Below are 56192 nucleotides of genomic sequence, written 5' to 3' on the forward strand. Positions count from 1 at the left end.
CGGCGCCGGAGACCAGACCTTTGGGGTCTTGACTAAAACCGCCGGGCGTGACTGAACTACAGGTAGTAACGAAAGGAAACCCATGGCCAAGAATCGCGTGTTCGTCGTCGGTGTCGGCATGACCAAATTCGAGAAGCCCGGCAGCCGCGAGGGCTGGGACTACCCGCAGATGGCCAACGAGTCCGGCAACAAGGCCCTGGCCGACGCCGGCATCTCGTATGACCAGGTGGAGCAGGGTTACGTCGGCTACTGCTCCGGCGACTCGACCTCGGGCCAGCGCGCCCTGTACGAGCTGGGCATGACAGGCATCCCGATCGTCAACGTCAACAACAACTGTTCGACGGGTTCGACGGCGCTTTACCTTGCCGCACAGGCGATCCGCGGCGGCCTCGCCGACTGCACCATCGCGCTGGGCTTCGAGAAGATGCAGCCGGGTTCGCTTCAGGCAGGTGCGCAGGACCGCGAATCGCCGCTGGGGCGGCACGTCAAGGCCCTGGCCGAGATCGACGAGTTCGCCTTCCCCGTGGCGCCGTGGATGTTCGGCGCGGCCGGCCGTGAGCACATGAAGAAATATGGAAGCACTGCAGAACATTTTGCAAAAATCGGCTACAAGAACCACAAGCATTCGGTCAACAACCCGTATGCGCAGTTCCAGGACGAGTACACGCTCGACGACATCCTGGCCGCCAAGATGATCTCCGACCCGCTGACCAAGCTGCAGTGCTCGCCCACCTCCGACGGGTCGGGCGCGGCGATTCTCGCCAGCGAGGCGTTCGTCGACAAGCACGGGCTGGCGTCGCAGGCCGTCGAGATCGTCGGCCAGGCCATGACCACCGACTTCGCCTCGACGTTCGACGGCAGCGCCGCCAACATCATCGGCTACGACATGAATGTCCAAGCCGCCCAGAAGGTTTACGACCAGGCGGGCCTGGGCCCCGAGGACTTCCAGGTCATCGAGCTGCACGACTGCTTCTCCGCCAACGAGCTGCTGTTGTACGAAGCCCTGGGCCTCTGCGGCGAGGGTGAGGCGCCGCGCCTGATCGACAACAACGACACCACGTACGGCGGCCGCTGGGTGGTCAACCCGTCGGGCGGCCTGATCTCCAAGGGTCACCCGCTGGGTGCGACGGGCCTGGCCCAGTGCTCCGAGCTGACGTGGCAGCTGCGCGGCACCGCCGACAAGCGTCAGGTCGACGGTGTCACCGCGGCCTTGCAGCACAACATCGGCCTCGGCGGCGCCGCCGTCGTGACGGCCTACCAGCGCGCCGAGCGCTAGTCACCTCCCCCGCGAGCTGGGGGTACCCCTTCTGCCGAGCCGGGGGTACCTCCAACTTGCGAGCAGACGTAAAACTGTCGTTTTCGCTTCGAAAACGACAGTTTTACGTCTGCTCGCCGAACTAGCTAGCCGTCGAACATGGCGTCGACGAGGCGGCGCAGTACCTGACGGGTCTCACGACGCGTCTTCTTCGGGTCGTCCGCGGTGGCGATGAGCATGGCCGCCTCGTCGAGGGCACCGATCAGCACATGCGCCAGCGCCCGCACCGGCTGACGGGCCAGCTGGCCGGCTTTCATGGCCTCACTGAGCAACTGCTCCGTCATGCCCAGGCTGTAGCGCTGGGCGACGTCACGGAAGCCCGCCCAACCCAGGACACTCGGGGCGTCGAGCAACACCAGCTGGCGCACCTCCGGGTCGCCGGAGACTTCCAGCCAGGCATCGACCGCGGCGCGAACGGCATCGGCCGGTGACGTCGCCCCCGATGCCGCCACCATCGCCCCCATCCGGGCCATCACGTCCTGTTCCACCACCTCCACCACAGCGAGGAAAAGCGCTGCCTTGTCGGTGAATTGGTGATACATCGCGCCCCGGGTCACGCCCGCGGTCGTCGCGATCTCCGGCGTGCCCACCTCGGCATAACCACGCTCGCCCCACAGTCGCCGCGCGGCAACGATCAACGCTTCGCGGGTAGCCGCGGAGCGCTCCTCCTGAGTACGCCTCTTGTTTTCCATACACCCTGTTGGTAAGTTGCGGACAGCCTGTTTGTAAATGAGTATCGAGCTAGGAGTCATCCATGTCGATCATCGAGATTAACGCCGGAACCATCCATTTCGAGGAATTCGGGCCGAAGGACGGCAGGCCCGTCGTCTTCGTGCACGGATACATGATGGGTGGCCAATTGTGGCGCGAGGTCGCCGCGCGCCTGGCCGAACGCGGCCTGCGGTGCATAGCCCCCACCTGGCCGCTCGGCGCGCATCCCGAAGCGCTGCGCCCAGGCGCCGACCGGAGCATCCACGGCGTCGCGCGCATCGTCGCCGACACCCTGGCCGCATTGGACCTCGACGACGTCGTCATCGTCGGCAACGACACCGGCGGTGTGGTCACGCAGCTGGTCGCGGTCCACCACCCGGAACGCATCGGCGCCATGGTGCTGACGAGTTGCGATGCGTTCGAACACTTCCCGCCACCGATCCTCGAGCCGCTGATCCTGGCGTCACGTTCCAAGGCGCTGTTCCGGGCGGGCTCGCAGGTGTTCCGGGTCCCGTTGGTCCGCAAGCGCGCGTACGCCGGGCTGGCATACGCGGACTTCGACGCCCTGACCCGGGAGTGGGTGCACAATACACAGTCCAAACCGGCTGTCGCCGAGGATCTCCGCGTGTTCACCAGCTCCCTGCGCACCGAGGTCACCACCGGAGTCGCAGCGCGGCTGCACGAATTCGACAAGCCGACGCTCATCGCCTGGTCGGCTGACGACGAGTTGTTCGAGATCGGCGACGGCGAGAAGCTGGCGCAGATCATCCCGAACGCCCGCCTCGAAATCATCGACGGCGCAAAGACGTTCTCGATGCTCGACCGCCCGGACCGCCTCGCCGACCTGATGTCGACCGTCGCGGTGCGCGCCTAGCTCGCGAGAACTAGATGGTGACGACGTCGTAGGCGCCGTCGGCGTACCGGGCGCGGATGGTCTTCTTGTCGTACTTGCCGACGCTGGTGCGGGGCACCTGGTCGATGAACGTCCACCGCTCCGGCAGCCACCAGCGAACCACCTTGTCCGACAGGAACTCTCGCAGTTCATCAGGTGTCGCCGAAGCGCCCTCGTGCAGCACGACGGCGACCAGCGGGCGTTCCTGCCAGCGCTCGTCGGGCACCGCGACCACGGCGGCTTCCAGCACCGCGGGGTGCGCGATCAGGTGGTTCTCCAACTCGACCGACGAAATCCATTCACCACCGGACTTGATGACGTCCTTGGCCCGGTCGGTGAGGGTGACGAACCCGCAGTCGTCGATGCGCCCGACGTCGCCCGTACGCAGCCAGCCGCTGTCGAACTTGCTCGAGTCGTACCCCAGGTAGTAGCTGCCGGTGATCCACGGTCCGCGAATCTCGATCTCCCCCACCGCTTCACCGTCGTGGGGCAGCGGGGCGCCGGCGTCGTCGACGATCCGGATCTCGACGCCGCACAACGCCCGCCCGGCGGTCGCCCGGCTCTTCCAGTACTCCTCCTCGGACGCGCCCGGGAAGGGCTTGGCGGTCGTGGCCAGCGGCGAGGTTTCGGTCATCCCCCACGCCTGGCGGATGTGGACGCCGTACCGCTCCTGGAAGATGCGCATCATCGACAACGGCACGGCCGAGCCGCCGCAGCCCACGATCCGCAGCGACGAAATGTCGTGTCCCGGATTCTTTTCCAGGCAGTTCATCACGTCGTTCCAGATGGTCGGAACCGCGCCGGCGATGGTCGGGCGATGCGTCTCGATGAGGTCGATGAGCGATGCGCCATCGAGGAACCGGTCCGGCATCACCAGGTCGGCACCGGCCATCAGCGCGGCGTACGGCAGCCCCCAGGCGTTGGCGTGGAACATCGGCACGATGGGCAGCGTCACGTCCTCGCTGCCGACGTCCAGCGCATTGCTGGTGCACGTCGCCATCGCGTGCAGGAAGCTCGAACGGTGGCTGTAGACAACACCTTTCGGATTTCCGGTGGTGCCGCTCGTGTAACACATGGCGGCCGCGGACCGCTCGTCGATCTCCGGCCAGTCGAAGTCGTCGGGCTGGGCGGCCAGCAGCTCGTCGTACCGCAGCACGGTCTTGCCGGCGCCCTCCAGCGGCGCCAAATCTCCTGCACCGATGGCGATCACCGTGTGCACCGTCTTCATCTGCGGCAGCACCGGAGCCAATTGTGCGGTCAACGAGAGATCCGCGATGACGACGGAGTCCTCGGCCTCATTGGCGATGTAGGCGATCTGCTCCGGGGACAACCGGATGTTGAGGGTGTGCATCACCGCGCCCATCGACGGAATGGCCAGGTAGGCCACCGTGTGTTCGGCGTTGTTCCACATGAACGTGGCAACCCGCTGGTCTCCGGTGATGCCGAGCCCGCGTAGCGCATTGGCCAGCTGCGCGGATTGCCGGCCGACTTCGCCATAGGTCATGGTGCGGTACTGGCCGCCACCGAGCGCCGTGGTGACGGTTCGGCGATAATTCTGGCCAGTCGCGTGCCGCATGATCGTGGCGATGGTGAGCGGGGCGTCCTGCATCGTACTGAGCATCGTGAATTTCGCCTCTGGGTTGCTGCCGCTGGGATGTCGAGATGCTAGCCGACCCTGCGAGGTAGGAGGATGATTAGCGTTGGCACGACAGGAGAAAATCATGCGCAGGAATTGGACGCTCGCCGCGGCGACAGTCGGCGGGGTGGCCACGATGCTGGCGCCGGCCGGATTGGCCGCGGCCGAATCGGCGCAAGACACGATCAACCGGCTGCAATCTGAGGGCTATGTGGTGACGATCGACAAGCTCGGGACGGCGCCGGTGTCCGAGTGCACGGTGACCAGTGTGCGCAACCCGCAGCAGACGACGCAGTTGGTGCCGTGGGTCGGCCCCGGCCTGGGCCGCAACAGCAATTCCATCCTGCTGCCACAAACCAGCCGGACCATTTCGGTGTCGCTCGACTGCACGGGTACGCACTAGCTCCCCCGGACACCAAAACGCCCCCGCCGGCCGGCGGGGGCGTTTTTCTTTGGACTGTCTAGACGGTCGCGGGCTCCAGCGCGCGCACCTCGTTCATCGAGACGGACTTGGTCGCCATGAACTGCGAGTAGAGCAGCGGCTTGGGGGCCTCGACGGCGACCGCGGTGACGTCACCGACGACATCCGCGACGTACAGGCGCGAGCCGTCACGGCTGACGGTGACGCAGGACGGCTGGACATCGGCCGCGATGGTGTCGACCACCGCGTTGGTCTGGGTGCAGAACACCGAGACGCGGTCGTAGTCGACGACGTAAGCGCGGGTGCCGTCGGCGCCGAGCACCAGCTGGGTCGGAGCGTCGCCGACGGGGAAGCGACCGGTCACGCGGCCGGCAGCCAGGTCGACGACGTGCACCTCACCGCGCGCAGTCAGGTCCGAGGTCAGCACGTAGGCGGTGTTGTCGGGGCCGAGCGCCAGGCTGCGGATCGGGGCACCGATGACGATGGTGTTCCGGATGCGCGCGGTCTCGGTGTCGACGACGACGAGCTGGCTGCCCATCTCGTCGGTGGTGGCGACGTACAGCCGGCGACCGGTGTGGTCGACCGCGAGGGCGTCGATGCTGATGGCGGCGCCGGTGGCGATCTCGATGGTGCCGACGCGGTCGGCGGTGATGTCGATGACGGCGACGTCGATGTAGGTGTCGCCGGCGCGGCCCGCGAACACGCGCTTGCCGTCGGGGCTGACGGCGAGGGCGCTCACGCCCGAGGCCAGCGGGTAGGCGGCCAGCTCGGCGCCGGTGGCGACGTCGATGACGGCGACGCCGTCGAACTCGGCACCGGACACGGCGACGTACGCCCGGTCAGCGGTGGCGACGACCGCGAACGGCTCACCGTCGACGGCGATGTCGCGGATGCTGCGGGTGCGCGGCTCGATCAGCGACACCATGTTGTCGGCGTAGCTGGTAGCGACCAACTGCCCCGCGCTCTCGGCGATGTCGGCGATGGTGCCGCGGCCAACCTGCGCGATGTCCATGGTTCCGCGCAGCGCCTGAGCGCCAGCCCGCTTCGCTTTTGCACGAGCGTTATTATTTGCCACGATCTTCGGTACCTCCGCCAGCGCGGCAACGCGCCGGTAGTCGATTGCCCGTCCGGGTGCGCCCGGATGAGCGCTGCTGTCAAGAAGTGTAGTGATCCCCACCGACATTCCGGACGGCTTCAGCGACGCCTCGTCACGAATTGATCAGAAGCTCTTAGGAGTTACTTATGTTGTGAATTGTTATGCACTTGTTATCAATGGCGATCGATGCTCCGACCTGCGTAAACAACGCCTGAATTCAAATTGAGCAAACATAGGTCCGCCTCATTCCTGAGGGTTTCCAAGCAGGGTTTCCCGGCATTCCCTGGCAAAGTGAGCGAAACATCACACCGCGACACGAACGCATAGAATCTCATCCGCCTCACCCGCACGATAGAACCCAGGTTCCACTTCTGTTCATCGAGATCGCAACAGCGTCGAGGCCCGCCTGAGCGGGCCTCGAGATTCGCTGTTATCGACGAATTCACATTTTGTTCATGATGTGAGGGCGGTCACACCGGCGTTGCCGGACGGGTGCTCGACACTCGAGTCGAGCATCGTCAGTTCGTCGAACGGATCGGCGCCGTGCAACACGGCCGCGGCCTTTGCCCGGTCGAGTGTCCCGGTCCACGATCCGATCAGCACCGTGGCGACGGCGTTACCCGAGAAGTTGGTGACGGCCCGCGCCTCCGACATGAACCGGTCGATGCCGACGATCAGCCCGACACCGTCCAGCAGGTCCGGCCGGTGGCTCTGCAGGCCGCCCGCCAGCGTCGCCAGACCCGCGCCCGTGACGCCGGCAGCACCCTTGGAGGCGACGATCATGAAGGCCAGCAGCGCCAACTGCTCCCCGATCGCCATCGGCCGCCCCATGGCGTCGGCGATGAACAGCGCCGCCATGGTCAGGTAGATCGCGGTCCCGTCGAGATTGAACGAGTAGCCGGTCGGCACCACGACGCCGACGGTGCTGCGATCCACGCCCAGGTGCTCCATCTTGGCGATCAGCCGAGGCAGCGCCGACTCCGACGACGAGGTCGAGAAGATCAGCAGGTACTCGCGGGCCAGGTAGCGGACCAGCCGGAAGATCGACATCCGGGTCACCGACCACAGCAGCACCCCGAGCACACCGAAGACGAAGACGACGCAGGTCACGTAGAACCCGAGCATCAGGGTCAGCAGCTGGGTGACGGCGCGCCACCCGGTCTGGCCCACGACGCCGGCCATGGCACCGAACGCGCCGATCGGCGCCAGCCACAGGATCATGATCAGCACGCGGAACACCAGCTTCTGCAGGTGCTGGACGCCCCGCAGGATGGGTTCGCCGGCCGTACCCATGGCCTGGACCGCGAAGCCGACGAGCAGGGCGATGAACAGGGCCTGCAACACGTTTCCGCTGGTCAGTGCCGACAGCAGGGTCTCCGGGATGATGTGCGAGACGAAGTCCATGAGACCGCCGGCCTCGTGCGCCTTCTGGGCCAGTTTCGCGCCCTGACCGGTCGCCTGTGCCGACAGGTGCAGGCCCGATCCCGGGCTCAGCAGGTTGCCGACGACCAGGCCGATCGCCAGCGCCACCGTCGACATGGCGAGGAAGTAGCCGAGCGAGAGGCCGCCGATCTTGCCGACCGTCGCGGCTTTGCGCACCGACCCGATGCCCAGCACGATCGTGCAGAAGATGACCGGGGTGATCATCATCTTGATCAGGTTGACGAACAGGGTGCCGAGGACCGCGATGTCCTTGCCCACCCCGGGTGCGATCAGGCCGACGGCCACACCGCCGACGACGGCGACGAGCACGGCGATGTACAGCCAATGGGTGCGGTCGCGACGGGGCGCTTGATCAGTCATGTCGGGCAGTCCTCCGGCCTCGTTGTCGAAAACTTCTGCAAGGATGTTTGTCCAGAACGTGAGGCACGTCACGCATATGTTCATTTCGTTCACGGAAGTTCACGCGGGGACGCGGGAGCAGGCGGATTACAGAAGGACGCAGTGATGCGCAGTTGGCCGGCCGCGCCGCGCTGGTCCCTGGCCGGCCAGATCGTCGCGCTGCAGATCGCGATCATCATCGTGGTGGTGGCGGCCGGTAGCGCCCTGGCCGTGGTGCAGTCCCGCCGCACCAACGATGCCGCGGCCAAACAGCTGCTCACCGGCATCGTCACGGCACTGGCCGACGCGCCGTCGACGGCTGCCGCCATCCGGGCGGGCAACGCCACGGAAGTCCTGCAGCCGGTCACCGAAACCGTTCGGGCCCAGACCGGCATCGCCTTCATCACCGTCATGGCACCCGACGGGACCCGGTTCACCCACACCGACCCGCGCCAGATCGGCGGCCGTTACCTGGGCACCATGGAGCAGGCCCTGAAAGGCCGGACGCACACCGAGTTCTACACCGGGACCCTGGGCCGGTCGGTGCGCACCATCACCCCGGTGCGGGACAGCTCCGGACAGGTGCTCGGCCTGGTCGCCGCCGGCATCACCGAGACCACGCTGACCGCGCAGTGGCGCCATCAGATCCCGGTGATCGCGGCGATCGGCCTTGCCGCCCTTGCCCTTTCGCTGGCCGGCACCTGGCTGATCCGGCGCCGGCTGCTCCGTCAGACCCACGGGCTGCGCCCGGACCAGTTGCGGGTGATGTACGAACACCACGACGCCGTCCTGCATTCGGTCTCCGAAGGCCTGCTGGTGTTGGAGAAGGGGCGCGTGGCGCTGGCCAACGACGAGGCGCGCCGGCTGCTCGCCCTGCCGCCGGGCGCGGTGTCGAGGTCCGATCTGCCGGACTTCCTGCGCGCGGCCGATCCCGGGGTGCGCGACGAGGTCCACGTGACCGACGACCGAGTGCTGGTGGTCAGCCGGTCACCGGTGTCCGGCGCCTCGGGTTCGGAGGTCGTGACGATCCGGGACCGCACCGAATTGCAAAGTACCCTGGGCGAACTCAGCTCGTTGAAGGTCCTCACCGACTCGCTGCGGGCGCAGGCGCACGAAGCGGCGAACAAGCTGCACACAGTGATCACCATGGTCGAGATGGGCCGCCCGTCCGATGCCGTGACCTTCGCCACCGACGAACTGGAGCTGTCCCAGCGACTCGTCGACCGGCTGTCGAGCGAGGTCCGCGAACCCGCCCTCGTGGCACTGCTGCTGGGCAAGAACGCGCAGGCCCACGAACGCGGTATCGAGTTCACCGTCACCGCGGATTCGCAATTACCCTCGGACACTTCACAACTACCGCTGAGTGGCCCGGAAATGGTGACGGTGTTGGGCAACCTGATCGACAACGCGATGGACGCGTGCGACCGTGACGAGCCGTGGGTCGAGGTGACGGTGCGGTGCGAGCCGGGCGCCGACCTGCTGATGCGCGTGGCCGACAGCGGCACCGGCATGGACCCGGCGACATTCGAAAACGCCATGCGCCGTGGCTATTCGACGAAATCGGCGCCCGGGCACGGACTCGGGCTCGCCTTGGTGGCGCAGGTGGTCAAGCGGCACGGGGGCACGCTGTCATCCGATGTCAGCTACGGTTCGGTGGTGTCGGTGACGATCCCGGCGGCAATCGCATGACCACCGTACTGATCGTCGACGACGATCCCCTGATCGCCGAGGCGCACCGCACGTATGTCGAACGGCTGGAGGGATTTTCCGTAGCCGCGGTGGCCCACACCGCGCGCGAGGCCATCCAGGCCGCGACGCGGGCGACCACGACCGACGCGCCCATCGACCTGGTCCTGCTGGACCTCGGACTGCCCGATGCCAGCGGCATCAGCCTGGCGTCGGCGCTGTCCGGGCTGCGACCCGCTCCGGACATCATCGCCATCACCTCCGAGCGCGATCTGGAGATGGTGCGCGCGGCCGTCGCGCACGGGGCGTTGGCGTATCTCTTGAAGCCGTTCACCTTCGCGGCGTTCCGTGATCGGCTGGAGCGCTACGCGCGGTACCGGACTGCGCTCCCGGCCGGAGTCGATGCGGCCAGTCAGGCCGAGGTGGACCGGGCCCTCGCCGAATTACGCACCGGCGCAGACAAATCCGCGGCCCCGAAAGGTGCGGCGACACTGACCAACGACGACATCGCCCGCGCCGTTCGGGACAGTCCCGACGGCCTGACGGCCGACGAGGCCGCCAAAGCGGTCGGGGTGGCCAGGGTGACCGCGTGGCGCTATCTGGAACGCCTGGCCGACGACGGAACCGTCACGCGCCGAAGCGAATACGGCGGCACGGGCCGACCCAAGACCCGCTACCTGTGGCGTTGACTTCGCCGGGTGTGACAGCATCGGATCATGAGTCGCGACGACGATCCAGAAGCCCGCATCCGCGAGCTCGAGCGCGCGATGAACGACCGGCCCAGGGCCTCGGAGTTGACCGAGCCCGGCCAGCAGTGGCACCCGCCCACACCGGTGGCAGGGCAGCCGTACGCCGCCCAGTACCACCAGCCCCAAAAGACCTGGCCGCCGCAACCGTTGCCGCCGGGCGTGCCGAGCACCGCGGCACGCCGCATGATCCTGGGCGTCGTCGTCCTCGCCGTCATCGTCGGCCCAGTGGTGGCCGCGATCATCTTCGTCACCAACTTGACCGGCAAGAAACACACGACGTTTCTCCCACCTTCCCCTGGCCGCCAGCCCAGCATCTCGGTCGCCGTCCCGACCCCGCCGCAACCGGGCGACGAATCGTCGGTGGTCGTCAACGGCACCACGGTGATGTCGGGCCCCGGTCTCGTCGAATTGCCGCCGCAGTCCGACGATCCCAACCGGCCCATTCAGGTCGCGGGGGTGCGCGGCCACCGCACCGTGGCGTGCAACGACCGCAAGATCACCATCAGTGGGGTGTCCAACAGCGTCACCGTCACCGGGCACTGCTCGGCCGTCGAGGTCTCCGGCATCGAGAACACCGTGACCGTCGACTCCGCCGACAAGATCGTCACGTCTGGCATGGACAACCACGTGACGTACCACTCGGGAAATCCGGAAGTTCCTGATCCGGGTCGGTCCAACACCGTCAGCCGGGGCTGAACCGCTGCGTCAATTTCCCCCGAATCGGGGGACGACGGGTGCCCGCCGCGTCCATAATCTCGTTGCCATGGCGCACAACGGAAATGACGATTGGACCCAACCCGCAGCTCTGGCCATCCCGAAGGAGGGCTACTTCGAGCTCACTCGCGGTCGCTACGGGCCGGTCTTCCCACGTACCCCGGCGTGCTACGGCTTCAACATCATCGCCAAGGTGCTCGACGGCCATGAGCAGGCGATCCGCGACTACGGCAAGCAGCTCGAGGCCGCGGTCGCGGCACAGCCCGACGTGCTGGCCCCGCTGAAGCTGCACTACCTGCGGTGGAACCTGTTCGACGTCGGTTCGGGCCTGCGCTTCCAGTACCAGGGCATCTTCGACACCGACTTCGACAAGTACACCGAGGACGCCGTCAAGCTGTTCAGCTCGACGGGCATCACCACGGCGTTCACCCATCTGGAGGGCTTCCCGGCGGACTGGAAGACCAACCCCGAGGCGTTCATCATGTTCGTCCGCGAGCACCAGGTGCCGAGCTTCCTGGAGTACGGCGAGTACCCCTACGTGACGGCCGTCGAGATCAAAAAGGCCCTGCGGCTCAAGGCCGCGTTCTCCGACATGTTGGACCAGATGCAGTGACAGCACTCGAGTTCGACGATATTCAGCACATCATGCTGACCGGGACACCGCACCTCACCGGTCGGTACGAGTTCCTGTCGTTCGACACCCCCGAGGCCGGGCAGGCCTGGCTCGCCGAGATGGTTCCGCTCGTGCAATCGGCCACCGATGTCCGCGAGACCGTCAACATCTTCAAGCGGTGGGTGAACCTGGCGTTCACCTGGAACGGCTTGCGTGCGTTGGGACTTGACGAGCAGACGCTTGCCACTTTCCCGGCCGAGTTCCGCGAAGGCATGGCCGCCCGCGCCGACATCCTGGGTGATACCGGCGCGGCCGCGCCGGAGCACTGGGTGGGCGGGCTCGCGGGTGACGACCTGCACGCCATCGTCATCCTGTTCGCGCGGGACGAGGAGGAGCGGGTGCGGTGCGTCGGCGAGCACGACGCGCTGTTGGCCCGGTGCCCCGGCGTGCGGTCGCTGTCGCATCTCGATCTGGCGGCCACGGCGCCGTTCGAGTACGACCACGATCACTTCGGCTACCGCGATCCGGTGTCGCAGCCGCAGATGGCCGGTTCCGGCGAGACGCTGATCCCCGGCGCCGGTGGAGCGCTGGCCCCGGGCGAGTTTCTCCTCGGCTATCCGGACGAAGAAGGACTGGTGGCGAATCAGCCTGCCCTCGAAGTGCTTTCCCGCAATGGCAGCTACATGGCGTACCGCCGGCTGGAGGAGCATGTCGGAACCTTCCGCGACTATCTGAAGCAGCATGCCGAGGACGCCGAGGGCCAGGAGCTGCTGGCCGCCAAGTTCATGGGCCGGTGGCGCAGCGGCGCGCCGCTGGTCCTGGCGCCCGAACATGACGATCCGGAACTCGGCGCGGATCCGATGCGCAACAACGATTTCGACTACGCGACGATGGATCCGCACGGATACAAATGCCCGGTCGGCTCGCACGCCCGTCGGCTCAACCCACGTGACACCGAGCCGAATCCCAATCGGCGCAGGATGATCCGGCGCAGCGGCACCTACGGCCCGGCGCTCCCCGAGGGCGCCGCCGACGACGGTGTCGAGCGCGGTGTCGGGATGTTCCTGATCTGCGCGAGCCTGGTGCGGCAATTCGAGTTCGCCCAGAACGTGTGGATCAACGACACCGCGTTCCAGGAGCTCGGCAACGAACACGACCCCATCTGCGGCACCCAGGACGGCACGCTCGACTTCACGATCCCCAAGCGGCCGATCCGCAAGATACACAAAGGTTTACCGGCATTCACCACGCTGCGCGGCGGGGCATACTTCTTCCTGCCCGGCCTGACCGCACTGCGTTATCTCTCGACACTCGGACAGCAAGGAGCATCATGAGTTCTTACGCCCGCACCTACAACCAGGCCCACATCACCCGCCCGCACAACGGCAACCGCCGCGTCAGCATCTACTGGTCGTGGAGCTACCCGTGGGAGGCCCAGCGGGACCCGGCCTTGCTGTACAACCGGTTCTCCACCATGACCGAGGTGCGCGCGGCGACGTGGCCGGCGTACGAAGGCGCCGAATACAGCGCGCGGGAGTTCCTGCAGGGCGTCGACGGCACGCTGGAGTTGTTCCACCGCTCCTCCCTGTCCTTTCAGGATGTGGCGGGTGCGGCGACCGGCCATCCCGTGGCGGTGTTCCAGCGTGTCGATCAGGCCGGCTACCGGCTGCCGATCGACGAACGCATCCTCAACGACACCGACACCCTGATGATCTTCGGACTGGACCACCTGCTCGGCGACGAGGAAGCCACCCCGGAAGAGGTGGCCGCGATCCAGCAGTGGCTGAAGCGCGAAGGCACGTGCCTGATGCTGGCCCCGCACCACGACGTCGGCTTCACCGACGACAAAGAGCAGCAGCAGATGGAGTACCTGCATCACGGTGACCCGCTGACGCCGCGCGTCCAGAATTTCAGCGGATTCGCGCGCTCGCTGCTGAAGGGACTGGGCATCCCGGTGCACAACACGTGGGGCCTGCGCCCGGCGACGGTCGAGGGCACCAAACAGATCGTGCCGCTCACTGCTTTCCGTGATCTGGATTCGGCGGGCCTGCTGCGCGACGTCACCACCCTGGCCCTGCACCCGCACCTGCCGCACTACCAGCTCACCGCCCCGGAGAGTGCCGATCTCCGGGTGCTGGGCCGGCAGTTGATCGACCAGACCCGGCCGCACCCGTTCACCCTGGCGGGCAACACGGAATTCAACGCGCTGATCCACATGCCGCCGACCGGTGACCGCGCGGGCGACATCGTGCTGGTCGACTCGACGCACTTCACCACCCTGTTCGGTGCCAGCGACAGCCTGAAGTCGTTCTGGCGCAACCTGGTGACGATGTGACGCTGGTCGATCTGGCGGCGCGCGGTTCCAACATCGCCGTCGTCCTCTTCGTGGTGTCCAGCACCCTCGGTGTGGGGCTGAGCCTGACCCCGAATCAGATTCTGGCTCCGCTCAAGGACATCCGGGTGGTGAGTCTGACCCTGGTCGCCAATTTCGTTGCGGCACCGCTGGTTGCGCTCGCATTGTGGCGGCTGCTCGACCTCGACGAGCCGCTGGGCGTGGGCCTGCTGCTGTGCGGGCTGGCCGCGGGCGCGCCGTTCCTGATCAAGCTCGCCGAGTTCGCCAAGGCCGACACCGGGCTGAGCGTCGGCCTGATGGTGCTGCTGATGATCACGACGGTGGTCTACGTGCCGATCGTGCTGCCGATCTTCCTCAAGGGATCGGCGGTCGACCCGTTCGCGATCGCGTCCTCGCTGGTGATTCTCATGCTGATCCCGCTGGCGATCGGGCTGTTCTGGCGCAAGCAGGCGGAAGCGTCGGCAGCACGCGTCAGACCGGCCATCGGGCTGCTGAGCACTGTCAGCATGGTGCTGGTGGTCGTCCTGACCATCGTCGCCAACTTCCGGGAGGTGCTGTCGGTGTACGGCACGCGGGGCATCCTGGCGGCGATCGTCTACACCGCGCTCTGCGCCGGAATCGGCTGGGCCCTGGTGTTTTTCAGCTCGGCCGCGCGGCCCGTACTCGCGTTGGGTACCGCGCAACGCAATGCGGCGGCCGCCTTCGTGGTGGCCGGCCAGAACTTCGGCGATCCGCGCGTCACGGTGATGATCACGGTGGTGCTGATCGCCGAGTTCACGATGCTGATCCCGTTCGCCCGCTTCCTGGCCCGGAAGGCCTGACGGGTCAGGGCTGGTCGAGCAGACCGAGGCGCGCCGCCTCGGCGACGGCCTCGGCGCGCGACGACACCGACAGCTTGCGGTAGATCGCCTTGGCCTGACTCTTCACGGTCTCCCGCCCCAGGTGCAGTTCGCCGGCGATCTTCTGCAGCGACAGGTGGGTCGCCAGGTGCGGGAGCAGACGCAGCTCGGCCGCGGTCAGCGATGGCCGCGGCCCGTGCTGCGCGTGTGCGGCGAGCAATTCCCGAACGCGCGCCAACCGTAGGTGCACCGACGCCGCATCGGGCTCCCGCCGGGCGGCCAACAGCCCTGCGTCGAGATGCCGCCGGCAGAGTTCCGGGTCGTCGATCTCGAGGGCGGTGGCCGCCGTCAGCGCATGTCCCAGTGCCGCCGTGCGCGCCGCCAGGTCGCCCAGCCGGTCCAGCAGCCGTTCGGTGCCCCGCACCGCATCTCGCGCCCCGGCGACGTCGCCGCGGTGGCTGCGCACCAACCCGTCCACGGCGTACACCAAGATGATGGGCACCAGGTCGCACAGGTCGCGGGAGTCGACGATGCTGCGGGCCTGGGCGCTGCGCCGCGCCGCGGACTGCAGGGCCCCGTCGTCGAGGTCCAGCAGAGCCAGATGTGCCAGCGCCACGGCCCGGAAGCCGGGAAGGTCGTCGAGCACCGGGAGCGACGATTCCAGTGTCGTCCTGGCACTTTCGGCGTCCCCGGCCATCGACAGTGCACCGCCTTTGACGGAGGCGGCCGCACCCCACCACGGGTTCACGAGGTGGTTGCCCGCGGCGCAGACCGTGTCGGCATGCCGGACCACCTCGAGCACCCCGCCGATGCCGACGAGTGAACCGACCAGGGCGGCAGCAACTTTCACTGACGGGGCACCATCCGCCAAGGCCGCACCACCGTCCGCGGCAGCGGCCAGCAGCAGGGACCGCTGGATCAGGTCGGCGTCCCCCAGCGTCAGCCCGAACCAGGCCCGGGCGATCGCGGCATCAGGATGGTCGGCGAAGACGTGCTCGTCGAGCAGGCTCAGCCGGCGCTCCAAGATGCCTGCGCGGCCATCGAATCCGAGACGCACCGCATCGCGTTCCACCAGCGCCGCGGCGTGTGCCGGGTCATCGGCCGCCAGCGCCTGCAAGAGGGCGCCGTCGATATCGCCGGACCGCTCGAGATGCGCCGCCGCGCGGGACGCCAGGGCGCGGAACCGCTCCGGATCGCGATTGCGCAGCCGCGCACGGAGCAGGTCGGCGAACAGTCGGTGGTACCGGTACTCGATGCCCTGCTCATCGAGTGAGACCAGGAACAGGTTGCCGGAGGCATGGATCGCACTCAGCATGTCAGCTGAATCTTCGCGCTGGAGAACGCTGTTCAGGTCGTCGGCGGTGAAGTGGTCGAGCACCGCGGATTCCACGAGGAACACCTCGACGGCCGGGTCCAGCCGGCCCAGTACTTCTTCGACCAGATAGTCCGCGACCAGGCGGTGCCGTCCGGTGATCGCCTCGGCAGACGAACCGTCACGCAAGGCCATGGCCGCCATCACCACGCCTGCTGCCCAACCCTCGCAGCGGTCGACCACCAGGGCGGCCGTCGGGCCGGCCGGACCGCCGACCGAGCCGAGAGCCGATTCTGCCTCTGCCACCGAGAGTTTCAGCTGCTCGGTACTGACCTCGAGCACGCCGCCCTGCAGCCGGCGCCGCGCCAGATCGAGCGGCGGAGCGGTGCGGCCGATCAACGTCAGCGTCGTCGACTCCGGGGCGAGCTGGACCAGGGCACGCAGGGCCGACACCGCCGCCTCGTGCGTCAGCTCGTGAACATCGTCCAGCACCAACACGATCGGACCGGCGGACTCCAGCGCCGCGATCGCGGCGGGAACCAGTTGGGTATCGACAGCGCGGCCGGCGCCACGCAGGTACTGAAACGTCGCGGCATCGACCGAGGCGACCTGGTCCACCGCCGTCACCAGGTGCAGCAGCAGGTGGGCAGGGTCGTTGTCGAGATGGTCCAGCCGCACCCAGGCGAACCGCCGGGTATCGGCGTCGTCCCAGAGCGCCACCGCCGTGGTCTTGCCGTATCCGGCGGGCGCGGTGACCACCACCAGTTCGGCATCCGAACCGGACAGCAATCCGGTGATCGCCGGCCGCGCGATGACCGCACCACCCAGCCGGGGCGGGCCGTAGGTGGCCGTCGGGATCTGCGCTACCCAGCCGTCCCCTGCCACCCTGGCATCGTAGGTGCGTCGCCCGCGTCCACCCAACCACGCCATTTTTGACCACAGCGTCGAATACGTTGATACGGTGCGCTCGAGGATGGGAGCGACCATGGGCAACGCAATCCGCGCCGTGGCGGCCACGGCGGCAGTGATCGGCCTCGTGGCGGGCTGCGGGGGCAAGGCCGATTCCGGCGCCAAAGGATCGTCGAGCTCCGCACCGACCGGCACCTCGGCCGCGGCGCCGGCCAGTCCCGCTCAACTGCAGGCGCTGGTCCCCACACCCGGTGGCACCGCCCAGACCTGGGGCCCAGACCCGATCGGGGACAATGGGATTCACCTCAGCTTCAAGGTGACGGGCGCCCCCACCGAGGTCGTCACGGCGTACAAGGCCGCACTTGAGGGCAAGGGCTGGGCCGTCACCACCATCGTGTCGTCCGACGGCGGACCGGGGGGTGGCGGCGGCGCCACCTACACCGGCACGCACGGCGACAGCTACGGTGTGTTCGACGGCGGCGGGATGGGCACCGAGACATACCTCAACGTGTGCGCCTGGCCGGCGAAGCCGGCCCAGCCGAACTGCAGCCGCAAGCGCTGACCGCGCTGAACACGCGCCGTCAACGACGGTTTCACTCCCCCACCATCGGGTAGCCCACTACCCGGGGTCGAGATGTCCGTGGCTGGTTCTCATCGAAATCCCCTGAAAGAACTAGACTGAACGCACCGATGCTGGAAGTGGGTGGGCGTGATGGCCGACCGGAACGGATTGCGCGGCGTCGTCGCCGTTGGCGCTTCCGCCGGAGGCGTCGAGGCTCTCACCCAGATGGCTGCTGAACTGCCTGCGGATCTTCCGATGGCGGTTCTGGTCGTCCTGCACATGCCCATCGACGCACCCAGTGTCCTGGCCCGCATCCTGGATCGCGCAGGACCTCTCCCTGCCGCCGCCGCCACGAATGGCGAGGAGCTCGAGTCCGGGAGGCTGCACGTCTGCGTCCCGAACCGTCATCTCATGATCGACGACCATCGCACGCTGGTGACCCGCGGGCCCACCGAGAACGGACACCGTCCCGCCATCAACGCGCTGTTCCGCTCTGCCGCCATCACGTTCGGGCCACGCGCCATTGGCGTGCTGCTGTCCGGGGTACTCGACGACGGTGTCTCGGGTTTGAAGGCGATTCAATCGCGCGGCGGCGCCACGATCGCCCAAACACCCGACGATGCCCTGTTCCCGGGCCTCCCATCGGCCGCGCTCGAATCCGGAGTAGCCGATTACGAAGTGCGAGCGACGGATGTCGGTGTACTGCTCAAACAGTTATCCGAGCACGTCAGCGAGGAACCCATCATGGAACCCGACCCCGGCCTTCTGCTTGAAAATCGCATCGCCATGGCCGAACCCTTCGCGACAGATTTCGAGATCGAATCCCTTGGACCACCGTCGGGATACACGTGTCCGGACTGCAACGGTTCGCTACAAACGATTGGCGAGGGCAACTACCGGTGCCATGTTGGCCACGCCTGGTCGGCGGAATCTCTACTGCGCGCTCGCGATGACGAGGTGAATGGCGCGCTGTGGGTCGCGGTTCGCAGCCTGCAGGAGAAGGCCCAACTTGCCCGGCGGATGGCGAGTAACGTCAGCTCCGGCATGCTTCAGCAACGTTTCAGCAGCCAAGCCGACGAAGCCGAACATGCGCTGCGGATACTGACCGAACGACTCACGGCCGCGGGAACTGAATGACTGACCCGGTGCACATCAGCGCACCCGTCTACGGCGGGGGCGGTGAATACACCTTGCGCTGCACGGGTGTGCTCGACGGCCTGTCCTATCGCACGGTGCGTGACAGCGTGGTCAAGGCGGCGCTCGACGAACCCCGAATGGTGATCGTCGATGTCAACGAGCTCCGGGTACCGGATGCCTCTGCGTGGTCGGTCTTCACCAGTGCCCGTTGGCATGTCAGCACCTGGCCTGATGTGCCGATAATGCTCGTCAGGGCCGACGCCGACACCTGCGCTGTCATCCGCAGCCGCGGCATCACGCGTTACGTACCGGTCTTCCCCACCTTGCAGGAAGCATTGCAATCAGAGGGCAGCGCACGCCACCGGCGACGTCACCGGGCGCGCGCGGAGCTGCCGTCCCACGTCAGCAGCATCGTCGATGCCCAGCGGTTGGTCGGCGGCTGGTTGTCCGGTTGGTCGTGTCCGGCCATGATCCCGGTAACGGCGGTGATCGCCACAGCGTTGGTCGAAAACGTCCTGCGGCACACCGATTCTTCGCCCACATTGCGGTTGGAGTACGACGGCGAATTGGTCACCGTCGCCGTCGAGGACAGCAGTTCGGCGCCGGCACAGCGCAAAGAGGACGCCATGCACGGCACCAGTCGGGTGTCCGGCCTGGCGGTGGTGACCGCACTGACTCGAGTGTGGGGCAGCCTGCCGACGTCGGCGGGTAAGACCGTCTGGGCGGTCGTGGGTCCGGAGAACGTGCTGTAGCCACGAGTAATGTTCCGGGCATCGCATGACCTACGAACAGGACACCATGGACGCCGGTACCGACGACTCCTTTGAGGCTTTGCTGCGCTATCTGCGGGACTCTCGCGGATTCGACTTCACCGGCTACAAGCGCACGTCGCTGATGCGGCGGGTCAAGCACCGCATGGATCACGCCGGCTACACGACTTTCGATGAGTATCTCGATGTGCTGCAAGCGAGTTCCGACGAATTCGCGGCGCTCTTCAACACGATCCTGATCAATGTGACGGCATTCTTCCGCGACCCCGAAGCCTGGGAGTCGATCCAGAACGAGGTGATCCCGTCGATCCTCGCCGAGCGCGGGCCCGAGGACCCGATCCGGGTGTGGAGCGCAGGTTGCGCCTCCGGGCAGGAGGCGTACACGCTCGCGATCCTGCTGGCCGAAGCGCTCGGCTTCGAGGCGTTCCGGCAACGGGTGAAGATCTACGCCACCGACGTCGACGACCTTGCACTGAACGAGGCGCGCGCCGCATCGTACGACGCGCGTGCTGTCGAATCGGTTCCGCCCGAACTGCTGCCGATCTACTTCGAGCAGATCAACGGACGCTACGTCTTCAACAAGGATCTGCGCCGCGGGGTGATCTTCGGGCGCAACGACCTGGTGCGTGACGCGCCGATTTCGCGGGTCGACCTGCTGGTGTGCCGCAACACGTTGATGTATCTCAACGCCGAGACCCAGCGCGGTGTCTTGAATCGGTTGCATTTCGCGCTCGCGCCGAAAGGTGCGCTGTTCCTCGGCCACGCCGAGATGCTGTTGAGCCACGGCGACCGGTTCACCCCACTGGATCTGAAAAACCGCATCTTCCGGAAAGCCATCGGCACTCACACCTCACTCGATCGTTATGATCCGGCGGCAGCACTATATGAGCGTCATGGCGAACTCAACGGGTTGACGACGGTCCGCGACCTGGCTTTCCGCGCCAGCCCGGTGGCCCAGATCGTCGTCACCGGCGATGACACCGTTGCCATGATCAACCAGCAGGCCGAAACCAGCTTCGGATTGTCGGCGCGCGACATCGGCCGCCTCCTGCGCGACCTCGAAATCTCCTATCGCCCAGTCGAATTGCGCTCCTACATCGAGCAAGCAAAGGTCGAACGCCGCTCGGCGCGGATTCAGGACGTGCAGTGGCAGCGCGCCGGCGCCGAGGCCGTGTGGTTCGAGATCCACATCAACCCGCTCGTCGACGCCGACAACGGGTTGCTCGGCGTCTCGATCGTCTTCTTCGACGTCACCGCGATGCGGGCACTGCTGGACAAGGTCGTGCAGACCAACCGGCAGCTCGAGACGGCATACGAGGAACTGCAGTCCACCAACGAGGAACTCGAAACCACCAACGAGGAACTGCAGTCGACGGTGGAGGAGCTCGAGACCACCAACGAAGAGCTCCAGTCGACCAACGAAGAGCTCGAGACCATGAACGAGGAGCTGCAGTCCACCAACGACGAACTGCACACCATCAACGACGCACTGCGGGAGCGCAGCGCCGAACTCGACGATTCCCGCACCTTCATCAGCGCCCTGGTCAACTCGATCCGTCTGGGCGTCGTGGTGGTGGACCGGGAGATGCGGGTCGTCATGTGGAACCGCGGTTCGGAGGAACTATGGGGCCTGCGCGCCGACGAGACGCAGGGTGTGGCCATCACGTCGCTCGACATCGGGCTGCCACTCGATGACGTCCGTCCGTTGATCGGTCACGCATTCGTCGATCCCCAGAGTTCTGGGCAAGTGATCGTCAACGCGGTGAACCGGCGGGGCCGGACGGCGCGGGTGCGGGTCGCATGTTCGTCGTTCACCTCACCGGACGACAGTCTTCGGGGCGCGCTGCTGCTGATGGAAGTGGTCGACTAGAGCTGCTTGGCCTTGTCGATCACCCGTTGCGAGAGTCCGAGCAGGTCGGTGCTACTACTCAGCGACAGGCGTTTCAGCATTTGGAAGGCTTCGGAAGCGCCAACCTGAAACCGTTCCATCAGAATCGATTTCGCCTCGCTGACCACATCCCAGTTGTCCAGCACGTGTCGAACCAGATCGAGCGGTTGTGCGCCGCCGACCGCCAGCGCGGTATGAGTCGCCACCACGTAGCCGATCTCCTCGGCGTGCCTGTCGAACGCGTGGGGTTCGTTCGCGTAGATCATCAGGGCGCCGACCGACCGGGCCGTGGTGAACAAGCGGAACGACAGCACCGCACGAATGGGCGTCGACCTGAGCACATCCCGTCGATAGGCGGGCCAGCGATCGTCGGACTCCAGGTCGTTCACCCGTAGGACGTCGCGCTTCCACGCCGCGCTCAGGAATGGACCCTGATGCTGGTACTGCTGGGATGGCATCCACCAACGCTGCGTACGGGTGGGTCATCACAACGGTGTCCAACTGAGCGGGAAAGCCCGCGGTCGTCACACCCGCGTACTTCGCGCCGGGTATCTCGCGGACAGCGTGGTCGACCATCCGCTGCAATATCGCCGCGTGGGTGCCGGCACATATGCCTGAACCACCGGCGGCATCAACGAGCCGCTGGCCGCGCCCACTGCTGGAACCGGATGTCGTTCCTGTCACGCCGCACACCTCTTGGAACAAGAGTACGCCGCAGCGGTACCCATCGGCGGTCACGGATTGATGGTGTTCTCGCCGTCCTGACGGCCCCAGACGTACTCGGATGCGAACGGCGATCCGAGCCCGAAATGGTTGTACGGCGCGATCGACGCGCCGGTGTCCATCACCATGTACGGCATGGGCCAGATGTCCCGGGTGACGGTCCAGCAACCGGGCCGGCCCATGGGCCCGCCGCGGGCGTTGATCCGGGGCAGATTGTCCGGGTAGACGTACTGGTTCGCCGAGCCGACGAGCGCGGTGTGCGATATCAGCGAATATCCATTGCCACCGACAGCGAAGGAGGTGGCCTCTACCGCGCGCGGGAGAGCCCTTATCCCGCAATCGATCTCGGGGCTGTACCGGTCGAGCACCTGGGACGTCGGGAGCAGATCTTGTGCGCCCCGCACCAGGTACGGCCCGCCGCGCTCGAAGATGTCACCGCCGGTATTGCCGAACCCGACCGATGCCATCAACGCCTGGTCGATGTTGCCGCGCTGATCATTCAGTGCGCGCTCGGTGGTCACCGCGTTCTTGAGGCCGTCCCACAGATCCGGGGACGCGTTGGCGTAGACCTCGGCCAGATCGGCCAGCGCGCGGTTGTCATGCCGGATGGACGGCATCCGCTGGTTGAGATCGGCCAGGATGACGTTGCCGTCGACCAGCGACCGACCGAACTTGTCGCCCAAGCCGTCGAGGGCCTGGGCCGCAGCGGAGAGCGTCGCGTTCAGCTTTATCGGATCGACCTGCTCGGAAATCGCGGTGATCGTTTCGAACAGCGTGTTGAATTCCGTGGTGACACTGACAGCGTTCACGGTGTCGCCGGCCTTGAGCCGCTGCGGTGTCGGGTCCGGCGGCGACGTCATGGAGATGTATTTGTTGCCGAATACCGTTGTGGCAAGCAGCTTCACGTCCACGTTGCGCGGCAGCACGTTGAGGTAGCGCGGATCGACGTTGAGGATCAGCTTGGCTTCGGCCTTCTCACCGGGTGCGGCCACCACTTCGCTACCCGTGAGCCGCCCGATCGGTACGCCGTTGTAGGTGACCTTCGAGCCGTTGTCCATCGACAGCCCGGCCCGGCTGGCCAGCACGTAAAGCTGAGCCTTGGTGTCGAAGGCGCCGCGGAACTGGAGCCAGGTGAGCGTCATTCCGGCGGCGACGACCAGTGCCGCGATCAGGCCGACGATCTTGTAGGGCGGCGTGCGATCTCGGTTGAGCGGAGCATGGACCTGGCCCGCAGCGACGGGTGGCAACGGCTGCAGTGGCGGCCGTGGTTTCGTCATGGCACTCCAGCGTCAGATCGAGGTGTGGCCGGGCGCCGTTGTCCGGCCTTGATCGAGACTGAAATGCAGGGTACGACTGCCACCACCCTGGCGGCACGCAAATGACAAACCTCTAGCAAAGCGTAAATTGACGCGACGGCCACTCGGGGACCACCTTCTTGCCATCACAAGGCGACTGTTGCCGATGTGATGACGGCCGTCAGCAAATGGGCTGCGCGTGGAGCCGGCCCTGACCTACGCTCGGCCGGTAGCGCGTACGCGCAGCAGCTGTACTGCTTCCTGCAGCGCGCCGACGTTCCACGCCAGCGCGCACGTCGTCTTTCGGCGGCCGACACCGGACAACCACGCCGCACCCCATACGAGCGACTGAAACGCAGCCCCCACTACGGCGGGCCCCAGCCACCACGGACGGAACTTGTCGAGGACGCGTGCTTCACCGCGGCCGAAATTCCGATACTGAACGAAGGCCGCCTTCAGATCGGTGCGCTGCACCTTGCTCACCACAGCGTCCGGCACCAACTCCAACATGAACCCGGCTTCGGCTGCCCGCCAGAAGAAGTCGACTTCGTCAGCGCCGCCTTTGAACCATTCGTCGAAGCCGTGCACCCGGTAGAACAGCTCGCGCGTGAACCCGCAGTTCGTGCCGTTCGCGAACACATCTTTGCGGCCCAGCGCCGGATACAGCCGACGTTCCCGAGCCAGCACGGTGCCGTCTGCGAGGATTCGATCGAGTCCACCGCCGACCGCCTGCGCTCCTCCCATGAACGCCCGGTGATACGCCTCGATCCATCCCGCGTGGACGACATCGTCGGCATCGGTGAGCAGAATGTACTCACCCTTGGACGCCGTGATCCCAATGTTGCGAGCGACATTGGCGCCAGGTGCCCGACCGGCATCCACGACGCGCACGCGCGGATCCGCGTAGGACCGCACCAGGTCAGCGGTGCCGTCCGTTGACCCGTTGTCGGCGACGACGATCTCAAACTCGGTACTGGTCTCCTGCGCCAGTAGCGCATCCAGTTGTTTGGCGAGCACGCCGGCACCGTCCCGGCACGGGATGACGACGGAGATCATGCGCCGAAACGTAGCTGAGATTCATTTGGTACGCGCGTCTTGCTGCGCGCCTGACAGGGATTTGCCAGCTATGAGACCGATTGCGGCGTCACGAGAAACTTCTCGCCCGTTGCCTTCTTGAGATAGCTGTTGAACGCCTCGGGTTTGAGCAGACCGGCAAGTGAGACTTCCTGCGTGTAGTTGCTCGCGAAGGTGGTGGTGAGCTCTGCCGCCACGCGCGCCCGGAGCCTACCGATGACCTCGGCCCCCGCACTGGCGAGGAACGGCGTGAGCAGCCAACCGCCGATGCCCCACGACATACCGAAGCTTCGGTTGAGGATCGTCGGGCCGGTGTCGAGGCTGCCGTAGATGTACACCTGCTTGTGAACCGACGAGCCGTAGCGCGAGTACTGCGTCGCGGTCGCATTGGCCGCCTGCTCCATGCCATTGAGAATCAGGCTGGCGAGCGTGCCGCCGCCGGTGGCGTCAAAGGCGAGCGTCGCGGATGTGGCCTTGAGCGCCTCGAGCAGATCGTGCTCGAATGTCGGTGCGGCCGAGTTACATACGTATTCGGCGCCCAGGTCCCGCAGGATCTGTTCCTGCTCCGCCTTGCGCACGATGTTGACCAGCGGCACCCCGTCGGCAAGGCAGATCTTGACCAGCATCTGACCCAGGTTCGACGCCGCCGCCGTGTGCACCAAAGCCGAATGTCCTTCGCCGCGCATGGTTTCCACCATGCCCAGCGCCGTCAGCGGGTTGACGAACGACGACGCCCCTTCCTTCGCCGTCGCGCCGTCGGGAAGCACCAGGCAGGCCGCGGCTTTCACGACGCGGTACTGCGAATACATGGCGCCGCCGGCGATACCCACCACCTTGCCCAAAAGCGCCTGCGCCGCGGCCGACTCCCCCGCCGCCACCACGGTGCCTGCACCTTCGTTGCCGACGGGAAGCGATTGTCCGACGCGGACGGCCAGATGCGCCAGCGCTCCGTCCGGCAAGGGCGCGGTGACGACGGGACGCTCCGGGGTGCCCGTGATTGTCGCGGCGGACATGTCGGCGCCGGGAATCAGCAGGCCCAGGTCCGACGGGTTCACCGGCGACGCCTCGACGCGGACGACGACTTCGTCCGCGGCCGGGGCGGGGATGTCGACGTCCTGCAGCGAGAGTTCGAGCGTGCCGTCCGGAGTTACCAGGGACCGCAATTCCAACGCGGTTTCGGGTACTTCGCTCATCGGTGTGCCTCCGCTCGTCGAACCGTCGCCTGAAGAGTACGCCCGGGCAATTGGCGGCCGCGAAATCGGCTGCCTGCGTGCCTTTTCCGGCCCGCACCAACTGCGGTTCTGTCGATCGACGACGACTTCTAGTGTGGGTACGGTTCCAATTCACGCATCCGTTTGAGATGGGCTTGCTGTATTTCGTCCGTGCGAGCGAGGAACCCGACAATCAGATCAATCTCCGCAGCGCTGTAATGACGCGACAACATCTTGCCGCCCTGGTCCAGCAGCGGGGAGACGAGTTCCGAGAGACGGCTGGCAGCGAGATCCGTGGCCACTACGGTTACTCGGCGATGATCGATGGGATGTAGCGATCGAGTGACGTAGCCCAGCTTCTCCAGGCGGTTGAGGACGATCGTGGTTCCAGCGGCAGTGAGACCGAGCCGCTCGGCCAGCAGCCCCGGCGTCGTGACGGTCTCGCCCGCAAAGAGAATGAGCTCCAAGGCACGTCGATCTGTGTGATTGACGCCGAGCACCCGCACCAACTCACGCGCCAAGTCATCGACCGATCCGTGCAGAGAATCCATCGTTCTCTTCAGGACTGCTGCGATCCGTGCCAGTTCAGATGCCATCGGACGAAGACCTCCCCCAAGGTTTTCCTTTGACTGGGCCTGATCATAGCGACGGCCGAGTGGTTCCGGATGGAATTATTGACGCTTTGGCTAGAACTTTGCGGGCCATCTGTGTCACCGCCGTTACCGCGATACCTACCCGGTCGCGGAACCTAACTTCTCAGCCTGGCACGACTGGAGAATCGCGATGACCCCCGACTGGGCTGTCCATCCAGCCCAGTCGAGGGCCATTCCACCGCTGCACTTCCCCAGGCGTTGCGCTGAATCTGTCCCTTATCCCACCAGCGCCGCCCATGTACAGCCGGCTACTCCTTGCGCGCCGTCAGGGTTACGTGACGGTCGTGGTGGTGAGCGTCGGAGACGGATTGGGGTAGCACGCGGTTGCGATGTTGCCGAGCCCTGTCACCGTAGTGGTCATGGTCATGCCGGGGCTCGCGTAACTGGTGCCGGCATACTTGCTGGTAATTGAGCCGGGAGCGTTGGCCGTCACGTTGATGGTGACCACGGGCGGGGTGTACGTCGCGCCACCGGCAATTGGACCGGGAACAGTAAGCTCAACATTGCTGCCCACGAGGGCCGTCGTGCCAGGGACAGATCCACCGGATGCGCTGGAGGAGACGTAGGTCGAGTTGGCCGGGACCGGGATGAGCATCTTCAAATTACTGATGCTCTTGATCGTAAAGATAGCCGCCGTCGTCGGAACCGTCGATGAGCCCGGTGCAATGGTAATCGCCACGGGAGAACCTGCGCTCACCGAAGCCGGCGCGGTGGTGGTAACCGAGGTTGTCATGCTCGACGTTGAACCCGAGGCCTGACAAGTCCAATTCACCGGGACGGCTGCATGTGCCGTCCCGGCGAAACAAAGTGCGGCAGCAAGCGCCATCGGAGTAATGGCGCCGGCACGACGCAACATGGACGTATTCGATCGCATTGTTATCTCCAAGAGGTGAAGGTAGCGACGTGGGCGAGGTGCCGCGCCGCGGGTAATGCGAAGAAAACATAACGCGCATCCAATTAAATTCCGCGCACATATTGAATACGTTTCGATTGCCGTATCGCATTCATTATTTGTTATTAGTTTTTCGGTATTGAGAATTGAATAGCAGAAAGCTATTGCCACAAAGATGTTGCATACAGAAATAGCGCAGGCATGCGACGGCCAACGGCGATACGGCAGCCGAAAAGCGCACCTCGCCCTGGCCCAGTGGCCCTGTCCGACGACAGCAATCGGCCCCTCCTTGGGCGTGGAAGGAGGGGCCGATTGGTCGACCGATGCGGCTACTTGCTACCGCCTGCGCTGCTTGCACCTGTACCGCTTGCGCCGGCGCCACTGCCGCTGCCGCTCTTGCTGGGCTTGGCGGGCTTGCCGAAACCGCTCTTGAGGCCGGCGCCGAACTTATTCAACGACGACTTCAGGTTCTCCCCCGCGGAGTTGATCGCCTTCGTCAGGCCGTCTCCGCTCTTGCCAGGTGTACCAGCCTTCGTGCCACCGTTTGACGTGGTGGTGCCGCCTGAGCCCGTCTCGCTCCCGGTCGACCCGCTGGGCTTTGCGGGCTCACCGGCCGTGCCAGGTGTACCGGTCTTGGTGCCGCTGGTCGTGTCGGTGCCACCGCTCGGTGTGGTGGTACTGCCCGCGGTCGTAACCGGATCTGGCTTCGTTTCGGTTGCGGTGGAGGGTGTTTCGGACGAAGACGAGGCGGGTTCGCCCGCGTCTGGTTTCGTGGCGGCTGGCGCCGTCGCGGCGGGTTCTGCCGGGGTGGCCTTCGTCGGCACGGTCTTCGTCGCCGTGACCTTCGCGGTATCAGGCGTCGCCACCTTCTCGGCGCCCAGCGTGACCGTCGCACCCGACACTGCGGCCGACGGAAGGGCGGACGGTCCAACATCGGCCACCTTCGCCGCGACGGGCACCGGTGCGCCCAGCGCTTGCGCGATAGCTTGGCGAATGCTGATCACCAATGCCGGGACAAAGCCCAGCCCGGGGCTCAGAATCCCCGCAGCTCCCGTCGGTGCATACCCGTTGAGGAATGCGTTGGTGAGCACGGCCGGGGCGTTGACGATCGTGTTCAGGGCCGCCCCGAGGTTGCCGGCGCGCACCCCGTCGTACACCGCTTGCGCGGTATCGACAAACGCCCTCTCGACGCCGCTCACCGTGGAGAGCAGCGAAAGCCCACGCTGACAAGAAGAGTGGGGGCAAGTTTGACGACGTTGGTGATGTTCTGCATAACCTTGCCGGGGATATCCAGTACCCCACTTCCTATCAGTGCAAAGCCGGGTTGTACCACCAGCTGGAGCATGGCGGTGAATGCCAGGTCCAGGCCTCCGTTGATGCTGCCGGCGGCCAGTAGTTGAGCTGCCTGGCGGAAGGAGTCTGGAAGTGCCTTCACAGCCGTGACGAAGCCGTTGCCGGCAGCGCCCAGCGCCGTGGCGGTGGTGTTCGCGTAGCCGAGCTGGTTGACGATGATCTGTTTCAGGATGGGAGCCGGGTCGGCCCACACCTGTTGACCGAGGCCCGAGAGGTTGTTGAACGCTGCCGTGAGGACCTGCGCCCACTCGCTAATAGGGTTAGCCGACGCAGTCAACGTCGTCGCGACGCTCGATACCGGGACCGCCGGCAGGTGCACCTGCTGCGGTGCCACCACTATCGGTGACAGCGCAATGGCACTCGCCCCGATCAGCGCCACACCGCTGGTCATACCGGTCCGGACACACGTTTGCATAACTCCCCCTCAGTAATCGGTAACCTGCACCCGCAAATTACTTCAAACCGATCACCGCGTGGGGCGAATTGCGCCGGAAATATTCGTTATTTCATATTGAAATTTATCGACAGAAAGTTAATCACAGAAAGTAATCAACTACATAAAGCTATTGCCGCAAAGATATTGCACTAACGAATATCAACCATCCTGAAAATCCGCGAGACGCCAGACCTCGGAAACGAGGATGCAGGCATGCCGAACCGGCCTCGAAAGCAAACCCACCAGCCGCGGGTGGCGCTTGGATGTCGCCGATCTAGAGTCGGCCGGCCGCGAAATCGGCTGCCTGCGTGACCTTTCCGGACTGTACATAAGAACCGTGGGCACCGACGTCGAAGCCGCCGCCCACCCAGCAGATCGGGTCCCCCTCGGCGCACTGATCGATGGCATTGGCGACGTACTGCGGCGCCAACTCGGGCAGCGGTCCGCCGGCGAGCATGCCCGCGAAACCGGTCCGCGGCGCACCGAACAGCGCGGTGGCGGCCACCCGACTGGCAGTCTGCGGCGACGTCGAGTTGGTGGCCCCTTCGATGACCGCCGCCCCTTGCGAGTAGCCGCCGAGCACCATCTTGGTCTTCGGGCAGTTGGCGGCGGTGGACTCGATGACCGACCGCGCGGCGTCGATGCCGGCGGGGGTGCTGACGGCGAAGTCGTTGCTCGCCGGGTAGTCGACCGGCGTCGCTTCAACGGTGCGCGGCGCCACCCGGGCCCGCAGGTCCTCGACGAAGGGACGACCGACACTGCCCAGGCCCGGCGGCTCGGTGGTGCCGCGGGCGAACACGACCTGAACGTCGGGGCACGGTGCGGCGATTGCGGCTGGTGCGTAGGTCGGGATGACGGGGGCGAAGGCGGCGACGGCGGAGAGCAACGCGAGCTTGCGGGTCATACCGACCGATCGTAGGACGGTGGCGCAGCTTCGCAATGGGTTTGGTCCGTCATCAGAGCGGCCGCGAGGTGATCTCCAGCCAGGCTTGGAATTCCATCTTTACGCGGCGCCGTTCCAGCCGCCGGGCATGCGAGCGTTCCATGGCCAGTCGCAGTCCCTTCGGCGGGGCCGAAGTGCCGGTCCGGTAAACCGTTGGTGCCGAACGGGTTCCATGAGCTTTCGATAACGGCGGCGCCTCTTTTCGATCCGGCAACCGAGCGGGGTGGGCGCGGCGCAGGTGGGTCGCCGTCACCTCGCACGCGGCGCCAACGAGTAGCACCAACACTGCCGCCACTTCGTAGTCCGCGTACATCATGATGGCGCCTTCTCTCCCGTGCTCACCGCACCGGCGCACGGCCTGGGCCTTCGTCGGCTGAGAATTCGAACTGTTGACGCTCTCTACGATTGTCCGTCAAACCGCACCGCGATATAGCCCGAAGAGCGATCTTTAGTGCGAGATGGATCGAGTACCAGCGCGCCCCAGCGATGCGGGGTGATCAGACCTTCGTGGCGCCCATATCGAAGGTCAACTGCGTTGCCGTGACCGCTCGTGACAAATCTGACGCCAGGTAGATGACTGCATCGGAGATGTCGTCGACGCTCGCGGCCGCTCAGAAACGGCTGCAGCCAGCCTAGGCAATCGTGGTGCCGATGAGGACAGTCAATTCGCCGGAGTCGGCGGCGTTGCCGGCCGGCTGCGCGAAGATGTGTCCCGCGGATCGAGCGGTGTCACTGAATTCAGTCGACGAGATAGTCCAAGATTCAATCGGCGTGCAGCGCTGGAAGATTCCGCGGTCATACCAATCCTTCAGCACCGGGGCGGGTGGGGCGTATGCGACCTGCGCCGGATGTGGGCTGCTGTCAGGTGGGCAGGTACCCGAGCTGTCCTTCATCCACGTCGGATCGCCCTGGATTCTGATGGTTTTCATGAACTGATCAAAGTCGGGTCGCGGCGCCATGAAAGCGGCTTTGACGGTTCGGGCCTCCGAGCCCCACGTGGTCGTGCTGACGGTAGCGGCCAGCGGCGCGAAACTCGCCGGGACGCGAGCGTGGACGAAAGTGGCGTTGAGCTGTTGAGCAGCCTGGTCTTTCGGGATGTCCTTGGTTTTATCGAGTTGATCGGTTGCGCATGCGGCGGTTGCCAGCACCACGAAAGCGGTCATGGCTGTGGCTGCGATCCGGTGGGTGATATCGGTGGTGGTGCTCATGTCATGGCATCCTTCCCTGGACGCGCTGCACACTGCCGGATCCGGTGACGAGGAAATCTTGGGCGATCCCGACAGCTTGCAAGTCGTGCGCCATGTTGGAGATGTTGTGGCTGAGGTCCGACGGCATCGGGGATGTTGTCGCGAAGTTGTACCAGTCCATGACGTCGTTGCGGTAGTTGGCGGTGTAGGTGCCGTCGGGGTTCATCGTGATCGTGTACGCGGTGGAGACCGAGTAGTGACCAAGCGTACGAACCTCGTCGCCGTCGCTGCCGGCCACTACGGCCCAGGGAGTAGTTCCGGACAAGGTGACCGGCTTTCCTGTGCTTCGTGCTTGAGCAAGTGCGTCGCGGGTGATCGACTGCAGATTCGTGTTGACCTGCGCTGCAGGCGTCGCCGCGAGGTCGTTGTAGCCGTTGGCGCTGTCGCTGAGCCACCGGTCGACGACATCCGCAGGTAGCGCCTTCGGCGTCCCGGTGTTGTCCAGGTAGTGGTCCAGAAATGCGGCAGCATTGGTCTGGTTGTTGCGGAGCATCTCCAGTTCGGCTGCGGCGACTGCTTTTTGTTTGAGGCCTTCGGTTGCCACCGATGTCCACCGGCGATCCCCTCCATGCTGCCAGGGGTCATCATTGGCGACCGGGGTTCGTGGCGGAGGCAACGCGGGATCGGGACCGGGTGCAGCAGGACTTGGAGTGCCTTGGGGCAGTTCGAGACTGAGTGCCCGAGTAAGGTCGTCGTCGATTGTATTCGCCTCTGCGAGCGCTCCGGCGACGCGTCGCTGTAGGTCGGCCATCTGCTGCTGGTAGGCCATCGAAGATGCCAGCCGATCAGGGTCGGTGGGGGCAACTTCTCCTGTGGCGCGATTGATGGTGAATCCCTCGGCGCGCGCGTCGCGGTCGATCGCCGCAACTGTGGCTTTGAGGCCCTCCACATCGTCGGCGAGCTTCCCGCACGCTGCAGCGGCCGCCTGCATCAGCTCGGAATGGCTGCCCAGCTGCGAACTCAAGCGGTCGAGCGATACACGTGCAGAATCGCTGGCCTGCCCGGTCCAACTGGCGACGATCGGCAGGATCGCCAATCCAGCCATGACCTGCTCGGCCGACGATCCGCGGCCAGCCATGGCGTCGGCGACCTCGTGGATCGCCCACGGGCTCCACTTGTCGACGTCGGAGAGGGAGACAGTCATGCTCGACTCGTGATGTCAGCGGGGCGCCGGTCGAACCGCCGGTCCCATCTCACGGGCCAGAGCATCGGCGGAGCTCGCGTCCGATTGACTGTAACGCTGCGAGGCGATGCGGAAGTGCTCGCCCATCGTCTCAATGTGACGGCATAGATCGTCGGTGACGGCCTGCATTTCGGCGAGCCGGGCTTGCAGCACCAAGGCCGATGTTCCGACCCATCCGGCCCCGGCGCTGTCGATCGCGGCGTTCGCAGCGGCGTGCGCTACCTGCAGATCACGGCCGTGCATATCCATATGATCCGCGGACAACGCCAAATCAACAGGGTCCACACGCAAATCAGACACAGTCCCCCCGGACAAGTTGTGCCGACGCTGAATCACCGGCTGAAGAAATGCTACCTGGCGTTCAGATCGCGTTCCGGCATCAAAACCTGGCGCGGCCCGCCTGGTCGAGACACCGAGGGCTGCGCGGGCCGTTTACGCGATCACGCTACTCACAAGACTCAGCAAGGCTGAGCCGAATACCGATTCGCGACAACTTTGTGCCGAGAGTTGCCGGCCTATCGAAGTCCACCTCATATCCGCTACTGCCAATACTCTCGACCGCCCAAGCACAACATCTACCTGCAGCACATCGAACCGTGGCCAAGGGTTGGTGCATCCAATCGACCGACTCCAGGGCGAAAAGCTAGCGGTGTACGGGATAGCGGTACCCGTTCGCCGTCGGTGGTTGCGCATTGACGAGGCCAACGGGCTGAGCCGGCACGCCGTGTGCGCCGGGTCCAGCCAGAATCAGGCCGTGGCCGAACGAGATTCGCAGGCGCAAGTCGAACCGGGCCTGGCGTTTGATGACTTCGGTCCGTGCGATCTCCAACGCCGCGGTGATGGTGCAACGCCCGGATTCGACAGCCGCGATCCGACCTTGCTGAACGACCAAAACTACCAGGTCCATGTCGAAGCAGACGGTCAACTCCACCTCGACGGTGCCGGCCGGCTTGCCATTGACGAAAACCTGGACGGTCCACGGGTGGCTGAATTCGATCTTGTGCGTCACCAACTTCACGGTCTCCCGGGCCGCTGCATTGTCGTGCGTCCGGCGGGCAGCCGCCACGAGCTCATCGAACTTCTTCCATCCGTCGACGGCCAGAGCGAGCAGGCTCAGCGAGAGTTGTTCATCAGTCTGTCTGGCCACCTCGCCCTCGACGAGCGGCGTCACCCCGGGGAACCGCGCAACGAGGTTGTTGATCGTGCCGCTCTGGTGCAGCGATTCGGTCAGCGCCCGAGTCGGTTCGACCACCGCATCGCAGTACAGGAGGTCGCGAACGGTCACCGTCTCAGTCAACGCGGATGCGATCATCATCCACCCCTCTCAAGGTCACGACATCAGGCTTGGAATGCACCGCCACGCGGATGGCGAGCGTCGCCTCACCGGCCGCCGGCGTCGCACGCAATGTGACAGTGGCAGGACCACCGGGTCGCGTGACCACCTGGACCCACGGGGGCCGAAGTGCGCGCCGGCCGAAGTGGACGGCCGCGGCCAGCAGCAACACCGCAAGGACCGCGGCGACCAGGACGAGCGGCCACCACTCATGCGTCTGCGACGGGATAATGGGAGGCGGTGGCACCGTCGGGGGCGTGGCTGGCGGTGGCACCGGAAGTCCTACGGCCACAATGGCGAAATCCCCAGTGTCCCAAGCTGATCCATCCGCGCACGAGGCACGCACTGTGTGACTACCCACTGCGGCATCGGATGGGACGGCAAACCATGTCGCGAAGTGGCCGTTCCCGTCGAGAGCCACCTCAAATCGGGGCGGGGCACCATCCCACGACAGCTTCACCGTCCGCTCGTGGTCGGCACAGAGGAACTGCGAGCCGACGATGCGCACCGCATCTCCCCCATGCCCTTGCGTGGGGTCGAGCGAGATCGACGCCGCCGCGGCTCCCTGGTTCGTCACCGGGCTGACGACAGTGAACTGCTGACTGGCTGCGACGTCGGGATCGTCGGCGCAGGCGGCCAGCACCGTGTACTCGCCAACGGACGCTGACGCGGGAACGGTGAACGGGACACGGAAAGTGAAAGGCGAGGCGTTGGTCGACGGAGACTTGTCCCCGTCCCAGAACAACTGCACGTCGCCGCTGTCCGGGCAGGCGAAACCCGTACCCGTCGCCGTCACTTGTGATCCTGCCGTTCCCTTCGGGGTGCTCAAAGTCAAAGTGGGCTTCGGGGTTTCGACCACTGTGAAGGCCGCAGATGCCGACACTGGCAATTTGCGCAGGGACCCGCATACCGCGGTGACGGTATGTCCGGTTGCCGGGCCATCCGGAACGGTGAACGCCAGGCTGCCGACGGCGGGGTCTACGGCCTTGGCAGTCAAAGGCTGGCCGTCCCACTGGAGACGCGGAGCGTCGACACACATCCCGAAGCCTTTGGGAGTAACGGTCACCTGCGAGCCGGCGGGACCTTTGCCGGGTTCCAGTGTGAGGCTGGGCTTCTCGGTCACATCGATCGTGAACGACGCCGGGGCGACCGTGCGGGCCCCATCCAGGAGTCTGCACACAGCGGTCACCCGGTGCACACCGGCCGGACTGTCCGGCACCGTGAACGTCAGACCGCTGCCGGCGGACAGTGGCCCGCCGTCCCAGAGCAGGTGTGGGGAGTCCAGGCAGTAATCGAAGCCTGTGATGGTGGCCGTCACCTGAGTTCCCGAGCCGCCGTGCGATGGCGCAAGCGTGAGGGTGGCTGAGTCGGCGGCCGGCGCGGGTGCCGCGATCACCGGAGGTAACGCCTTCAGCGCGGGCGAAGCGTTCGTTGTGGGCGAAGCGTTCGTTGTGGGCGCGGTCGGCGTCGTAGGTGTCGACCCCGTGTCGGCGAACACGACACCGGCGCCTCCGAACAGGATCGTCAACGCGATCGCGCAGCCGAGTGCCGGCACACCCGCGTAGCGGCGAGGAAGTAGCGCACCCATGGCGGTCCACCTCCTCTCACGAGGAAGCATCACGCGACGGCGCGCGACCATCACGAGTACCGCGCTACTCGTTTCTGAGGTAGGTCGCTCACGGAAGGTGGAGTGATGCAACCAGGGCAGGCAATGTGTGGGTGCCCCCAGTCGGACTCGAACCGACACTTGGCGGATTTTAAGTCCGCTGCCTCTGCCAATTGGGCTATGGGGGCGGGCACCGAGTCAACCGGCGCCGCCATGACGGTAGCGCCCGCCAGTCCGACCGTACGCAGCGGTCCGGCCGAGATCGCAAGATCAACCACAAGTTGAATTGCACGAGAACACTCGTCTACGAGTTGAGGCCTGCTGATATCGATGCTTCACTGGGGAGATGGCGACTTCGCCGACCACACCGAACCGGCAGCCCGATGCACACGACGCGGGCGACAGCCTGGCTGAACGCATCAACGCGCTCTTCGACGCGCATCGGCGTCCCGACGGCCGGATGTGGACCAACGAAGAAGTCGCGACCGCCCTCAAGAAGGCCCATCCCGAAATCAAGGTCGGCGGCGCTTACCTTTCCGCGCTGCGCACCGGCAAGCGGGCGCGCCCCGGCATCGACCTGCTCGGTGCGTTGGCCGACTTCTTTCAGGTGCCGTTGTCGACCATCACCGATCCAGTGCGGTCGCATTCACTCGACGAGCGGCTCGGCGCACTCGATGAATCCGTGCGCGACGATGTCGAACTGATTGCGTTGCGCGCCATCGGCCTCAACAAGGAGAGCCTGGAAACCGTTGCCGCCGTGCTGGATCACGTGCGCGCGCTGCAGGGCCTGCCGACCATAGCCCCCACGAAAGCCGAACGGTAGTCATGGACGCGTCGTGCGGCGCAGCAACAGTTCTGCGATCGACGCGCGAACTCAAGGCGATTCACCGTGACTGCACACGCAAGCTGGTGGCTTTGGGGCTGGACAAGCTCACCACGGTCGATGACATCCGGGCGATCGCCAGCACGAACAGCGGGCGTGACATCCAGCTGCTGCCGTATCGCTTATCGGGCAGCGGTGTGCACGGCATGTTGGTGCGCACCGGCCCCACCGACTACGTGGTCTTCGACAGCGAGACCACCACGATGCACCGCGAGCACATCATCCTGCACGAGCTCAGCCACGTGCTGTGCGGCCACTCCGCCGCCGGCCCAACCGGCCCCGCCGAAGTGCTGCGCCGGGAGAACTACCTGGACCGCCAGGAGATCGAGGCCGAAACACTCGCCTCCATCATGGGGCAACGGGTCAGACGCGGTGCACCGCAAACCGTCTCGCTATCGAACGCCAACTTGGGACGCGTTCTCGCGTCGCTGAGACTCGAGGGCAATTCAGCGAGGCCGTGATGTCTTCGGTGGCCCAAATGCTCGAGAACACGGCCTTCAGTTATGCAGTCTCCGCAGCGTTCATGTGGGGCGCCGTCGTCGTGGTGGCCCTGGCCATCAGCCGGTCCCCCGTGCGGCCGCCCGCGTCCATAGCGCTGCTGATGTCGTTCCTGTTCAAAGGAATTGCGGTCACACTTTCCATTCCGAGCGTGTCGGCATGGCTGGACCGGGCGATCGGGGTGCACAACATCTGCCGACTCATCCTGAGCCTGACCGGGGGCATGGCGTGGACTGCGTGTGTCCTCGCGGTCATCACGTTCTGGGGCGAGTCCGGCCGCCGCGCCTATCGCCGATTGCGCCTGTGGATCGTCCTGGCCTGCCTGGCGGCGGTCGCGTTGATCATCTGCTGGATCGCCGCACCGGAGGCCGAACTCCCCGTAGATTTCTACGCCGCGCACGGAGGCGAACCCGTCTGGGTCACCTACATGCTGCTGTACCTGGGCACGTATGCCCTTGGCGCAGTGATCATTATCGTGCGGTGCCTGCAGTACGCCCGCTACCACGAGGTGGCCTGGCTGCGGCGCAGTCTGCTGCTCACCGCCGCCGGAGCCGCGCTGTGTCTCGTCTTCTGCCTGCTGCGTGCGGATTCGGCCATCTACGGCCTGCTCACCAACCGCAGTATGTCCTGGCAGCACCTGGCACCATTCGTCGCCGCGGTGGGGCAGGTGCTGATCGCCATAGGTCTTGCGGGACCGTCCTTTTCCCAACTGGCCCGCGCAGCAGTCCGCCGCGTACAGACCTACCGGTGGCACCGGCAACTGGAGCCGCTGTGGACCGCGCTCTACGAAGGCAATTCACACATCGCTCTCGCGCCGCCTCGGGCCCCAATCGGCGATCACGACTATCGGCTGTACCGCCGCATCGTCGAAATCCGCGACGGACTCAGCGCCATCCGTCCTTATGTCTGCAATGACCCCGCAAAAACCTCAGCGGCGCAACAAATCCGCACCGCCATTGAACATCAGCGCACCAGGCAGATTCCGGTCGGCGATTCGCATGGCCAGATCGCCGGTGAACCGTGGGGAACCGAGCCGACCAACGAACTCAGCTGGCTCCTCGAGGTCTCGCGCGAGCTGCGGGCACCGGCGATCTCGCGGCAGTGAATCAACCGACGGCGCTGAGCTTCTCGATATCCGGGAATTCTGCCAAGCGGAAGAATGCCTCGGCCCGGTCTAGAATGCGGTCACGCATCGCGATGGTCTGCCCGTGGTCGGCGCCCTCGAGCAGCGTGAAATAGGCGCGCGGCATCAGTGCCGCGGCATGGCGGGAATCAGCCAATCGCAACATGTCTCGGGAACCAGCGAAGAACAGCGACGGCGTCTGGACCTGTGCCAGCACGTCCTCAGCAACCCCGGGTTCGGCATCCCACTGCCGCATCAAGGCGACGAGCCCCCGCGCGCCGAGGGCATCGACCGTGGCGCGAAATCCCGAGCCCATCGTCGTACCGCGATGCTCCTGCCAGCCCCGCACGAATCCCTCGACGCCCCACTTCTCCGTCACCGCAATGGCATCGGGGAACATCACCACGTTGACCGCACCGCGTTGCGGCCGGGACGACGAGCCGGCGACCACCAGAGACGCGAGCCGTTCCGGCGCGACCGCCGCCAGGGTCAAACCGATGCGACCTCCCAGCGAGTACCCCAGGTAATGCGTCTGAGTGATCCCGAGGTGGTCGAGCAGTGCGCACACGTCGCGCACCGACGCCTGAATGTCGTACCCGGCGGGGTGTTCGGGCTTGTCGCTGCGCCCGTGGCCGCGCACGTCGATGGTGATGACCCGGTAGCGCTGCGCCAACTGCGCTACGTAGCCGTGCTTGGACCACACTTTCGAGGACTGCAACGATCCGTGCACGAGCAGCACGTCGCCGCATGCCGCACCGGGACGTCGCCGGCCCCAGGTCTGATATGCAACTCGGGCGCCATCGGGACCGTTGCGCCGCAGGAAACCTGTTTCGGTGGCCGTCATTTCGACGGGAACGGCTGTGGATGTGAGCGTGGACATGAGTGAGGGCGCCTTCCCAACACAGTGAGCACTGCCGGACGTAACCGCGCGCGACGCTGCGCATCACTCAACTGACCGTTACCAGATTGAGTAACTAATCAACTGTCCGTTGAATTCGCTCCTACGTCAAGTCGAGAGCCGCAAAAATGCCGTTTCAGAACGTGGCCCGGGCGCCGGCACTGACCACACCGAGCACTTCGGACGCCTGGAGGGGAGGGCTGAGGTAGAACCCCTGCAACACATCGCATCCGAAATCCCGCAACTGAGCCGCAGATTCGGCGCTCTCGATGCCCTCGGCGACGATCCCGAAACCGAGCTTGTGCGCGAGGTCGATGATGGTGCGCACCACCAGCGCGGCACGATCGTCGACCGTGACTCGGGCGATGAAGTCGTGGTCCAGCTTGATCTCGTCGACCGGCAGATCGGACAGGTACGTCAGGGCGGAGTAACCGGTGCCGAAATCGTCGAGGGCGATCCTGATGCCGCGATCGAGCAGGCCCGTCAGCACCGTTCGGGTGTCTTCCATGTTGTCGACGAACAGGTCTTCGGTGATCTCGACCGCAAGGGCCGACGACGGCAGCCCACGGTCGTCCAGCGCCTGACACAGGTGGTCCGGCAGGTTCAAATCGCTCAGCAACGGCGCGAAAAGGTTAACGGCCACAGGCACTTCCGCCCCGGCGGCGTACCACCGGAGCGCATCATCGAGTGCCATGTTGACGACCAGCCCCGTGGCCTGTTCCATCAGACCGTGCTCACGCACCAACGGCAGGAAATCCGCGGGCCGCAATAAGCCGCGGTCCAGATGACGCCACCGCAGCAATGCCTCGACCCCAACGACAGCGGCCGTGTGCGCATCGAATTTGGGTTGATAAACCAGAGAGAGTTCGTCTCGCTCGATCGCCTGGCGAAGGTCCATGAGGAGTTCAGAGATGGCTCGCTCACCCCCGCCCCGCATCGAAGCACGCGACCGCATCAGGCAGTGTCGCTTGAGGCAATCCTGACCCAATGTCTCGCGCGGGTCAATCATTGCGCTCTGGGTAAAGCGGACCGCGCCGCCTCGCCTCACCGGCCCTGACGTGTAGTTGTTCCGTCTGATCGTCGTGCACGTCCGCGTCATTCGGCCCGACGGAGCAGCAGCGACCGTTCCGCCTCGTTGGTGCTGAGTTCGGCGGCACGCGTGAATGCCGCCGACGCCTCGGCGGTTCGACCCAAGCGCTCCAACAGATCTCCGCGCACCGCGTGCGGCAGCGGCGATCGTGGCAGCGGATCCGGCCCGAGCGCGTCGAGCACCGCCAGTCCCGCTTCGGCCCCATACGCACGTCCGTGCGCCACCGCGCGGTTCACCTCGACGACGGGACCCGGCGCGGCGAGCGCCAGCACGTCGTACAGGTCCGCGATCCGCTGCCAATCGGTGTCCTCGGCCCGCATCGCCCGCGCATGACACGCGGCGATGGCCGCCTGCAAGAAGTAAGTCCCGACGGGCGCACCCGTCTCAGCGAGCTGCTCGGCCCGGGCCAGTACCTGGAGACCACGGCGCCGCAGCAGGTGATCCCACCGGGCCCGGTCCTGATCGTCCAGCAGCACCGGCGCACCGTCGCGGTCCACGCGAGCGGGAATCCGCGACGCCTGAAGTTCGAGAAGTGCTTGCAGCCCAAGTGAATCCGGGATATCCGGCACCATGGCAGCCACCATGCGCGCCAGCCGGATCGCTTCGAAACAGAGGTCCGGGCGCGTCCAGTCAGCGCCGGTCGTCGCCACATACCCCTCGTTGAAGGTGAGGTAGATGGCGGCCAGCACGTCATCAAGGCGGGCGACGCGCTCGGCCCCCACCGGCAGCTCCATGTCCGCACCGACGAGGGTCTTCTTCGCACGGCTGATCCGTTGTGCCATGGTCGGTTCGGGCACCAGGAAGGCTCGGGCGATCTCAGCGGTGCTCAGCCCCGACACCAGCCGCAGCGTCAGCGCCGCACGCGACGCCGGGGCCAGGCCCGGGTGACACGTCAGGAACATCAGCCGGAGCACGTCGTCTTCGATGAAGTCGACCTGCCCTGCGAAATCGGGCATGTCGACCTCCTCCAGGCGGTGTCCGATCTCCTCGGTCTTGCGGCGCAGCGTCTCGGCGCGACGGATGTGATCGATCGCGCGGCGCTTCGCCGCCGTCATCAGCCACGCGGCGGGGTTGGCGGGAATTCCACTCGCGGGCCATTCCTCCAGCGCCGCGACCAGCGCGTCCTGCGCGACGTCTTCCGCGAGTTCGATGTCGCGGGTCATGCGGGTCAGCGCCGCCACGAGGCGCGCCGATTCGGCGCGCCAGGCGGCGGTCACTGCCTCGGCGCCGGCCGAACCGGCACCCCCGATATCGGTCACCGCCAATCAGGCGCCCGGTTCCTGCTCGCCCACGGGACACCCGGTGGCCTCGGGGCCTTCGATCAGATGCAGCTCAACGCGGCCTTCCCACTCGGGCCAGTGCTCCCGGTGCAGTTCAGTGAAGGAACGGGCCCCCTCGACGGCCTCGGCGTGGTTGCGGTACTCCAGCATGGCGAACCCGCCGATGATCTCCCTGCTCTCGGTGAAAGGTCCATCGGTCGTGCTCATCTGGCCGGAACGGACCTGGTAGCCGATACGGTTCTCGCCCTGCCCCAGCCCCCCGCCGTCGAGGTAGATGCCGTCCGCGGCGTTCTTGCCGACGTAGACCTCCATCGCATCCATCAGGGCCTACGGAGGCGGACCCTGGTTGGGATCCATGATGACCAAACCCATGTAGCGCATTGCCTGACCTTTCGTCGTTGTGTCAATCCTTCACACACACGTCGAACGGCGGGGGCGGATTTCGACACGGCGCACGAAAAGAATTTTGGCGACACAACGTGCCCCTGAGAGCGTCGCCGAGGATATATAGGCGCAGCGACGCTGTCAGCGGCACGTTGTGTCAGCGCCGAGCAGGTGACGGCCTCGGTCAGGCCACGGGGACGACGGCCTGGCGCACCGGCTCGCTGCGGTAGCGCGAGGCCGGACCGTCGATCCGGAACAGCCGCCACAACACCTTGGCAACCGGGTTCATCAGGCCGGTGTCCTCGGCGAGCATGCGCACGTCACCGTAGAACTCGCGCAGCATCGTCCTGGATTCCGGCGCACGCCAGAAGATCTCTTTCTTCACCGACTTCGGAATGTCGAATTCACGCCAGAAGACGCGGGGCGGCTTGGCGATGAGCGAGGCCGCGACCCGGAAGCCCAGCGGATAGAACAGCGACAGCACAAAGCGGTTGAACGGCCGCATCTCCGGGATCCGCCGGCGCAGGAACTCGTGGGCGAACGAAATGTGCCGCGCTTCCTCGGCGACATGGATCGCCATGACGCGCTCCATGATCGGGTGTATCGAACTGCCTTCGCGCAGAATGGATTTCTGCATGTGGTCGATGGGCTCCTCGCCGCAGAGCACCATCATGAAGAAGAACGCCGGCATCGGGCTCGCGAACAGTGGGAAGAGCCAGTTGATCCATTTGACCCAGCGCGGCAGGCCCGGGACGTCCACGCCGACGTGGTTGACCATCTCCTGGAACATCAGGGTGTGGTTGCCCTCTTCGTTCGCTTCGTGCAGGCAATACCGGTATTCGGGGCTGCCGTTGGGCACCCAGAAGGTGTAAGCGAGCAACCCGCGGATCAGCATGCTCTCGAACTGCTGGCCCGCCTTGGCGACGTTGGCCTGGCGCCACATGCCGATCGCGATCTGCTTGTCCAGCGGTTGCGCCTGATACCAGGCGCTCATACCGATGGGGTCGCTCTTGGCGAGCACCCAGCGCGGATCGTTCTCGGTCACCCGGAACTCCGGCGAATCCCACGAAACGTCCAGGTAGGGGTTGAAGTTTCGGCGCACCGAACCCGCGGAAAGCGTCTCCAGATTCGCGCAGTAGTCGACGTCGTCGCGCACGTCCATGCCGGCACGCCACCGGCGGATCATCTTCGTAGCTGCCATGACGTCAACCTCCCACGCGCGCACCGTTGCCCGCCCAGTTATATGGGACCCCCGGTCCCACATGATTGTCAAGGGTCGCTTCGCCGCCGAGCTTGAAGAAGATCGCCAAACGCCCGATCGTGACCATCAAGTTCGCGTTCGGCGAGTGGTCGCCCTAGACGTCCATCTCGATCAGCACCCGGCGCAGCAGCTTGCCGGTGGTGTTGCGCGGCAGCTCGTCGACGAACACCACGTCGCGCGGCACCTTGTGCCGGGCCAGATTGTTCTTGACGAACGCCTTGATCTCATCGGCGTCCTGCGCCGCGCCCGGCTTCGGAACGATGAAGGCGCGCAACCGCTTTCCCCATTCGACGTCATCGACGCCGACCACCGCCGCGTCATAGATGTCGTCCCGCTCGGCCAGCAGTTCTTCGATCTCCTGCGGGAACACGTTCTCGCCACCGGAGACGATCATGTCGTCGTCACGGCCGTCGACGAACAACAGCCCGTTCTCGTCGAAGTGCCCCATGTCGCCGCTGGACATGTAGCCGTCGATGATCTGCTTGGTCCGGCCGTCGGTGTAACCGCTGAACGGTGCGCCATTACGGACGAAGATGCGGCCGCGCTTGTTCTTCCCGGTGATGCGCCGGTCGTTCTCGTCGTACAGCACCACCTCGCACGTCACCGGCGCCCGCCCGGCCGTGCCCGGGGCGAGACGCAGTTCGGCGGGAGTGGCGACGCTGGCGATGGCGCATTCGGTTGAGCCGTACAGGTTGTGGAGCACATCGCCGAAGGTGTCCTGGACCCGGTTGGACAGTTCCGGACTCAACGCCGACCCCGCGATCAGGATGGTCTTCAGCGACGACGTGTCGTACTTGCCGATGACCTCGGGCCCCAGTTCGACGATCCGGTGCAGCATCGTCGGCACCGCGACGAGCATGTCGGCCCTGTGCTCGGCGATGAGCTGCAGGGTCCGCTCGGCGTTGAACCGCCGGGCGGTCACCACCTTGTTCCCCAGCGCGGCGCCGACGGTGTAGGTGGCCCACCCGGTGCTGTGGAAGATCGGCGAGACGATCACCATGGTCCCCTTGCGGGGGAACGGAATTCGGTCGATGATCTGCGCCGAGGCCAACGGCGACACCGAGCTTCGGGGCGCACCCTTCGGCAGGCCCGTCGTGCCGCTGGTGAGGATCACCGAGCCACCAGCCTTGCTCGGCGGGGGCAGCGGCTCGGTGGAGTTGGCCGCGACGATCGCGTCGAGGGTCTGCGCCGACTCGGGCACCTCATGGCCCTCGTCCACCCAGGTCAGCACACGCGGCATGTCCGCGGGCAGGGCGTCGAGCAGACCGAGGAACTCGCTGTCGTGCAGCACCACCTTGACGCCTTCGCGCTCACAGACCTGAGCGAACTGCGGTTTGGCGAAACCGGTGTTCATCAGCACCAGCCGGGCCCCGAGCTTTCCGCACGCCACCATGGCCAGGATCAGGCCACGATGGTCGCGGCACAGCAGCCCGACCACGGAGCCTTCGGTCACGCCCAGGCCCTGCAGGCCGCGGGCCAGCGCCCACGACTGGTCGTTCACCTGCCGGTAGGTCAACGTGCCCCGTTCATCCACCAGCGCCGGCAGCCCCGCGTACTTACGTGCGCCCTGGATCGCCATGGTCGCCTGCGGGCCGAATATCGGAGCGTTCTTCGCCGTCTCGATCATGACCCCGGGGTTGGCGAGGTCCAGGAAGCCGGTCTCGAACAGCCTGCGTAGCGCGGTTGCGGATTCCGCTATGCGGCCCAGCTTCTGCTGCACTCCACCGACGACGTCCAACACCACATGCCTCCCGAGGTTTGAGGGGTGATCGGCCCCACACTGCATGGCACGTTAGCCGGTTGCGCGCCCACGCGACATCAACTGCTTACGACTCCCACCGGCCGGGCCGCCCGTAAATGCCCCGGCGCCGGCCGCCGACGGTGTGCAAAACATCACATGACCAGGCATTTGTCGCGCCGCGCGCGTCCTGGGTCCGGCACTCGCCGCGGAATTCCGTAAAGGAAGCCGGGCAGGCCGTAAAGAAGGCGTCAAGATCGCCGGAAGCCCTCTCCCACGGGTCGATGCTGACGAGGTCGCCGAGGGCCGGCGACCCGTTTACGTGTGGGAGAACCCATGTCTGTAGTGGTGTTCGTGGTGCTGACGGTGGCGATCTTCGCCCTGCTCGGCGTGATCCAGAAGAGCGTCGAGAAGGGTGTAGGGCGCTCATGAACTACGCCAACACCATCGGCCTGGTGCTGTGTCTGGTGATCGCACTGTTCCTGGTCGCCGCACTGCTCTTTCCGGAGCGGTTCTAGTGAGCCCCACCGCCGCGGGAATCGCGTTCCTGCTCTCCCTGATCGTCGCGCTCGCCGCGGTGCATGTGCCGTTGGGCGACTACATGTTCCGCGTATATGCGTCCGAAAAGCATTCGCGCGCTGAACGTCTCATCTACAAAGTGATCGGCGCTGACCCGGAGGCCGAGCAGAACTGGGGGGCCTACGCCCGCAGCGCCCTCGCCTTCTCGGCCGTCTCGCTGCTGTTCCTCTTCTTCTTCCAGCTGGTGCAGGGTGTCCTGCCGCTGCACCTGAACGATCCGGCCACCCCGATGACTGCCGACCTGGCGTGGAACACCGCCATCAGCTTCGTCACCAACACCAACTGGCAGGCCTACTCGGGTGAGACGACGCAGGGCCACCTGGTGCAGATGGCCGGTCTGTCGGTGCAGAACTTCGTGTCGGCAGCCGTCGGCATGGCCGTCGCGGTCGCACTCGTGCGCGGGTTCGCCCGCCGGCACGCCACCGAACTGGGCAACTTCTGGGTCGACCTCGTGCGCGGCACGATCCGAATCCTGTTGCCGCTGGCCGTCATTGCCGCGCTGATCCTCATCGCCGGCGGGGCCGTCCAGAACTTCCACCTGCATGACCAGGTCGCCGACACCCTCGCCGGTGCGCAGCAGACCCTCACCGGTGGTCCCGTGGCCAGCCAGGAAGTGATCAAGGAGCTGGGCACCAACGGTGGCGGTTTCTTCAACGCCAACTCGGCCCACCCGTTCGAGAACCCGACGGCCTGGACCGACTGGGTGGAGATCTTTCTGTTGCTGGTGATCTCGTTCTCGCTGCCGCGCACGTTCGGCCGGATGGTGGACAGCCGCAAGCAGGGCTACGCGATCGTCGCCGTCATGGCGGTCCTGGCAATCATCAGCGCCAGCCTCATGCTGGTGTTCCAGAGCCAGCACCACGGCACCGTGCCCACCGCCATCGGAGCGTCGATGGAGGGCGTGGAACAGCGCTTCGGCGTGGTCAATTCGGCGGTGTTCGCCAGCGCCACCACGCTGACCTCCACCGGTGCGGTGAACTCGTTCCACGACTCGTACACGTCCCTCGGCGGCCTGATGACGATGTTCAACATGCAGCTCGGTGAGGTCGCGCCAGGCGGTACCGGGTCGGGCCTGTACGGCATGCTGATCCTCGCGGTGATCACGGTGTTCGTGGCCGGCCTGATGGTCGGGCGCACGCCGGAATACCTGGGAAAAAAGATCACGCCTCGGGAGATCAAGCTGGCCGCAAGCTATTTCCTGGTCACGCCGCTGATCGTGTTGACCGGCACCGCTTTTGCCATGGCGCTGCCGGGTGAGCGCGCGGCGATGCTGAACTCGGGCCCGCACGGCCTGTCCGAAGTGCTGTACGCCTTCACGTCGGCCGCCAACAACAACGGCTCGGCGTTCGCAGGCTTGTCGGTCAATACGGTTTGGTACAACACGGCTTTGGGCCTGGCGATGATCATCGGCCGCTTCCTGCCGATGATCCTGGTGCTCGCCCTCGCCGGTTCACTGGCCAAACAGGGCAGCACACCCCCGTCGATCGGCACGCTGCCGACGCACCGTCCGCAGTTCGTCGGCATGGTCGCCGGCGTGACGCTGATCCTCGTCGCCCTGACCTTCCTGCCGGCGCTGGCGCTCGGCCCCCTTGCTGAAGGAATCCACTGATGTCCGATACCGCTGTAAAGGGCGGCCTGCTCGACCCGAAGATGCTGTGGAAGTCCATGCCGGACGCTCTGCGCAAGCTGGACCCCCGCACGCTGTGGCGCAACCCGGTGATGTTCATCGTCGAGGTCGGCGCCGTCTGGTCGACGGTCCTGGCCGTGCTGAACTCCAGCTGGTTCGCCTGGCTGATCGTGTTCTGGCTCTGGCTGACAGTCGTTTTCGCCAACCTCGCCGAAGCGGTCGCCGAGGGCCGCGGCAAGGCCCAGGCCGCCAGCCTGCGAAAGACCAAGTCCGACACCATGGCCCGCAAGCTGGTCGGCTGGGCGCCGGGCAGTGCCGGTACCGAAGAGGAGATCGCCGCTCCCCTGCTGCAGCAGGGCGACATCGTCGTCGTCGAGGCCGGGCAGGTCATCCCCGGTGACGGTGACGTCGCGGAAGGCATTGCCTCCGTGGATGAATCGGCGATCACCGGCGAATCGGCGCCCGTCATCCGGGAGTCCGGCGGCGACCGATCCGCTGTCACCGGCGGCACCACGGTGCTGTCCGACCGCATCGTCGTACAGATCACCCAGAAGCCGGGCGAGAGCTTCGTCGACCGCATGATCGCTCTGGTCGAGGGCGCCAACCGGCAGAAGACCCCCAACGAGATCGCGCTCAACATCCTGCTGGCCGCGCTGACGATCATCTTCGTGTTCGCCGTCGCGACGCTGCAGCCGCTGGCCATCTACTCGAAGGCCAACAACCCGGGCGTGCCCGACACCGAGGCGCTCGACGGCTTCGGCGTCACCGGCATCGTGATGGTCTCACTACTGGTCTGTTTGATTCCCACCACGATCGGCGCGCTGCTGTCGGCCATCGGCATCGCCGGCATGGACCGGCTGGTGCAGCGCAACGTGCTCGCCATGTCGGGCCGTGCCGTGGAAGCCGCCGGTGACGTCAACACCCTGCTGCTCGACAAGACCGGCACCATCACGCTCGGCAACCGGCAGGCCGCGGGCTTCATCCCGGTGCCCGGCGTCACCGACGACCAGCTCGCCGACGCGGCGCAGCTGTCGAGCCTCGCCGACGAGACACCTGAGGGCCGGTCAATCGTGGTGTATGCCAAGGAGGCTCACGGACTGCGGGCACGTACCCCGGGCGAGCTGACCGATGCCACGTGGGTCGAGTTCACCGCGCTGACCCGGATGTCCGGTGTCGATCTGCACGACGGCCAGAAGCTGCGCAAGGGCGCGGCCAATTCCGTCGCGGAGTGGATTCGGGGTCAGGGCGGCACCGTGCCCATCGAATTGGGCGACATCGTCGACGGCATCTCCGCAGCCGGTGGTACCCCGCTGGTGGTCGGGCGGGTCAACAACGACGGGGCCGGCAAGGCCGCTGAGGTCTTGGGCGTCATCCATCTCAAGGACGTCGTCAAGCAGGGTATGCGTGAGCGGTTCGACGAGATGCGCAAGATGGGCATCCGCACCGTGATGATCACCGGCGATAACCCGTTGACCGCCAAGGCGATTGCCGACGAGGCCGGGGTCGACGACTTCCTGGCCGAGGCCACGCCCGAGGACAAGCTGGCGCTGATCAAGAAGGAGCAGGCCGGCGGCAAGCTCGTCGCGATGACCGGCGACGGCACCAACGACGCCCCCGCGCTGGCGCAGGCCGACGTCGGCGTCGCGATGAACACCGGCACCTCGGCGGCCAAAGAGGCCGGCAACATGGTCGACCTCGACTCGGACCCGACCAAGCTCATCGAGATCGTCGAGATCGGCAAGCAGCTGCTCATCACCCGCGGCGCCTTGACCACGTTCTCCATCGCCAACGACATCGCGAAGTACTTCGCGATCATCCCGGCGATGTTCGTGGCCCTGTTCCCCGGCCTGGATCTGCTGAACATCATGCGGCTGCACAGCCCCCAGTCGGCGATCCTGTCGGCGGTGATCTTCAACGCCCTCGTCATCATCGCGCTGATCCCGCTGTCGCTGCGGGGTGTGAGGTACACGCCCAGCAGTGCGTCAAAGCTCTTGAGCCGCAACCTGTACGTCTATGGTCTGGGCGGCATCATCGCCCCGTTCATCGGCATCAAACTCATCGACCTGCTCATCCAGTTCATCCCGGGGATGTCTTAATCATGAACATCGGCAACCTGATTCGCGTACACAGCGCCGCGCTGCGCGCGCTGCTCGTCCTGACCGTCATCACCGGTCTGGCCTACCCGGTCCTCGTCTGGGCCATCGCCCAGCTGCCCGGACTCAAGGACAAGGCCGACGGCTCGCTCGTCACGGTCAATGGCAAGGTCGTCGGCAGCTCCCTGATCGGCCAGCTGTTCACCGATGCCAAAGGCAATGCGCTACCGCAGTATTTCCAGAGCCGTCCGTCCAACGCCGGCACCGGGTACGACCCGATGGCCAGCGGCGCGGGCAATCTCGGCCCCGAGAGCATCGTCGATGCGCCCAACAAGCCGAGCCTGCTGACCCAGGTGTGCACCCGCAGCTACGCCGTCGCCGACGCCGAGGGCTTGGATCACGCGGCCGGCGCCCGCCCGTTCTGCACCGCCGACGGTGTGGGTGCGGTGCTGTCGGTGATCGGCCCCCGGGACGCCACCGGCAACGTCAGCCACCCCACCCAGGTGGTCAGCGTCAACCAGCCGTGCGCCACCACCAAGGTGCCGTTCCTGGCGGCGTATGAGGGCGTGCGCGTCGAATGCGCCACGGACGGCGCAGATTACACCGCCGGGCAGATCGTCGCCATCCGCGGCGCCGCGCCCGCCGATCCGCAGGTGCCGGCCGACGCCGTCACCGCCAGCGGCAGCGGCCTGGATCCCGACATCTCGACCGACTACGCCGACCTGCAGGTGGACCGGGTCGCGAAAGCGCGGCACCTTTCCGCCGACCAGGTCCGGGCGCTGGTGCGCGACAACACCACCGGCCGCGCCCTGGGCTTCATGGGTGAGCCGCGGGTCAACGTCCTGCAGCTGAATCTCGCGTTGGACCAGAAGTACCCAGCCCGTATTGGATGATGGGAGACATGGGAACGCCGGACAAGCGGGGCGAGCTACGCATCTACCTGGGTGCGGCCCCCGGCGTGGGCAAGACCTTCTCGATGCTCGGCGAGGCGCACCGCCGTCTCGAACGCGGCACCGACGTCGTCGCCGCCGTGGTCGAGACGCACGGTCGCAAGAAGACGGCCGAGGCGATGGAGGGCATCGAACGGATCCCGCCGCGGTTCATCGACTACCGCGGCGGGACGTTCGCCGAACTGGATGTTCCCGCGGTGCTGGCCCGCCACCCCGAGGTGGTGCTGGTCGACGAACTGGCGCACAGCAATACGCCCGGCAGCAAGAACGCCAAACGCTGGCAGGACGTCGAAGAACTGCTCGCGGCCGGCATCACTGTCATCTCCACCGTGAACGTCCAGCACCTGGAAAGCCTCAACGACGTCGTCGCCCAGATCACCGGCATCGAGCAGCAGGAGACAGTGCCGGACTCCGTGGTCCGCAGTGCCGCCCAGATCGAACTGGTCGACATCACCCCGGAAGCCCTGCGCCGCAGGCTCTCCCACGGCAACGTGTATGCACCCGAACGCGTCGACGCGGCGCTGTCCAATTACTTCCGGCAGGGCAACCTGACCGCCCTGCGCGAACTGGCACTGCTGTGGCTGGCCGACCAGGTCGACGCCGCGCTCGCGAAATACCGTGCCGAGCACAATATTTCGGACACCTGGGAAGCGCGTGAACGTGTGGTCGTGGCGGTCACCGGCGGCCCAGAATCCGAGACCCTGGTACGGCGTGCGTCGCGCATCGCCTCCAAATCCAGCGCCGAACTGATGGTGGTGCACGTCGTCCGCGGCGACGGCCTGACGGGCGTGTCCGCCCCGCAGATGGGCAAGGTGCGTGAGCTGACGGCCAGCCTCGGCGCCACGCTGCACACCGTCGTCGGTGGCAGCGACGGTGACGTCCCCAGTGCCCTATTGGATTTCGCGCGCGAGATGAACGCCACCCAGTTGGTGCTCGGCACCTCGCGGCGGTCGCGGTGGGCCCGGCTCTTCGACGAGGGCATCGGCGCCAAGACCGTCCAGAACTCCGGCAAGATCGACGTGCACATGGTCACCCATGAGCAGTCCCGGCCCGGCTGGTCGTGGTCGACGGCGACCCGCGGGCAGCGGCACCTGGCGTCGTGGCTCGCCGCGATCGTCGTGCCCGCCGTCATCACCGCCGTCACCGCGCTGCTGGATCCGTTCCTGCACATCGGCGGCGAGAGCGCGGTGTTCTTCATCGGCGTGCTGGTCGTCGCGCTGCTCGGCGGTGTCGCCCCGGCGGCCTTGTCGGCCGTGCTGTCCGGGCTGCTGCTCAACTACTTCTTCGTCGCCCCGCGGTACAGCTTCACCATCGCCGACCCCGACAGCGCCCTGACGGTCGTGGTGCTGCTGGCCGTCGCGGTCGCCGTCGCCGCGCTGGTCGACGGTGCCGCCAAACGGTCCCGGGAAGCCCGGCATGCGTCGCAGGAGGCCGAGCTGCTGGCCCTGTTCGCCGGCAGCGTGCTGCGCGGCGCCGACCTGACCACACTGCTCGAGCGCGTCCGGGAGACGTACGCGCAGCGGGCCGTCAGCCTGTTGCACGAGGAGGACGGCATCGTCGCCTGCGTCGGCAAAGAACCCTGTGTGACAGTCGATTCCGCGGACACCGCCATCGAGGTCAGCGACGACCAATACTGGCTGCTGATGGCCGGCCGCAAGACCGAGGCCCGCGACCGCCGGGTGCTCGGCGCCGTCGCGCGGCAGGCGGCTGGGCTGGTGCGCCAGCGCGCCCTGGCCGAGGAAGCCGGCCGCGCCGAAGCCCTGGCCAAGGCCGACGAGCTACGCCGCTCCCTGCTGAGCGCCGTCAGCCACGACCTGCGCACCCCACTGGCCGCGGCCAAGGCGGCGGTGTCGAGCCTGCGCAGCGAGGACGTCGGATTCTCGCCCGAGGACACCGCCGCACTGCTGGCCACCATCGAGGAGTCGGTCGATCAGCTGACCGCGTTGGTGGGCAACCTGCTCGACTCGTCGCGACTGGCCGCCGGCGTGGTGAAACCGGAACTGCGGCGGGTGTACATGGAAGAGGTCGTGCAGCGGGCGCTGCTCGGAATCAGCCGCGGAGCAACCGGTTACGCGAACCGCGGGCTAGACCGGGTCAAGGTCGAAGTGGGCGACGCCGTCGCGCTGGCCGATGCGGGCCTGCTCGAGCGGGTGCTGGTCAACCTCATCGACAACGCGCTGCGGTACTCCGCGGGCAGCGTGGTGCGGGTGAATGCCGGGCAGGTCGGCGAGCGGGTGCTCATCACCATCGTCGACGAGGGGCCGGGCATCCCCCGCGGCACCGAAGAGCAATTGTTCGCGCCGTTCCAGCGCCTCGGTGACCACGACAACAGCACCGGTGTGGGACTTGGCCTTTCGGTGGCGCGCGGTTTTGTCGAAGCGATGGGCGGCACCATCTCTGCCACCGACACCCCCGGCGGCGGGCTGACGGTCGTGGTGGACCTGGCGGCCGCGGGAAAGGATCGGGTGTGACACGGGTTCTGGTCATCGACGACGAACCACAGATTCTGCGGGCCCTGCGCATCAACCTTTCGGTGCGCGGCTACGACGTCTCTGTCGCGGCCACGGGCGCCGAGGCGCTGAAGTCGGCCGCCGAACACAAGCCCGACGTGGTGATCCTCGACCTCGGCCTGCCGGACATGTCCGGCATCGACGTGCTGGCCGGGCTGCGCGGCTGGCTCACCGCGCCCGTCATCGTGCTGTCGGCGCGCACCGATTCGATGGACAAGGTCGAGGCCCTCGACGCGGGCGCCGACGACTACGTCACCAAACCGTTCGGCATGGACGAGTTCCTGGCCCGGCTGCGCGCCGCGGTGCGCCGTGGCGCGGCCGCGTCCGAGACCGACGAACCCGTCGTCGAGACCTCCTCATTCACGGTCGATCTGGCGGCCAAGCGGGTGACGCGCAGCGGCAACGAGGTACACCTGACGCCCACCGAGTGGGGCATGCTGGAGATGCTGGTGCGCAACCGCGGCAAACTCGTGGGCCGCGAGGAGCTGCTCAAAGAGGTGTGGGGGCCGGCCTATGCCAAGGAGACCCACTACCTACGGGTGTATCTCGCGCAGCTGCGCCGCAAGCTCGAGGTCGACCCGTCACACCCCAAGCACCTGCTGACCGAAGCCGGGATGGGGTATCGGTTCCAGGAGTAGGTCAGCGTTTCACCGCTTGCAGGGTGTAGGTCATCGGCATCCGGTCACGCCCGTGGGCGAGCACGTACTCCTCCGCGAAGTCGGGGCTGGGAATCATCGCCTCGCCCAACGGGTTCCATGGCACCTCGCGGTGTTCCTCCAGCGCGGTGACGGTAAGTCCGGCCGCGGTGAGGGCGGTGAAGATCTCCCCGAGACCGTGATTGAAGCTGACCGACTCGGGCGCGCTGAGGACACCCGTGCCCGCGTAGCTTTCGTGTTCGACGAAAACCGTTCCCGGCGTTTCGAAGTAGGGATATTCCAGCACCAGCAGACCGTCCGGCCGCGGATCGCACATCGCCCACAACACCGGGTGGCCCTCACGCATGAACAGCCGACCGCCTGGCCTCAGCAGCTCGGCGACGATGACCGCCCACCGGCGGATGTCGGGTAACCAGCAGATGGCACCGATGCCGGTATAGACCACGTCGCAGCACGCCGCACCGAGCGCCCGGACCGCCCCGTCCACATCTGATTCGACGAAGCGCACGTCGGCATCGGCCCGACGGCTCAGGGCGCGGCCCGCGTCGAGTGCAGCGGGTGAGAAGTCAAGGCCGGTGACCGACCGGGCTCCGAGCCGAGCCAGCGATACCGTGTCGGTCCCGATGTGGCATTGCAGGTGCACCACGTCGCTGCCGTCCAGCCGCCCGAGCCGCGGCAGGTCGTAACGCACTACGGCCGAAAGGTATTCGGGGTCGTCGAAGGCCGCCAGATCGTAGCCATCGGGCGCCGTGTGCAGGGGTACGCGCGCCTCCCAATTCGCCAGGTTCATGCTGCGCCAGTCGTCGATCACGGCTTCATCCTCACAATTCGACACGCACAGTTCGACTGATTTTTATTCGGCACACGGTCGACCACTCGCGCTCTCCATGACGCGAACGACGACACCCTGAATTGCGCGACCCGAACCCAACGCAGGAGAGCCCGCAGTTCATCCCCGATGCTTAGTTGCCCTACGTATGCGGTACGTCACACCGCGCGGCGGAATCGCAGCTCCCCCGTTCGGCTTATACCAGGCAACTGGTACTTCCAAGGGACGGGGAAAACAACATGAGCGCCATTCGTAACGCGGCCGGCAAGGTGGCACTGACCGCCGTGGCCGCCTTCACGATCATCGCCGGCGCCATCGCCGGCCCGGTCGCCACGGCCAACGCCGCCGACGACTCCTGTGCCAACGTCGAAGTGGTCTTCGCCCGCGGCACTTTCGAAAGCCCTGGCGTCGGTGCCACCGGCCAAGCCTTCGTCGACGCACTGAACGCCCGGATGCCCGGACGCAACATCGACGCCTACGGCGTGAACTACCCGGCCTCTCTGGACTTCGGCGCAGCCGCCGACGGCGTCGCCGACGCCACCAACCGCATCGAGTCCATCGCCGCCTCGTGCCCCGCCACCAAGATCGTCATCGGTGGTTACTCGCAGGGCGCGGCCGTCGCCGGCTACAGCACGATGAGCAGCGTCCCCGCCGGATTCGTCCTGCCCGCCGGCATCTCCGGCCCGATGCCCGCCTCGGTCGCCTCGCACGTCGCCGCCGTCGTCCTGTTCGGCACCCCGAGCCCGTTCGTGCTGAGCGTCGCCGACCGCAGCGCCCCCGCCATCAACATCGGCAGCGCCTACGCCGGCAAGACCATCCAGCTGTGCGCCCCCGGCGACCCGATCTGCGGTGGCGGCATGGACCGTTCGGCCCACAGCGCCTACAAGTTCAACGGCATGGCCAACCAGGCCGCGGACTTCGTCGCCCGCCAGCTGGGTGCGCCCGCTGCTCCGGCCGCGCCGATGGTCCAGGCGTCGGACGACACAGCCAACTGAATCACCCCCCTGCCGACGGCCGGAAGTCAGTCTCACGAGGACTGGTTCCGGCCGTCGGTCTGTCATGACACCGTTCGGGCTCCTCTGCGACCTTCACTCCGCCCCGTGATCGAACTATGGTGAGGTAGTCATATCTCGATAAGCCGAGACAATCAGGGGTGATCAGTAATGAAGGTTTCCACCAAGAACGTGTCGACCTGTGGCTGTCAGTGCAACGCCTGCCGCGACGGACACCACTGCCACAACCGCCCGAACTGCAAGGTCTAGCCAGAAATCTCGACCGCCGACCGTGGGGGTTGGCGAGGGATTTTCTGCGATTTTCCGCGTGAACCCCCACGCTCGAGGTCAGACCGACAGCGCGATGCCGTCCAGGATGTCGTGCTCGCTGACCACCAATTCCGTGATCCCCGCCCGCTGACCGAATTCGCGGGCCAATTCCTCGACGACGACCGATCCGCCACCGATCACCGGAACCCGGCCCGGGTGCATGGGGCCGAGTTCGGCGCGTTGCGCCCGCGGCATCGCGATCAGCTCGTCGCACACCTTGACCACATCCGGAATTCCGATGCGGGACAGATGAATCACCTCGGAGTCGTACTCCGGTAGCCCCAGCGCCAGGGCGGCAACCGTGGTGAACGTGCCGGCCACACCGACCCACGTCCGGGCACCCTCAATGGGCACGACGCTCAAAGCCTCGGCCAGCTTCTCGCGCACCACGGCACGCGCGGCCGCGACCTCATCGGCAGTGGGCGGGTCGGTCTGCAGGCAGCGCTCGGTGAGTCGGACGCAGCCGATGTTGGCCGAGAAGCTCGCGACCACATCCGCAACCGCGGCACCGGAACCGCCGAGCACCACCTCGGTCGAGCCGCCACCCAGGTCGACGACAACGAAAGGCCCTGTGGCCGGGTCCAATTCGCCGACGGCGCCGCGAAACGACAACGCGGCTTCCTCGGTCCCGGTGATGACTTCCGCGACGGCACCCGGCATCACGCGGCCCAGTTGCCTTGCCGTCATGGCGAAGAACTCGTCGCGGTTGCCGGCGTCGCGGGCCGCAGAGGTCGCGACCATCCGCACCTTGGACACGTCGTGCGCGAGCATCACCTCGACGTAGTCGGCCAACGCAGCTTCGGTCCGGGCGAGCGCGGCGGGCGCGAATTCGCCTGTGGCGTCGACACCTTCACCGAGGGTGACGATCCGCATCTCGCGGTGCACGTCCTGCAACCGGCCGTCGACGACGTCCGCGATGAGAAGTCTGACGGAATTGGTGCCACAGTCCACCGCGGCGACCCGCCGCACGCCGTCAACAGCAGCGACGCGCGAACTCACACCCACACCTTCGGATCCAGAATTCCGGCCATCGCCGGTTCAACTGCCAACAACGCCAATGCCTCGTCACCGAAGGGGTTGAGGCCCGGGCCTTTTGCG

The 56192-nt window shown here is 66.1% G+C and carries 55 protein-coding genes, 1 tRNA gene and 1 pseudogene (1 of these 57 running past the window's edge); 26 read left to right on the forward strand and 31 right to left on the reverse strand.

Translation table 11 applies throughout. The features are described from left to right. Nucleotides 1-82 precede the first annotated feature (82 nt). Nucleotides 83-1276: a lipid-transfer protein gene (locus ACJH7A_RS11925; protein ID WP_212812779.1), complete on the forward strand. Its 1194-nt coding sequence runs from the start codon at nt 83-85 to the stop codon at nt 1274-1276. A 125-nt stretch (nt 1277-1401) separates the two neighbouring features. Here the strand turns inward: ACJH7A_RS11925 and ACJH7A_RS11930 are convergent, their stop codons facing one another. After that, a complete protein-coding gene (locus ACJH7A_RS11930) occupies nt 1402-2007 on the reverse strand; it encodes a TetR/AcrR family transcriptional regulator (protein WP_406802012.1) in 606 nt (201 codons plus the stop codon). A 62-nt stretch (nt 2008-2069) separates the two neighbouring features. Here ACJH7A_RS11930 and ACJH7A_RS11935 point away from each other — a divergent pair, with 62 nt between their 5' ends. Beyond that, a complete protein-coding gene (locus ACJH7A_RS11935) occupies nt 2070-2900 on the forward strand; it encodes an alpha/beta fold hydrolase (RefSeq protein ID WP_406802013.1) in 831 nt (276 codons plus the stop codon). Between the two features lie 10 nt (nt 2901-2910). Here the strand turns inward: ACJH7A_RS11935 and ACJH7A_RS11940 are convergent, their stop codons facing one another. Beyond that, the gene (locus ACJH7A_RS11940; RefSeq protein WP_406802014.1) at nt 2911-4539 is read right to left on the reverse strand and encodes a fatty acid--CoA ligase; all 1629 of its coding nucleotides are present in this window, start codon (nt 4537-4539) and stop codon (nt 2911-2913) included. A 100-nt stretch (nt 4540-4639) separates the two neighbouring features. Here ACJH7A_RS11940 and ACJH7A_RS11945 point away from each other — a divergent pair, with 100 nt between their 5' ends. Further along, nucleotides 4640-4957 (forward strand): hypothetical protein, encoded by a 318-nt coding sequence (locus tag ACJH7A_RS11945; protein WP_166427956.1) that lies wholly within the window; start codon nt 4640-4642, stop codon nt 4955-4957. Between the two features lie 58 nt (nt 4958-5015). Here ACJH7A_RS11945 and ACJH7A_RS11950 read toward each other — a convergent pair whose 3' ends face one another. Further along, the gene (locus ACJH7A_RS11950) at nt 5016-5987 is read right to left on the reverse strand and encodes a hypothetical protein (protein WP_406802015.1); all 972 of its coding nucleotides are present in this window, start codon (nt 5985-5987) and stop codon (nt 5016-5018) included. 537 nt (nt 5988-6524) lie between these two features. Continuing rightward, nucleotides 6525-7874, reverse strand: coding sequence for a cation:dicarboxylate symporter family transporter (locus ACJH7A_RS11955; RefSeq protein ID WP_212812784.1), 1350 nt, complete (start codon nt 7872-7874; stop codon nt 6525-6527). 144 nt (nt 7875-8018) lie between these two features. Between ACJH7A_RS11955 and ACJH7A_RS11960 the strand changes: the two genes are divergently transcribed. The 7 genes from ACJH7A_RS11960 (at nt 8019) to ACJH7A_RS11990 (ending at nt 14828) form a co-directional block, all read left to right on the forward strand. Then, a complete protein-coding gene (locus ACJH7A_RS11960) occupies nt 8019-9581 on the forward strand; it encodes an ATP-binding protein (protein WP_406802016.1) in 1563 nt (520 codons plus the stop codon). Further along, nucleotides 9578-10267, forward strand: coding sequence for a response regulator (locus ACJH7A_RS11965; RefSeq protein ID WP_406776261.1), 690 nt, complete (start codon nt 9578-9580; stop codon nt 10265-10267). Before ACJH7A_RS11960 ends, ACJH7A_RS11965 begins: the two co-directional genes overlap by 4 nt. Before the next feature lie 27 nt (nt 10268-10294). Further along, nucleotides 10295-11023 carry a DUF3060 domain-containing protein gene (locus tag ACJH7A_RS11970; protein WP_406802017.1) on the forward strand — a complete coding sequence of 243 codons (729 nt, stop codon included), beginning with the start codon at nt 10295-10297 and terminating at the stop codon, nt 11021-11023. Between the two features lie 67 nt (nt 11024-11090). Then, on the forward strand, nt 11091-11654 hold the full coding sequence (locus ACJH7A_RS11975; RefSeq protein WP_406802018.1) for a hypothetical protein: 564 nt from the start codon (nt 11091-11093) through the stop codon (nt 11652-11654). Continuing rightward, nucleotides 11651-12988, forward strand: coding sequence for a Dyp-type peroxidase (locus tag ACJH7A_RS11980; RefSeq protein WP_406802019.1), 1338 nt, complete (start codon nt 11651-11653; stop codon nt 12986-12988). The genes ACJH7A_RS11975 and ACJH7A_RS11980 overlap by 4 nt, the downstream gene beginning before the upstream one ends. Further along, nucleotides 12985-13989 (forward strand): hypothetical protein, encoded by a 1005-nt coding sequence (locus tag ACJH7A_RS11985; RefSeq protein ID WP_318986678.1) that lies wholly within the window; start codon nt 12985-12987, stop codon nt 13987-13989. Before ACJH7A_RS11980 ends, ACJH7A_RS11985 begins: the two co-directional genes overlap by 4 nt. Then, a complete protein-coding gene (locus ACJH7A_RS11990) occupies nt 13986-14828 on the forward strand; it encodes a bile acid:sodium symporter family protein (RefSeq protein WP_406802020.1) in 843 nt (280 codons plus the stop codon). The genes ACJH7A_RS11985 and ACJH7A_RS11990 overlap by 4 nt, the downstream gene beginning before the upstream one ends. 4 nt (nt 14829-14832) lie before the next feature. Here ACJH7A_RS11990 and ACJH7A_RS11995 read toward each other — a convergent pair whose 3' ends face one another. Continuing rightward, the gene (locus ACJH7A_RS11995) at nt 14833-17043 is read right to left on the reverse strand and encodes an AAA family ATPase (protein ID WP_244872652.1); all 2211 of its coding nucleotides are present in this window, start codon (nt 17041-17043) and stop codon (nt 14833-14835) included. A 100-nt stretch (nt 17044-17143) separates the two neighbouring features. Here ACJH7A_RS11995 and ACJH7A_RS12000 point away from each other — a divergent pair, with 100 nt between their 5' ends. The 4 genes from ACJH7A_RS12000 to ACJH7A_RS12015 all read left to right on the forward strand — a co-directional run bounded on the left by ACJH7A_RS12000 (nt 17144) and on the right by ACJH7A_RS12015 (nt 21406). After that, nucleotides 17144-17629 carry a hypothetical protein gene (locus ACJH7A_RS12000; RefSeq protein ID WP_212812816.1) on the forward strand — a complete coding sequence of 162 codons (486 nt, stop codon included), beginning with the start codon at nt 17144-17146 and terminating at the stop codon, nt 17627-17629. Between the two features lie 150 nt (nt 17630-17779). After that, nucleotides 17780-18766, forward strand: a complete 987-nt coding sequence (locus ACJH7A_RS12005; protein ID WP_212812818.1) for a chemotaxis protein CheB — start codon at nt 17780-17782, stop codon at nt 18764-18766. Then, nucleotides 18763-19518 (forward strand): STAS domain-containing protein, encoded by a 756-nt coding sequence (locus ACJH7A_RS12010; RefSeq protein ID WP_244872653.1) that lies wholly within the window; start codon nt 18763-18765, stop codon nt 19516-19518. Before ACJH7A_RS12005 ends, ACJH7A_RS12010 begins: the two co-directional genes overlap by 4 nt. A 46-nt stretch (nt 19519-19564) precedes the next feature. Beyond that, nucleotides 19565-21406, forward strand: coding sequence for a CheR family methyltransferase (locus tag ACJH7A_RS12015; RefSeq protein WP_212814955.1), 1842 nt, complete (start codon nt 19565-19567; stop codon nt 21404-21406). Here the strand turns inward: ACJH7A_RS12015 and ACJH7A_RS12020 are convergent. The 6 genes from ACJH7A_RS12020 to ACJH7A_RS12045 all read right to left on the reverse strand — a co-directional run bounded on the left by ACJH7A_RS12020 (nt 21403) and on the right by ACJH7A_RS12045 (nt 26975). After that, complete coding sequence (locus ACJH7A_RS12020; RefSeq protein ID WP_318986685.1) at nt 21403-21882, reverse strand: GAF and ANTAR domain-containing protein; 480 nt, start codon at nt 21880-21882, stop codon at nt 21403-21405. The two genes, ACJH7A_RS12015 and ACJH7A_RS12020, sit on opposite strands and share 4 nt — an antisense overlap. A gap of 276 nt (nt 21883-22158) precedes the next feature. Continuing rightward, nucleotides 22159-23424 (reverse strand): MCE family protein, encoded by a 1266-nt coding sequence (locus ACJH7A_RS12025; protein ID WP_406802021.1) that lies wholly within the window; start codon nt 23422-23424, stop codon nt 22159-22161. 234 nt (nt 23425-23658) lie between these two features. Then, a complete protein-coding gene (locus tag ACJH7A_RS12030) occupies nt 23659-24498 on the reverse strand; it encodes a glycosyltransferase family 2 protein (protein ID WP_212812822.1) in 840 nt (279 codons plus the stop codon). 68 nt (nt 24499-24566) lie between these two features. Further along, nucleotides 24567-25709 carry a zinc-binding dehydrogenase gene (locus ACJH7A_RS12035; protein ID WP_212812824.1) on the reverse strand — a complete coding sequence of 381 codons (1143 nt, stop codon included), beginning with the start codon at nt 25707-25709 and terminating at the stop codon, nt 24567-24569. 128 nt (nt 25710-25837) lie between these two features. After that, nucleotides 25838-26323 (reverse strand): MarR family winged helix-turn-helix transcriptional regulator, encoded by a 486-nt coding sequence (locus ACJH7A_RS12040; RefSeq protein ID WP_244872654.1) that lies wholly within the window; start codon nt 26321-26323, stop codon nt 25838-25840. Nucleotides 26324-26651: 328 nt separating this feature from the next. After that, nucleotides 26652-26975 carry a hypothetical protein gene (locus ACJH7A_RS12045; RefSeq protein ID WP_406802072.1) on the reverse strand — a complete coding sequence of 108 codons (324 nt, stop codon included), beginning with the start codon at nt 26973-26975 and terminating at the stop codon, nt 26652-26654. Between ACJH7A_RS12045 and ACJH7A_RS12050 the strand changes: the two genes are divergently transcribed. Beyond that, a complete protein-coding gene (locus ACJH7A_RS12050; RefSeq protein ID WP_406802022.1) occupies nt 26968-27138 on the forward strand; it encodes a hypothetical protein in 171 nt (56 codons plus the stop codon). The genes ACJH7A_RS12045 and ACJH7A_RS12050 overlap by 8 nt on opposite strands. Nucleotides 27139-27601: 463 nt before the next feature. Here the strand turns inward: ACJH7A_RS12050 and ACJH7A_RS12055 are convergent, their stop codons facing one another. From ACJH7A_RS12055 to ACJH7A_RS12105, 11 genes and pseudogenes are all read right to left on the reverse strand, one after another. Further along, nucleotides 27602-28471: a hypothetical protein gene (locus ACJH7A_RS12055; RefSeq protein ID WP_406802023.1), complete on the reverse strand. Its 870-nt coding sequence runs from the start codon at nt 28469-28471 to the stop codon at nt 27602-27604. Further along, complete coding sequence (locus ACJH7A_RS12060; protein WP_406802024.1) at nt 28468-29016, reverse strand: hypothetical protein; 549 nt, start codon at nt 29014-29016, stop codon at nt 28468-28470. Before ACJH7A_RS12060 ends, ACJH7A_RS12055 begins: the two co-directional genes overlap by 4 nt. 319 nt (nt 29017-29335) lie before the next feature. After that, nucleotides 29336-29965 carry a cutinase family protein gene (locus ACJH7A_RS12065; RefSeq protein WP_406802025.1) on the reverse strand — a complete coding sequence of 210 codons (630 nt, stop codon included), beginning with the start codon at nt 29963-29965 and terminating at the stop codon, nt 29336-29338. Between the two features lie 52 nt (nt 29966-30017). Then, a complete protein-coding gene (locus ACJH7A_RS12070) occupies nt 30018-30320 on the reverse strand; it encodes a hypothetical protein (protein WP_406802026.1) in 303 nt (100 codons plus the stop codon). 181 nt (nt 30321-30501) lie between these two features. After that, nucleotides 30502-30609 (reverse strand): annotated as a pseudogene (locus tag ACJH7A_RS12075) (SDR family mycofactocin-dependent oxidoreductase); the annotation flags it as partial. Between the two features lie 27 nt (nt 30610-30636). Beyond that, nucleotides 30637-31212 carry a hypothetical protein gene (locus tag ACJH7A_RS12080; protein ID WP_406802027.1) on the reverse strand — a complete coding sequence of 192 codons (576 nt, stop codon included), beginning with the start codon at nt 31210-31212 and terminating at the stop codon, nt 30637-30639. Nucleotide 31213: 1 nt separating this feature from the next. Continuing rightward, complete coding sequence (locus ACJH7A_RS12085) at nt 31214-32395, reverse strand: hypothetical protein (RefSeq protein WP_406802028.1); 1182 nt, start codon at nt 32393-32395, stop codon at nt 31214-31216. A 15-nt stretch (nt 32396-32410) separates the two neighbouring features. Then, nucleotides 32411-32719 (reverse strand): WXG100 family type VII secretion target, encoded by a 309-nt coding sequence (locus ACJH7A_RS12090; RefSeq protein ID WP_406802029.1) that lies wholly within the window; start codon nt 32717-32719, stop codon nt 32411-32413. Nucleotides 32720-33077: 358 nt separating this feature from the next. Next, nucleotides 33078-33719, reverse strand: coding sequence for a hypothetical protein (locus tag ACJH7A_RS12095; RefSeq protein WP_406802030.1), 642 nt, complete (start codon nt 33717-33719; stop codon nt 33078-33080). Nucleotides 33720-33723: 4 nt separating this feature from the next. Beyond that, complete coding sequence (locus ACJH7A_RS12100; protein WP_406802031.1) at nt 33724-35355, reverse strand: hypothetical protein; 1632 nt, start codon at nt 35353-35355, stop codon at nt 33724-33726. Nucleotides 35356-35487: 132 nt separating this feature from the next. Next, a tRNA-Leu gene (locus ACJH7A_RS12105) sits at nt 35488-35561 on the reverse strand. A 158-nt stretch (nt 35562-35719) separates the two neighbouring features. On the opposite strand from ACJH7A_RS12105, the gene ACJH7A_RS12110 reads away from it, so the two are divergent. From ACJH7A_RS12110 to ACJH7A_RS12120, 3 genes are read left to right on the forward strand one after another with little or no spacing between them, the layout of a single operon-like run. Further along, nucleotides 35720-36196, forward strand: a complete 477-nt coding sequence (locus ACJH7A_RS12110; RefSeq protein ID WP_212812839.1) for an XRE family transcriptional regulator — start codon at nt 35720-35722, stop codon at nt 36194-36196. 2 nt (nt 36197-36198) lie between these two features. Then, the gene (locus tag ACJH7A_RS12115) at nt 36199-36717 is read left to right on the forward strand and encodes a hypothetical protein (protein WP_406802032.1); all 519 of its coding nucleotides are present in this window, start codon (nt 36199-36201) and stop codon (nt 36715-36717) included. A gap of 8 nt (nt 36718-36725) precedes the next feature. Then, nucleotides 36726-37859 (forward strand): MAB_1171c family putative transporter, encoded by a 1134-nt coding sequence (locus tag ACJH7A_RS12120; RefSeq protein ID WP_244872981.1) that lies wholly within the window; start codon nt 36726-36728, stop codon nt 37857-37859. A gap of 1 nt (nt 37860) precedes the next feature. On the opposite strand, the gene ACJH7A_RS12125 is transcribed toward ACJH7A_RS12120, so the two are convergent. The 6 genes from ACJH7A_RS12125 to ACJH7A_RS12150 form a co-directional block, all read right to left on the reverse strand. Then, the gene (locus tag ACJH7A_RS12125) at nt 37861-38757 is read right to left on the reverse strand and encodes an alpha/beta fold hydrolase (RefSeq protein ID WP_406802033.1); all 897 of its coding nucleotides are present in this window, start codon (nt 38755-38757) and stop codon (nt 37861-37863) included. 154 nt (nt 38758-38911) lie between these two features. Next, on the reverse strand, nt 38912-39784 hold the full coding sequence (locus ACJH7A_RS12130) for an EAL domain-containing protein (RefSeq protein WP_406802034.1): 873 nt from the start codon (nt 39782-39784) through the stop codon (nt 38912-38914). Between the two features lie 86 nt (nt 39785-39870). Continuing rightward, nucleotides 39871-41115 carry an RNA polymerase sigma factor gene (locus ACJH7A_RS12135; protein ID WP_406802073.1) on the reverse strand — a complete coding sequence of 415 codons (1245 nt, stop codon included), beginning with the start codon at nt 41113-41115 and terminating at the stop codon, nt 39871-39873. 15 nt (nt 41116-41130) lie between these two features. Next, nucleotides 41131-41466, reverse strand: a complete 336-nt coding sequence (locus tag ACJH7A_RS12140; RefSeq protein WP_406802035.1) for a YciI family protein — start codon at nt 41464-41466, stop codon at nt 41131-41133. 247 nt (nt 41467-41713) lie between these two features. Beyond that, on the reverse strand, nt 41714-42730 hold the full coding sequence (locus tag ACJH7A_RS12145; RefSeq protein ID WP_406802036.1) for a diiron oxygenase: 1017 nt from the start codon (nt 42728-42730) through the stop codon (nt 41714-41716). A gap of 154 nt (nt 42731-42884) precedes the next feature. Beyond that, on the reverse strand, nt 42885-44531 hold the full coding sequence (locus tag ACJH7A_RS12150) for an acyl-CoA synthetase (protein ID WP_406802037.1): 1647 nt from the start codon (nt 44529-44531) through the stop codon (nt 42885-42887). A gap of 333 nt (nt 44532-44864) precedes the next feature. Here ACJH7A_RS12150 and ACJH7A_RS12155 point away from each other — a divergent pair, with 333 nt between their 5' ends. The 7 genes from ACJH7A_RS12155 to ACJH7A_RS12185 are packed head-to-tail and all read left to right on the forward strand — an operon-like array spanning nt 44865 to nt 52925. Further along, entirely contained in the window at nt 44865-44960 is a 96-nt protein-coding gene (locus tag ACJH7A_RS12155) for a potassium-transporting ATPase (RefSeq protein WP_318986701.1), read from the forward strand. Further along, nucleotides 44957-45046, forward strand: coding sequence for a potassium-transporting ATPase subunit F (locus ACJH7A_RS12160; RefSeq protein ID WP_406802038.1), 90 nt, complete (start codon nt 44957-44959; stop codon nt 45044-45046). Before ACJH7A_RS12155 ends, ACJH7A_RS12160 begins: the two co-directional genes overlap by 4 nt. Next, nucleotides 45046-46716, forward strand: coding sequence for a potassium-transporting ATPase subunit KdpA (kdpA, locus tag ACJH7A_RS12165; protein WP_406802039.1), 1671 nt, complete (start codon nt 45046-45048; stop codon nt 46714-46716). The genes ACJH7A_RS12160 and kdpA overlap by 1 nt, the downstream gene beginning before the upstream one ends. Next, nucleotides 46716-48830, forward strand: a complete 2115-nt coding sequence (gene kdpB / locus ACJH7A_RS12170) for a potassium-transporting ATPase subunit KdpB (protein ID WP_406802040.1) — start codon at nt 46716-46718, stop codon at nt 48828-48830. The genes kdpA and kdpB overlap by 1 nt, the downstream gene beginning before the upstream one ends. A 2-nt stretch (nt 48831-48832) precedes the next feature. Continuing rightward, complete coding sequence (locus ACJH7A_RS12175) at nt 48833-49720, forward strand: potassium-transporting ATPase subunit C (protein WP_318986704.1); 888 nt, start codon at nt 48833-48835, stop codon at nt 49718-49720. Continuing rightward, entirely contained in the window at nt 49720-52248 is a 2529-nt protein-coding gene (locus tag ACJH7A_RS12180) for a DUF4118 domain-containing protein (protein ID WP_406802041.1), read from the forward strand. The genes ACJH7A_RS12175 and ACJH7A_RS12180 overlap by 1 nt, the downstream gene beginning before the upstream one ends. Then, a complete protein-coding gene (locus ACJH7A_RS12185) occupies nt 52245-52925 on the forward strand; it encodes a response regulator (RefSeq protein WP_020099121.1) in 681 nt (226 codons plus the stop codon). The genes ACJH7A_RS12180 and ACJH7A_RS12185 overlap by 4 nt, the downstream gene beginning before the upstream one ends. A gap of 1 nt (nt 52926) precedes the next feature. Here the strand turns inward: ACJH7A_RS12185 and ACJH7A_RS12190 are convergent, their stop codons facing one another. Then, nucleotides 52927-53754: a class I SAM-dependent methyltransferase gene (locus ACJH7A_RS12190; RefSeq protein ID WP_406802042.1), complete on the reverse strand. Its 828-nt coding sequence runs from the start codon at nt 53752-53754 to the stop codon at nt 52927-52929. A 257-nt stretch (nt 53755-54011) separates the two neighbouring features. On the opposite strand from ACJH7A_RS12190, the gene ACJH7A_RS12195 reads away from it, so the two are divergent. After that, a complete protein-coding gene (locus ACJH7A_RS12195; protein ID WP_318986707.1) occupies nt 54012-54767 on the forward strand; it encodes a cutinase family protein in 756 nt (251 codons plus the stop codon). A gap of 345 nt (nt 54768-55112) precedes the next feature. Here ACJH7A_RS12195 and ACJH7A_RS12200 read toward each other — a convergent pair whose 3' ends face one another. Together ACJH7A_RS12200 and ACJH7A_RS12205 are read right to left on the reverse strand one after the other, a co-directional pair. Beyond that, nucleotides 55113-56093, reverse strand: coding sequence for a Ppx/GppA phosphatase family protein (locus ACJH7A_RS12200; RefSeq protein WP_318986708.1), 981 nt, complete (start codon nt 56091-56093; stop codon nt 55113-55115). Continuing rightward, nucleotides 56090-56192, reverse strand: partial view of a DUF501 domain-containing protein gene (locus ACJH7A_RS12205; RefSeq protein WP_020099117.1) — the end only. It continues 389 nt past the right edge of the window; 103 of the gene's 492 nt are visible here — the last part of the coding sequence; the start codon falls outside the window, past its right edge; the stop codon is at nt 56090-56092. The genes ACJH7A_RS12200 and ACJH7A_RS12205 overlap by 4 nt, the downstream gene beginning before the upstream one ends.

The sequence above is a fragment of the Mycobacterium sp. SMC-17 genome (genome assembly GCF_045310915.1).
Lineage (GTDB): Bacteria > Actinomycetota > Actinomycetes > Mycobacteriales > Mycobacteriaceae > Mycobacterium.

Excerpts from the sequence above, each read along its gene's own strand:
- ACJH7A_RS12175 (WP_318986704.1), top strand. The coding sequence starts at position 48,833 with ATGAACATCGGCAACCTGATTCGCGTACACAGCGCCGCGCTGCGCGCG.
- ACJH7A_RS12085 (WP_406802028.1), bottom strand. The coding sequence starts at position 32,395 with ATGACTGTCTCCCTCTCCGACGTCGACAAGTGGAGCCCGTGGGCGATC.
- ACJH7A_RS12140 (WP_406802035.1), bottom strand. The coding sequence starts at position 41,466 with ATGGATGCGATGGAGGTCTACGTCGGCAAGAACGCCGCGGACGGCATC.
- ACJH7A_RS12100 (WP_406802031.1), bottom strand. The coding sequence starts at position 35,355 with ATGGGTGCGCTACTTCCTCGCCGCTACGCGGGTGTGCCGGCACTCGGC.
- ACJH7A_RS11940 (WP_406802014.1), bottom strand. The coding sequence starts at position 4,539 with ATGCTCAGTACGATGCAGGACGCCCCGCTCACCATCGCCACGATCATG.
- ACJH7A_RS12040 (WP_244872654.1), bottom strand. The coding sequence starts at position 26,323 with ATGGCATCTGAACTGGCACGGATCGCAGCAGTCCTGAAGAGAACGATG.
- ACJH7A_RS11985 (WP_318986678.1), top strand. The coding sequence starts at position 12,985 with ATGAGTTCTTACGCCCGCACCTACAACCAGGCCCACATCACCCGCCCG.
- ACJH7A_RS12180 (WP_406802041.1), top strand. The coding sequence starts at position 49,720 with ATGGGAGACATGGGAACGCCGGACAAGCGGGGCGAGCTACGCATCTAC.
- ACJH7A_RS12065 (WP_406802025.1), bottom strand. The coding sequence starts at position 29,965 with ATGACCCGCAAGCTCGCGTTGCTCTCCGCCGTCGCCGCCTTCGCCCCC.
- ACJH7A_RS12080 (WP_406802027.1), bottom strand. The coding sequence starts at position 31,212 with ATGAGCACCACCACCGATATCACCCACCGGATCGCAGCCACAGCCATG.
- ACJH7A_RS12130 (WP_406802034.1), bottom strand. The coding sequence starts at position 39,784 with ATGATTGACCCGCGCGAGACATTGGGTCAGGATTGCCTCAAGCGACAC.
- ACJH7A_RS12050 (WP_406802022.1), top strand. The coding sequence starts at position 26,968 with ATGAGCATCTTCAAATTACTGATGCTCTTGATCGTAAAGATAGCCGCC.
- ACJH7A_RS12110 (WP_212812839.1), top strand. The coding sequence starts at position 35,720 with ATGGCGACTTCGCCGACCACACCGAACCGGCAGCCCGATGCACACGAC.
- ACJH7A_RS12145 (WP_406802036.1), bottom strand. The coding sequence starts at position 42,730 with ATGGCAGCTACGAAGATGATCCGCCGGTGGCGTGCCGGCATGGACGTG.
- ACJH7A_RS11950 (WP_406802015.1), bottom strand. The coding sequence starts at position 5,987 with ATGGACATCGCGCAGGTTGGCCGCGGCACCATCGCCGACATCGCCGAG.
- ACJH7A_RS12045 (WP_406802072.1), bottom strand. The coding sequence starts at position 26,975 with ATGCTCATCCCGGTCCCGGCCAACTCGACCTACGTCTCCTCCAGCGCA.
- ACJH7A_RS12015 (WP_212814955.1), top strand. The coding sequence starts at position 19,565 with ATGGACGCCGGTACCGACGACTCCTTTGAGGCTTTGCTGCGCTATCTG.
- ACJH7A_RS12030 (WP_212812822.1), bottom strand. The coding sequence starts at position 24,498 with ATGATCTCCGTCGTCATCCCGTGCCGGGACGGTGCCGGCGTGCTCGCC.
- ACJH7A_RS12020 (WP_318986685.1), bottom strand. The coding sequence starts at position 21,882 with ATGCCATCCCAGCAGTACCAGCATCAGGGTCCATTCCTGAGCGCGGCG.
- ACJH7A_RS11945 (WP_166427956.1), top strand. The coding sequence starts at position 4,640 with ATGCGCAGGAATTGGACGCTCGCCGCGGCGACAGTCGGCGGGGTGGCC.
- ACJH7A_RS11965 (WP_406776261.1), top strand. The coding sequence starts at position 9,578 with ATGACCACCGTACTGATCGTCGACGACGATCCCCTGATCGCCGAGGCG.
- ACJH7A_RS11970 (WP_406802017.1), top strand. The coding sequence starts at position 10,295 with ATGAGTCGCGACGACGATCCAGAAGCCCGCATCCGCGAGCTCGAGCGC.
- ACJH7A_RS11955 (WP_212812784.1), bottom strand. The coding sequence starts at position 7,874 with ATGACTGATCAAGCGCCCCGTCGCGACCGCACCCATTGGCTGTACATC.
- ACJH7A_RS12115 (WP_406802032.1), top strand. The coding sequence starts at position 36,199 with ATGGACGCGTCGTGCGGCGCAGCAACAGTTCTGCGATCGACGCGCGAA.
- ACJH7A_RS12155 (WP_318986701.1), top strand. The coding sequence starts at position 44,865 with ATGTCTGTAGTGGTGTTCGTGGTGCTGACGGTGGCGATCTTCGCCCTG.
- ACJH7A_RS11930 (WP_406802012.1), bottom strand. The coding sequence starts at position 2,007 with ATGGAAAACAAGAGGCGTACTCAGGAGGAGCGCTCCGCGGCTACCCGC.
- ACJH7A_RS12005 (WP_212812818.1), top strand. The coding sequence starts at position 17,780 with ATGGCCGACCGGAACGGATTGCGCGGCGTCGTCGCCGTTGGCGCTTCC.
- ACJH7A_RS11935 (WP_406802013.1), top strand. The coding sequence starts at position 2,070 with ATGTCGATCATCGAGATTAACGCCGGAACCATCCATTTCGAGGAATTC.
- kdpB (WP_406802040.1), top strand. The coding sequence starts at position 46,716 with ATGTCCGATACCGCTGTAAAGGGCGGCCTGCTCGACCCGAAGATGCTG.
- ACJH7A_RS12195 (WP_318986707.1), top strand. The coding sequence starts at position 54,012 with ATGAGCGCCATTCGTAACGCGGCCGGCAAGGTGGCACTGACCGCCGTG.
- ACJH7A_RS12025 (WP_406802021.1), bottom strand. The coding sequence starts at position 23,424 with ATGACGAAACCACGGCCGCCACTGCAGCCGTTGCCACCCGTCGCTGCG.
- ACJH7A_RS12035 (WP_212812824.1), bottom strand. The coding sequence starts at position 25,709 with ATGAGCGAAGTACCCGAAACCGCGTTGGAATTGCGGTCCCTGGTAACT.
- ACJH7A_RS12125 (WP_406802033.1), bottom strand. The coding sequence starts at position 38,757 with ATGTCCACGCTCACATCCACAGCCGTTCCCGTCGAAATGACGGCCACC.
- ACJH7A_RS12000 (WP_212812816.1), top strand. The coding sequence starts at position 17,144 with ATGGGCAACGCAATCCGCGCCGTGGCGGCCACGGCGGCAGTGATCGGC.
- ACJH7A_RS12070 (WP_406802026.1), bottom strand. The coding sequence starts at position 30,320 with ATGATGTACGCGGACTACGAAGTGGCGGCAGTGTTGGTGCTACTCGTT.
- ACJH7A_RS11925 (WP_212812779.1), top strand. The coding sequence starts at position 83 with ATGGCCAAGAATCGCGTGTTCGTCGTCGGTGTCGGCATGACCAAATTC.
- ACJH7A_RS12160 (WP_406802038.1), top strand. The coding sequence starts at position 44,957 with ATGAACTACGCCAACACCATCGGCCTGGTGCTGTGTCTGGTGATCGCA.
- ACJH7A_RS12010 (WP_244872653.1), top strand. The coding sequence starts at position 18,763 with ATGACTGACCCGGTGCACATCAGCGCACCCGTCTACGGCGGGGGCGGT.
- ACJH7A_RS12060 (WP_406802024.1), bottom strand. The coding sequence starts at position 29,016 with ATGACCAGCGGTGTGGCGCTGATCGGGGCGAGTGCCATTGCGCTGTCA.
- ACJH7A_RS11960 (WP_406802016.1), top strand. The coding sequence starts at position 8,019 with ATGCGCAGTTGGCCGGCCGCGCCGCGCTGGTCCCTGGCCGGCCAGATC.
- ACJH7A_RS11975 (WP_406802018.1), top strand. The coding sequence starts at position 11,091 with ATGGCGCACAACGGAAATGACGATTGGACCCAACCCGCAGCTCTGGCC.